The sequence below is a fragment of the Arthrobacter sp. UYEF3 genome, assembly GCF_040546245.1.
Classification (GTDB): domain Bacteria; phylum Actinomycetota; class Actinomycetes; order Actinomycetales; family Micrococcaceae; genus Arthrobacter.
Map to the genome: position 1 here is coordinate 1 of NZ_JBEPNK010000017.1, position 57,671 is coordinate 57,671.

50 protein-coding genes (1 of these 50 running past the window's edge) are annotated in these 57,671 nt (G+C 67.4%); 30 read left to right on the forward strand and 20 right to left on the reverse strand.

The genetic code is table 11. The annotated features are described in order from the left end of the window. The first annotated feature begins 460 nt into the window (after positions 1 to 460). Positions 461 to 2,131, forward strand: coding sequence for an HNH endonuclease signature motif containing protein (locus ABIB14_RS12510; protein ID WP_354236210.1), 1,671 nt, complete (start codon positions 461 to 463; stop codon positions 2,129 to 2,131). 88 nt (positions 2,132 to 2,219) lie between these two features. Here ABIB14_RS12510 and ABIB14_RS12515 read toward each other — a convergent pair whose 3' ends face one another. Genes ABIB14_RS12515 through ABIB14_RS12530 form a run of 4 tightly spaced genes read right to left on the reverse strand, consistent with a single transcriptional unit; the run spans position 2,220 to position 6,101 of the window. After that, positions 2,220 to 3,305 carry a glycosyltransferase family 4 protein gene (locus ABIB14_RS12515; RefSeq protein WP_354236211.1) on the reverse strand — a complete coding sequence of 362 codons (1,086 nt, stop codon included), beginning with the start codon at positions 3,303 to 3,305 and terminating at the stop codon, positions 2,220 to 2,222. Further along, on the reverse strand, positions 3,302 to 4,231 hold the full coding sequence (locus ABIB14_RS12520) for an alpha/beta fold hydrolase (protein ID WP_354236212.1): 930 nt from the start codon (positions 4,229 to 4,231) through the stop codon (positions 3,302 to 3,304). Before ABIB14_RS12520 ends, ABIB14_RS12515 begins: the two co-directional genes overlap by 4 nt. 11 nt (positions 4,232 to 4,242) lie before the next feature. Beyond that, the gene (locus ABIB14_RS12525) at positions 4,243 to 5,112 is read right to left on the reverse strand and encodes an aldo/keto reductase (protein ID WP_354236213.1); all 870 of its coding nucleotides are present in this window, start codon (positions 5,110 to 5,112) and stop codon (positions 4,243 to 4,245) included. Positions 5,113 to 5,138: 26 nt separating this feature from the next. Next, a complete protein-coding gene (locus ABIB14_RS12530) occupies positions 5,139 to 6,101 on the reverse strand; it encodes a sugar-binding transcriptional regulator (RefSeq protein ID WP_354236290.1) in 963 nt (320 codons plus the stop codon). Positions 6,102 to 6,225: 124 nt separating this feature from the next. Between ABIB14_RS12530 and ABIB14_RS12535 the strand changes: the two genes are divergently transcribed. The 8 genes from ABIB14_RS12535 to holA all read left to right on the forward strand — a co-directional run bounded on the left by ABIB14_RS12535 (position 6,226) and on the right by holA (position 18,503). Continuing rightward, positions 6,226 to 8,022 (forward strand): glycerol-3-phosphate dehydrogenase/oxidase, encoded by a 1,797-nt coding sequence (locus ABIB14_RS12535; RefSeq protein ID WP_354236214.1) that lies wholly within the window; start codon positions 6,226 to 6,228, stop codon positions 8,020 to 8,022. 154 nt (positions 8,023 to 8,176) lie between these two features. Beyond that, the gene (locus ABIB14_RS12540) at positions 8,177 to 8,929 is read left to right on the forward strand and encodes an MIP/aquaporin family protein (RefSeq protein WP_354236215.1); all 753 of its coding nucleotides are present in this window, start codon (positions 8,177 to 8,179) and stop codon (positions 8,927 to 8,929) included. A gap of 110 nt (positions 8,930 to 9,039) precedes the next feature. Beyond that, positions 9,040 to 10,554 carry a glycerol kinase GlpK gene (glpK, locus tag ABIB14_RS12545; protein WP_354236216.1) on the forward strand — a complete coding sequence of 505 codons (1,515 nt, stop codon included), beginning with the start codon at positions 9,040 to 9,042 and terminating at the stop codon, positions 10,552 to 10,554. Between the two features lie 348 nt (positions 10,555 to 10,902). After that, entirely contained in the window at positions 10,903 to 13,431 is a 2,529-nt protein-coding gene (leuS, locus tag ABIB14_RS12550; protein WP_354236217.1) for a leucine--tRNA ligase, read from the forward strand. A 70-nt stretch (positions 13,432 to 13,501) separates the two neighbouring features. After that, positions 13,502 to 14,524 carry a DegV family protein gene (locus tag ABIB14_RS12555; RefSeq protein ID WP_354236218.1) on the forward strand — a complete coding sequence of 341 codons (1,023 nt, stop codon included), beginning with the start codon at positions 13,502 to 13,504 and terminating at the stop codon, positions 14,522 to 14,524. Between the two features lie 49 nt (positions 14,525 to 14,573). After that, entirely contained in the window at positions 14,574 to 15,494 is a 921-nt protein-coding gene (locus ABIB14_RS12560) for a helix-hairpin-helix domain-containing protein (protein WP_354236219.1), read from the forward strand. Position 15,495: 1 nt separating this feature from the next. Beyond that, positions 15,496 to 17,556 (forward strand): ComEC/Rec2 family competence protein, encoded by a 2,061-nt coding sequence (locus ABIB14_RS12565; RefSeq protein WP_354236220.1) that lies wholly within the window; start codon positions 15,496 to 15,498, stop codon positions 17,554 to 17,556. Continuing rightward, on the forward strand, positions 17,490 to 18,503 hold the full coding sequence (gene holA / locus ABIB14_RS12570; protein WP_354236222.1) for a DNA polymerase III subunit delta: 1,014 nt from the start codon (positions 17,490 to 17,492) through the stop codon (positions 18,501 to 18,503). Before ABIB14_RS12565 ends, holA begins: the two co-directional genes overlap by 67 nt. Before the next feature lie 122 nt (positions 18,504 to 18,625). On the opposite strand, the gene rpsT is transcribed toward holA, so the two are convergent. Together rpsT and ABIB14_RS12580 are read right to left on the reverse strand one after the other, a co-directional pair. Next, complete coding sequence (gene rpsT, locus ABIB14_RS12575; RefSeq protein ID WP_354236223.1) at positions 18,626 to 18,886, reverse strand: 30S ribosomal protein S20; 261 nt, start codon at positions 18,884 to 18,886, stop codon at positions 18,626 to 18,628. A 204-nt stretch (positions 18,887 to 19,090) separates the two neighbouring features. Continuing rightward, the gene (locus ABIB14_RS12580; RefSeq protein WP_354236224.1) at positions 19,091 to 19,675 is read right to left on the reverse strand and encodes a type II toxin-antitoxin system PemK/MazF family toxin; all 585 of its coding nucleotides are present in this window, start codon (positions 19,673 to 19,675) and stop codon (positions 19,091 to 19,093) included. Positions 19,676 to 19,864: 189 nt separating this feature from the next. Here ABIB14_RS12580 and lepA point away from each other — a divergent pair, with 189 nt between their 5' ends. Beyond that, the gene (gene lepA / locus ABIB14_RS12585) at positions 19,865 to 21,718 is read left to right on the forward strand and encodes a translation elongation factor 4 (RefSeq protein ID WP_354236225.1); all 1,854 of its coding nucleotides are present in this window, start codon (positions 19,865 to 19,867) and stop codon (positions 21,716 to 21,718) included. Positions 21,719 to 21,720: 2 nt separating this feature from the next. Next, the gene (hemW, locus tag ABIB14_RS12590) at positions 21,721 to 22,959 is read left to right on the forward strand and encodes a radical SAM family heme chaperone HemW (protein ID WP_354236226.1); all 1,239 of its coding nucleotides are present in this window, start codon (positions 21,721 to 21,723) and stop codon (positions 22,957 to 22,959) included. Positions 22,960 to 22,985: 26 nt separating this feature from the next. Here the strand turns inward: hemW and ABIB14_RS12595 are convergent, their stop codons facing one another. Next, complete coding sequence (locus ABIB14_RS12595) at positions 22,986 to 23,405, reverse strand: DUF4870 domain-containing protein (RefSeq protein WP_354236227.1); 420 nt, start codon at positions 23,403 to 23,405, stop codon at positions 22,986 to 22,988. A gap of 122 nt (positions 23,406 to 23,527) precedes the next feature. After that, positions 23,528 to 24,382: a DUF3097 domain-containing protein gene (locus ABIB14_RS12600; protein ID WP_354236228.1), complete on the reverse strand. Its 855-nt coding sequence runs from the start codon at positions 24,380 to 24,382 to the stop codon at positions 23,528 to 23,530. 279 nt (positions 24,383 to 24,661) lie between these two features. On the opposite strand from ABIB14_RS12600, the gene hrcA reads away from it, so the two are divergent. From hrcA to ABIB14_RS12615, 3 genes are all read left to right on the forward strand, one after another. Beyond that, positions 24,662 to 25,675 (forward strand): heat-inducible transcriptional repressor HrcA, encoded by a 1,014-nt coding sequence (gene hrcA, locus ABIB14_RS12605; protein WP_354236229.1) that lies wholly within the window; start codon positions 24,662 to 24,664, stop codon positions 25,673 to 25,675. Between the two features lie 95 nt (positions 25,676 to 25,770). Beyond that, positions 25,771 to 26,898, forward strand: coding sequence for a molecular chaperone DnaJ (dnaJ, locus tag ABIB14_RS12610; protein ID WP_354236230.1), 1,128 nt, complete (start codon positions 25,771 to 25,773; stop codon positions 26,896 to 26,898). Positions 26,899 to 26,900: 2 nt separating this feature from the next. Then, positions 26,901 to 27,668, forward strand: coding sequence for a 16S rRNA (uracil(1498)-N(3))-methyltransferase (locus ABIB14_RS12615; RefSeq protein WP_354236231.1), 768 nt, complete (start codon positions 26,901 to 26,903; stop codon positions 27,666 to 27,668). A 32-nt stretch (positions 27,669 to 27,700) separates the two neighbouring features. Here ABIB14_RS12615 and ABIB14_RS12620 read toward each other — a convergent pair whose 3' ends face one another. After that, on the reverse strand, positions 27,701 to 28,630 hold the full coding sequence (locus tag ABIB14_RS12620) for a GerMN domain-containing protein (protein ID WP_354236233.1): 930 nt from the start codon (positions 28,628 to 28,630) through the stop codon (positions 27,701 to 27,703). Between the two features lie 304 nt (positions 28,631 to 28,934). On the opposite strand from ABIB14_RS12620, the gene ABIB14_RS12625 reads away from it, so the two are divergent. The 5 genes from ABIB14_RS12625 to ABIB14_RS12645 all read left to right on the forward strand — a co-directional run bounded on the left by ABIB14_RS12625 (position 28,935) and on the right by ABIB14_RS12645 (position 34,485). Beyond that, entirely contained in the window at positions 28,935 to 30,023 is a 1,089-nt protein-coding gene (locus ABIB14_RS12625) for a PhoH family protein (protein WP_354236234.1), read from the forward strand. Next, positions 30,020 to 30,493: an rRNA maturation RNase YbeY gene (ybeY, locus tag ABIB14_RS12630; RefSeq protein WP_354236235.1), complete on the forward strand. Its 474-nt coding sequence runs from the start codon at positions 30,020 to 30,022 to the stop codon at positions 30,491 to 30,493. Before ABIB14_RS12625 ends, ybeY begins: the two co-directional genes overlap by 4 nt. Beyond that, a complete protein-coding gene (locus tag ABIB14_RS12635; RefSeq protein ID WP_354236236.1) occupies positions 30,490 to 31,821 on the forward strand; it encodes a hemolysin family protein in 1,332 nt (443 codons plus the stop codon). The genes ybeY and ABIB14_RS12635 overlap by 4 nt, the downstream gene beginning before the upstream one ends. Then, entirely contained in the window at positions 31,805 to 32,764 is a 960-nt protein-coding gene (era, locus tag ABIB14_RS12640; protein WP_354236237.1) for a GTPase Era, read from the forward strand. The genes ABIB14_RS12635 and era overlap by 17 nt, the downstream gene beginning before the upstream one ends. Before the next feature lie 134 nt (positions 32,765 to 32,898). After that, positions 32,899 to 34,485: an LCP family protein gene (locus ABIB14_RS12645; protein WP_354236238.1), complete on the forward strand. Its 1,587-nt coding sequence runs from the start codon at positions 32,899 to 32,901 to the stop codon at positions 34,483 to 34,485. 1 nt (position 34,486) lies between these two features. On the opposite strand, the gene ABIB14_RS12650 is transcribed toward ABIB14_RS12645, so the two are convergent. Next, positions 34,487 to 36,439, reverse strand: a complete 1,953-nt coding sequence (locus tag ABIB14_RS12650) for a M13 family metallopeptidase (RefSeq protein ID WP_354236291.1) — start codon at positions 36,437 to 36,439, stop codon at positions 34,487 to 34,489. A gap of 249 nt (positions 36,440 to 36,688) precedes the next feature. Here ABIB14_RS12650 and leuA point away from each other — a divergent pair, with 249 nt between their 5' ends. From leuA to ABIB14_RS12665, 3 genes are all read left to right on the forward strand, one after another. Beyond that, positions 36,689 to 38,428: a 2-isopropylmalate synthase gene (leuA, locus tag ABIB14_RS12655; RefSeq protein ID WP_354236239.1), complete on the forward strand. Its 1,740-nt coding sequence runs from the start codon at positions 36,689 to 36,691 to the stop codon at positions 38,426 to 38,428. A 113-nt stretch (positions 38,429 to 38,541) separates the two neighbouring features. Next, positions 38,542 to 39,297 carry a DNA repair protein RecO gene (gene recO / locus ABIB14_RS12660; protein ID WP_354236240.1) on the forward strand — a complete coding sequence of 252 codons (756 nt, stop codon included), beginning with the start codon at positions 38,542 to 38,544 and terminating at the stop codon, positions 39,295 to 39,297. Between the two features lie 2 nt (positions 39,298 to 39,299). Continuing rightward, a complete protein-coding gene (locus tag ABIB14_RS12665) occupies positions 39,300 to 40,130 on the forward strand; it encodes an isoprenyl transferase (RefSeq protein ID WP_354236241.1) in 831 nt (276 codons plus the stop codon). Between the two features lie 31 nt (positions 40,131 to 40,161). Here the strand turns inward: ABIB14_RS12665 and ABIB14_RS12670 are convergent, their stop codons facing one another. Both ABIB14_RS12670 and ABIB14_RS12675 read right to left on the reverse strand, forming a co-directional pair. Next, positions 40,162 to 41,148, reverse strand: coding sequence for an alpha/beta hydrolase (locus tag ABIB14_RS12670; protein ID WP_354236243.1), 987 nt, complete (start codon positions 41,146 to 41,148; stop codon positions 40,162 to 40,164). Positions 41,149 to 41,170: 22 nt separating this feature from the next. Continuing rightward, the gene (locus tag ABIB14_RS12675; RefSeq protein ID WP_354236244.1) at positions 41,171 to 42,883 is read right to left on the reverse strand and encodes an FAD-binding dehydrogenase; all 1,713 of its coding nucleotides are present in this window, start codon (positions 42,881 to 42,883) and stop codon (positions 41,171 to 41,173) included. A 90-nt stretch (positions 42,884 to 42,973) separates the two neighbouring features. On the opposite strand from ABIB14_RS12675, the gene ABIB14_RS12680 reads away from it, so the two are divergent. Continuing rightward, entirely contained in the window at positions 42,974 to 44,047 is a 1,074-nt protein-coding gene (locus tag ABIB14_RS12680) for a quinone-dependent dihydroorotate dehydrogenase (RefSeq protein WP_354236245.1), read from the forward strand. 80 nt (positions 44,048 to 44,127) lie between these two features. Here ABIB14_RS12680 and ABIB14_RS12685 read toward each other — a convergent pair whose 3' ends face one another. Continuing rightward, on the reverse strand, positions 44,128 to 44,727 hold the full coding sequence (locus ABIB14_RS12685; protein WP_354236292.1) for a DUF3043 domain-containing protein: 600 nt from the start codon (positions 44,725 to 44,727) through the stop codon (positions 44,128 to 44,130). A 73-nt stretch (positions 44,728 to 44,800) separates the two neighbouring features. Here ABIB14_RS12685 and ABIB14_RS12690 point away from each other — a divergent pair, with 73 nt between their 5' ends. The 5 genes from ABIB14_RS12690 (at position 44,801) to ABIB14_RS12710 (ending at position 50,014) form a co-directional block, all read left to right on the forward strand. Next, complete coding sequence (locus tag ABIB14_RS12690; RefSeq protein WP_354236246.1) at positions 44,801 to 46,225, forward strand: dipeptidase; 1,425 nt, start codon at positions 44,801 to 44,803, stop codon at positions 46,223 to 46,225. A gap of 191 nt (positions 46,226 to 46,416) precedes the next feature. Continuing rightward, positions 46,417 to 46,806, forward strand: a complete 390-nt coding sequence (locus tag ABIB14_RS12695) for a HesB/IscA family protein (protein WP_354236247.1) — start codon at positions 46,417 to 46,419, stop codon at positions 46,804 to 46,806. A gap of 200 nt (positions 46,807 to 47,006) precedes the next feature. Beyond that, positions 47,007 to 47,879, forward strand: a complete 873-nt coding sequence (gene ctaC / locus ABIB14_RS12700) for an aa3-type cytochrome oxidase subunit II (protein ID WP_354236248.1) — start codon at positions 47,007 to 47,009, stop codon at positions 47,877 to 47,879. A 12-nt stretch (positions 47,880 to 47,891) separates the two neighbouring features. Further along, positions 47,892 to 49,616 (forward strand): aa3-type cytochrome oxidase subunit I, encoded by a 1,725-nt coding sequence (ctaD, locus tag ABIB14_RS12705; protein ID WP_354236249.1) that lies wholly within the window; start codon positions 47,892 to 47,894, stop codon positions 49,614 to 49,616. Next, a complete protein-coding gene (locus ABIB14_RS12710; protein ID WP_354236250.1) occupies positions 49,613 to 50,014 on the forward strand; it encodes a cytochrome c oxidase subunit 4 in 402 nt (133 codons plus the stop codon). The genes ctaD and ABIB14_RS12710 overlap by 4 nt, the downstream gene beginning before the upstream one ends. Before the next feature lie 115 nt (positions 50,015 to 50,129). Here the strand turns inward: ABIB14_RS12710 and ABIB14_RS12715 are convergent, their stop codons facing one another. Next, positions 50,130 to 50,414, reverse strand: a complete 285-nt coding sequence (locus ABIB14_RS12715; protein WP_354236251.1) for an HPr family phosphocarrier protein — start codon at positions 50,412 to 50,414, stop codon at positions 50,130 to 50,132. Positions 50,415 to 50,618: 204 nt separating this feature from the next. Here ABIB14_RS12715 and ABIB14_RS12720 point away from each other — a divergent pair, with 204 nt between their 5' ends. Beyond that, positions 50,619 to 51,407, forward strand: coding sequence for a GntR family transcriptional regulator (locus ABIB14_RS12720; RefSeq protein ID WP_354236252.1), 789 nt, complete (start codon positions 50,619 to 50,621; stop codon positions 51,405 to 51,407). 63 nt (positions 51,408 to 51,470) lie between these two features. Here the strand turns inward: ABIB14_RS12720 and qcrB are convergent, their stop codons facing one another. The 4 genes from qcrB to ctaE form a co-directional block, all read right to left on the reverse strand. Then, positions 51,471 to 53,150, reverse strand: coding sequence for a cytochrome bc1 complex cytochrome b subunit (gene qcrB / locus ABIB14_RS12725; RefSeq protein ID WP_354236253.1), 1,680 nt, complete (start codon positions 53,148 to 53,150; stop codon positions 51,471 to 51,473). Then, the gene (qcrA, locus tag ABIB14_RS12730) at positions 53,128 to 54,198 is read right to left on the reverse strand and encodes a cytochrome bc1 complex Rieske iron-sulfur subunit (RefSeq protein WP_354236254.1); all 1,071 of its coding nucleotides are present in this window, start codon (positions 54,196 to 54,198) and stop codon (positions 53,128 to 53,130) included. The genes qcrB and qcrA overlap by 23 nt, the downstream gene beginning before the upstream one ends. A 100-nt stretch (positions 54,199 to 54,298) precedes the next feature. Then, positions 54,299 to 55,087, reverse strand: a complete 789-nt coding sequence (qcrC, locus tag ABIB14_RS12735) for a cytochrome bc1 complex diheme cytochrome c subunit (RefSeq protein WP_354236255.1) — start codon at positions 55,085 to 55,087, stop codon at positions 54,299 to 54,301. Between the two features lie 88 nt (positions 55,088 to 55,175). Continuing rightward, entirely contained in the window at positions 55,176 to 55,814 is a 639-nt protein-coding gene (gene ctaE, locus ABIB14_RS12740; protein WP_502909659.1) for an aa3-type cytochrome oxidase subunit III, read from the reverse strand. Positions 55,815 to 55,962: 148 nt separating this feature from the next. On the opposite strand from ctaE, the gene trpD reads away from it, so the two are divergent. Next, positions 55,963 to 57,021 (forward strand): anthranilate phosphoribosyltransferase, encoded by a 1,059-nt coding sequence (gene trpD / locus ABIB14_RS12745; protein WP_354236258.1) that lies wholly within the window; start codon positions 55,963 to 55,965, stop codon positions 57,019 to 57,021. 109 nt (positions 57,022 to 57,130) lie between these two features. Here the strand turns inward: trpD and ABIB14_RS12750 are convergent, their stop codons facing one another. After that, positions 57,131 to 57,409 carry an Lrp/AsnC family transcriptional regulator gene (locus ABIB14_RS12750; RefSeq protein WP_354236260.1) on the reverse strand — a complete coding sequence of 93 codons (279 nt, stop codon included), beginning with the start codon at positions 57,407 to 57,409 and terminating at the stop codon, positions 57,131 to 57,133. A gap of 87 nt (positions 57,410 to 57,496) precedes the next feature. Continuing rightward, positions 57,497 to 57,671, reverse strand: partial view of a DUF3054 domain-containing protein gene (locus tag ABIB14_RS12755; RefSeq protein WP_354236262.1) — the final stretch only. The gene runs 242 nt beyond the window's last position; only the last 175 of its 417 coding nucleotides appear in the window; its start codon lies off the right edge, out of view; its stop codon occupies positions 57,497 to 57,499.

Consider the following 57,671-nt stretch of genomic DNA (forward strand, 5'->3'; position numbering starts at 1 on the left):
TTGATCGGTACTCACTGACCATCGCACGATGGCTCACTACGTCGCCGGAGCAACGCGCAACTGCGGAGATCTACACCACTCCACGGGACGTAACCGGAGGCCCTGGCGGCCCTCGCCGCGTCCGCCGCCGCTGGTGCGCTTGCTTCGTTCGCCGGGACCGGTCGTGGCCAAGCTGACCCCCGTCGGGTGTGTCCGGGATGCCGCGTAAGCGGCTGGGCTGGCTGGTCTAAATTGTCGGTGCCCGGTCATAGGCTGGGAGCATGAAAAGCGGTGCGGCTTTTAGTGCGGAAACCCGGGAGGCCCTGGCGGCCCTCGCCGCGTCTGCCGCCGCTGGTGCGCTTGCTTCGTTCGCCGGGACCGGTCGTGGCCAAGCTGACCCCCGTCGGGTGTGTCCGGCATGCCGCGTGAGCGGCTGGGCTGGCTGGTCTAAATTGTCGGTGCCCGGCCATAGGCTGGGAGCATGAAAAGCGGAGCGGCTTTGAGCGCGGAAACCCGGGAGGCCCTGGCGGCCCTCGCCGAGTCCGCCGCCGCACTGGCTGCCCTCGCCGACACCGAAGCGGGCGCGGACTGTGACCTCGATGAGCCCTCCGACACGGATCCGCTGCGGGACTTTGATCCGTTGCGTGCCAGGGCGGACGTGTGTCTGGACGTCCTGGCCGGGCTGGAGCGGTGGGCGGCCGGGGCGGCCGCGTTGAAGGTCCGGGTGACCGCGGATTACGTGCAGGCGGCCGAGGCACTGGCGGCCCCGGCAGTCTCCGCGCAGGAACGCACCGGCCAGGAGATGGCCGTGGTCGCCGAGGTCGCCTGCGTCCTGACCGTCAGCGAACGGACCGCCAGCGCCCTGATCTGCGAATCCCTGGCGTTGACGACGGCGCTGCCGCTGACCCTGGCCGCCCTGCAGGCCGGGGAAATTTCCTGGCAGCACGCCCGGATCATGGTCGATGAAACCTCCGGCCTGGACCCGGCCGGGGCGGCCGGGCTGGAGGCGCACTTCCTGGACCCCGGTGCGGCGACCCCGGCCCGCGGCTGCCCGGCCGGGGAGCTGGTGCCGGGCCGGTTCCGGGCCAAGGCCCGCACCTGGCGCGAACGCCACCACCCCGTCAGCATCGAAACCCGCCACACCAGGAGCGCCGGTGACCGGCGGGTCGAGTACGCCCCGGACCGGGACGGCATGGCCTGGCTCTCGGCCTACCTCCCGGCCGCCACGGCGGCGGGGATCTGGGAGCGGACCACCACCGCCGCCCGGACCCTACAGGGCCCGGCCGAGGCCCGGACCCTGACCCAGCTCCGCGCCGACATCACCGCCACCTGGCTCCTCACCACCGGTACGGTCCGCACCGGCACCGGCGCCGGGTCCCTTGGGGAGGGCGTGCCGGTTCCGCGGGCGCAGGTGTTGGTCACCGTCCCGGTCCTATCCCTGCTCGGTGCCACCGACGAACCTGCCGTCCTCGACGGGTACGGTCCGATTCCGCCGTCGATGGCCCGGGCCTTGGTCGCCGACGGGGCTGACTCCTTTTACCGGGTCCTGACCGACCCCCGCGACGGGGCGCCGCTGGAAATCGGCCGGACCAGCTACCGGCTCACCAAAGCCCTGCGGCACTGGCTCCGCCTCCGCGACGGCAAATGCCCGTTCCCGGGCTGCCACAACCCCTCCCTGGACAACGACGCCGACCACCTCCTGGCCTGGGCCGACGGCGGCACCACCGGCATCGCCAACCTCGGTCAGCCCTGCCGCAAACACCACCGCCTCAAACACACCACCGCCTGGACCCCCACCGCGGCCAGCAAGAACCACCCGCCCGGCTGGACCTCCCCGTCAGGACGTTGTTACCCCAGCGAACACCAGGACTGGGAACCACCCCACTGGCCGCAACGTTTTCCGGCTGCCGCCACAGGAACGGTCCCTGGCCGGCCAGTGGACCCCGGCCGCGACCCAGAACCGGAACCGCCCCCGGACCTAGGCCCGCCAGCCGGCCCAGGACCGGACCCCGAACTGCCCGAGGACCCCTTCCCCGATTGGTACCTGTTCACGGCCGCGCACCCACTGACGGCATCGGACGTGGACGATCCAAACTGGGTAGCGACCCCCGAGGAAACCTTTCCGGAGGACTGCTGGTTGCAACGTGCCTGAGCGCCTCGCCGGCCGTCTGATTCCGGGATTTTCCATTGGGGCGGTGCAGCGGAGTTGAGCCTGGTGGCAACCACGGCGCCGAATGGCTCTAGCGAGTTTTGCGGGCGCGCAGAGCCACGGCCTCCTGCCCGACTTGCAGCAAGCGTTGCGCGGAGGCGTCCCAGCTGAACTCGGCGGCGCGCTGCACGGCCCGGCCGGACCGTTGCTTCCACAGCGCCGGGTCCTCGAGACCGCGCACGGCATCGGCAAACGCCGACGGCGAGTCCGGGTCCACATAGCTGACCGCGTCGCCGCCAACCTCGCGGAAGATCGGAATGTCGCTGGCGATGACCGGAGTGCCGTGCGACATCGCCTCCACGAGCGGCAGGCCATAGCCCTCCGCTTTTGAGAGGCTCACCAGGGCCGTAGTGCGGGCCAGCAGCTCCTCGTACTCGGCATCCGTCACACCGTTATGGAACACGATGTTGGCGCCTGCCGGGGCCAGCGCCGCCAGCTCCGCCCGGCGCCCGGGCGTGATCCGGCTCAGCAGGTGCAGGGTCATCTCCGGCAACTCCGCCATGCCCTTGACCATGGTCTCCACATTCTTATACGGCATGAAGGAGCCCATGTAGAGCACCGTCTTGTCCGCGCCGGCCCCGGGATCCCGAGGTGTGAGCCCCGGCTGCGGGGCATTGCCGACGATCCGCACCGGACGCTTCGTGAGCCGGTACTTTGCGATCAGCGACTCGGTGGTGGAGCTGATTGTTGCGACGACGTCGGCGCGGTTCAGCAGCACCCGCTGCGGCCAGAACGCCTTGTGGTAAAGCCTCCAGAGCACGCGGACCGGGGCCGGAAGGAACCAGGGCGGGGCCGGGTGCTCGTAGTAGATCAAGTCGTGCAGGGTCAGGACCAGGGCGTAATTGCGGCCCCAGCTGCCCATGGTCTGCATCGGGCAGACCACGACGTCGGCGCCGAGCCGGTTGACTTTGGCCGCTACAAATAACTCCGCCGGTGAGAGTGGGCTGTTGATCAGGGTATAGGGCACGTCGGGCAGCAGGGCCAGCTGGCGTGTATCGCTGATCAGCATCGAGACGTCCGCGATTTTGGCGGCGGCGGCGATCAGGCTCGAACCGTAGCGGCTGATGCCGTCGTGATGGTCGAGCCTGGTGAAACGGGCGTCAATCAGTATTTTCACGCGGCGTGGCCCTCCAGGAAGCGTCGGATGAAGCCCGCGGCGGGTGCCGGGGTTTCGTAGTGGATCAGGTGCCCGACGCCGGGAATGACTTCGAGGGTTCCGTCCGGCAACAGCGGCAGGAGCTTGTGCTGGTCCGGCAGCGTGGCGATTTCGTCTTTCTCGCCGGCTACGAGCAGTACGGGCAGCGCGAGCCTCGCCGCCACCTCGGTGACGTTGCTGCTGACCGAGGCCTTGAAAGCTTCGAGGAGGCTGTCCCGGTCCGCGAACGCGGAGAAGTAGGCGCTGTGCTGGGCGTGGACGAACCGCCGCAGTGCCTTGTCCCTGGTTTTGGCCATGGCCTCGCTCATGACCCGGACAATCAGTTGGTTGCGCAGGAGGGCGTTGCCGATGCCGCGCGGCAGCCGGGCCGCCGCCTCGTAATAGAGCACCGCGGCCTTGGTCATGAGTCCCTTGGGGCCCTCTAGGGCGGGCGCCGCGATGGGGTTGATCAGGATCAGTTCGGTGACCGCGCAGGGATGGTCCGCCACGAAGTGGCTGGCGATGATCGAACCGAAGGAGTGGCCCAGCAGCACGGTGTCCGGTCCCAGCCCGAGGGCGGCCATGAAGTCACCGACGAACCGGCTGTAGCCGTTGACGCTGTGACCGCCGGGCGGGAAGGCGCCGGAGACGCCGAACCCGGGCAGATCCGGCATGATCAGGCGCATTTCGGGCAGCTGGTCGACTACACGCAACAGACCGTGGTGGTCGCCGCGGAAGCCGTGGATCACCAGGATGGTCCGGGTCGCCGGGGTCTCCCGGACGGGCTCGTAGCTCCAGTAGGCGACGCGGGTGCCGCCCAAGTCCACCGTGGCGGAGCTGCTGCGGGTTTCCATCTCCGGGCTGAGCAGGGGCGGCAAGGGTGAGGACTCGGTGGCCACGTGTTCCATTCGCTCGGATCCTAGTTGACGTTGTCGGGGTTGGAGCCGGTGCGGAATCCCCGCTCCAGGCCCGCGAGTGCGTCCAGGCCCGCGGTGCCGAGGCTGAAACCGAAGATGTCGTGGTTCTCACGGATCCGGCCGGACGAGCTGGCCTTGGGTATGACGACGTTGCCCACTTCCAGGTGCCAGCGCAGGATGATCTGCGCCGCGCTCCGGCGGTGCGCCGCGGAGAGCTCCAGTACGACCGGATCTTGCAGCACCTGCCCGCGTCCCAGCGGGCTCCAGGCCTCCGTGGTGATGCCCAGGGAGGCGTGCAGCGCCCTTAGTTCCGCCTGCTGCAGCCAGGGGTGCAACTCGATCTGGTTGACGGCGGGCACCACTTCGGCGCTCTGGAGCAGGCGCTCCAGGTGTGCGGGCTGGAAGTTGGAAACGCCGATGGCGCGGACCCGGCCTTCGCGGTACAACGTCTCAAGGGCGCGGTAGCTTTCGGTGAACAGGCCGCGCTTCGCGCAGGGCCAGTGGATCAGGTACAGGTCCACGTAGGCGAGGCCTAGCCTGGAAATGGAAGCGTCGAAGGCGCGCAGCGTGGCGTCGTAGCCCTGGTCGTCGTTCCAGAGCTTTGTGGTCACGAAGAGGTCCTCCCTGGCGAGGGCCCGGTGCAGTTCGCCGGAGCCGCCCGCGGAGCCGTCAAAGGCGGACAAGGCTCCGACAGCTTTCCCCACCCCCGTTTCATTCCCGTACATGGCTGCCGTGTCGAAGTGGCGGTAGCCGGCCTCCAGCGCCGCGGTGACGAGCCCGGCGGCGTCGGCCGGGGGCACCTTGTAGAGCCCGAACCCGAGCCGATCCACCATCACACCGTTGTTCAGGGTCAGCCGGGGGGAGATTCTCATAGCCACGACTCTACCCAGTCCGGCGGTCAGGACAGGCCGCCGGTGCTGACCAGGCGTCGGGCGCTGGCCTCATCGAGTATCAGGTCGGTGGCCAGGCCCGCGGCCAGCGCGCCGCGCAGCCCGTTGATCTTGGACGCGCCGGACACCACGCAGATCCGGCGACGGACCTGCCGGAGCTGGGCCAGGTCCGGCCCGGTGGAGCGCTCGTTGAGGGTGATCCCGTCGGATGAGCCGTCGGCGCGGAAGAAGACGGTGGCTACATCGCCCACGACCTCGGAACCGGCCAGCACGCCCAGGTCGTCCTCGTCCAGGTAGCCGCCTGCGTAGACGTGGCTGGGGTAGTCGGCGTCGACCGATCCCACCCCGAAGATGGCGATGCTCATCCGTGACTGCAGCCGCAGGATGCGCTGAACGCTGCGCTCATTCCACATCGCCGTCTTGGTCGCCGCGTGGTCGAAGAACGCCGGCACCGGGAACTGCTCCACCCGTGCGCCATAGGCGCTGCCGAAGCGCCGCATAATGTCCGAGGCATAGGTGATGCCCGTAGTTTGCATATTTCCGGCGCCGTTGAGCTGGACGATGATGCTGTCGTGCGTGAGCTTTCGGGTCAGGTGCCTGCTCACCGCACTCAGCGTGGAACCCCACGCCACCCCAATGATCGCGTTCGAGTCAACGAGCGGACCGATGGTGCGGGCTGCCTGCATCGCCACCCGGTCCAGCGTCTCGGCCTCGTTGAGCGTGTCCACGACCGGGACGACATGCACATCGACCTTGTATTGGGCGCGGATCATGCTCGCGAGCTCCGGGCCGGTGTCCAGCGGGCTGCGGATCTGGATCTGCACCAGGCCGGATTCCCGGGCCGCCGAGAGCAGCCGGGAGACGGTAGAACGGGAGGTCCGGAGCTCCCGGGCGATGGCGTCCATGGTCAGGTCTTGAAGGTAATACAGCTGCGCGGCCCGGAGGGCGTCTGACTGGCGGGTGGCCGACATTCGAATTCCGATCTGCACGTTTGTGCATAGTCCTTGACTCCATTTTCCATTAGTCCAAAGAATAGTCTTCAACGGCGACGTGCCCTGCGGCGCGCCGCGCAGCACCAAGCCCCAAGGAGCAGTTTTGGGAAACAAGGATTCATCCGGCCATCCGGCGTCGAGTACACCGCGCACCTCCGTGCAGCGGCTGCGGAACCGTCCGCATGCCCAGGTGCTAATCATCGGCGGCGGCATCAACGGAGTCGGCACGTTCCGCGATCTGGCCCTGCAGGGCGTGGACGTCGCCCTCGTTGAACGGGGCGACTACTGCCAGGGCGCCAGCGGCGCATCCTCGCACATGATCCACGGCGGCATCAGGTACCTCGAAAACGGCGAATTCCGCCTCGTCCGGGAGTCAGTGGTTGAACGCAACCGGCTCCTCCGGATCGCCCCGCACTACGTGAAACCGTTGCAGACCACCATTCCGATCTTCAGCACCTTCTCCGGCATCCTCGCCGCGCCGCTGCGGTTCCTCACCCACAAGCAGGGTGCGCCCACCGAGCGCGGCGCCTTCCTGATCAAGCTGGGCCTGAGCATGTATGACTTCTTCTCCCGTGACGGCGGCACCGTGCCGCGCCACCAGTTCCGAGCCCGTAAGCGGGCCCTGGCCGAACTGCCCCGGCTGCACGCCGGCATCAAGTACGCCGCGACCTATTTCGACGCCTCTGTCCACAACCCGGAACGGCTCACCCTGGACGTGCTCCAGGACGGCGAGAAAGCCGGCGAAGCGGGCGGAAACGGCGCCCGCGCCAGCAACTACCTCTCCCTGGTCTCGACAACGGCCTCCGCCGGAGGCAATGCCGGGGCTGTCCGGCTCCGCGACGAACTGACCGGCGAGGTCTTCGATTTCACCGCCGACGTCGTGGTCAACACCACCGGCGCCTGGGTCGATCTGACCAACCAGGCGATGGGCGCCGCCTCGGCTTTCATGGGCGGCACCAAGGGCTCCCACATCGTGCTGGACCACCCGGAGCTGCTCGAGGCATGCGGGGGCCGGGAGATCTTCTTCGAGCATACGGACGGCAGGATTGTGCTCATCTATCCGATGGGGGACCGGGTGCTGGTCGGCACCACCGACGTCGACGCCGATATGACCGAAGATGCCGTCTGCACGGACGCCGAAATCGACTACTTTTTCGACCTCATCGGGCATGTCTTCCCGGGCGTGGCGGTGCACCGGGACCAGATCGTCTACACATTCTCCGGGGTCCGTCCGCTGCCCCGGCACGACGCAACGCAGCCCGGGTTCGTGAGCCGTGACTACCGGATCGAGCGCCGAGGCCCCGCCAGAGCCGACGGCGGTGAGGGACGGCGCGCCGCCGGCAGTGGCGTAGTGCTCAGCCTGGTGGGAGGCAAATGGACCACGTTCCGGGCTCTCGCCGAGCACCTCAGCAACGACGTCCTGACCGAACTCGGCCTGCGGCGGAAAGTTTCCACGGCGAAACTCGCCATCGGCGGCGGCGCCGGCTTCCCGGACACCGAAGACGGCGTCCAGCGCTGGATCAAGGAGCGCATGTGCGCCGGCCGTGACGCGGCCCGGACCGCCGGCTTGCTCACCCGCTACGGCACGCGCGCCGTCGACGTCATGTCCTACCTCGACGCCGGACCCGACCAGTTGCTGCACTCCACCCACGAACTCAGCGTGCGGGAACTCGAATTCATGGCACAAAACGAACAGCTCGGGCATCTGATCGACGTGCTGGTCCGCCGCACCTCGCTCGCTTTCCGCGGGCTCGTGACGGGGGAACTGCTGAACGAAGTCGCCGAAATCCTGTCCGGCCCGCTGGGCTGGGACACGGCGGTACGGACCGCCGAGATCGACTACGCCCAGGAGGTGCTCCAACGGTTCCACGGCGTCCAGATCGACAGCCTGGTCGCCTGATAGCTTGCGTGCCCGGGCGGGTTAGTCCGGGCACGAAGACCGCCGGGCCCTCCGGGGGCCCGGCGGTGGCTGGCACGGCAGCGCAAAAACACTGCCGGGCCAACGGCCCTTCAAACTCGCGAAGGGCTGACAACAGAAAATAGAGGAGTCAAAGATGTCTCTTGGAATAGTTTTCTTGTCCGAAGTATTCGGCACCGGCATGCTGACCCTGCTGGGTTGTGGCGTGGTGGCCAACGTCGCGCTCAAAGGCACCAAGGGCAACAACGGCGGGTTCCTGATGGTCACCTGGGGATGGGGCATTGCCGTCTTCTGCGGCGTCTACGTTGCCGCCAAGTCGGGCGCGCACCTGAACCCGGCCGTCACCCTCGGCCTGCTGCTCAACGGCAAAAAGGAATACGCCCCGGGGGTCGCGGTCGACTTCGGCTCCACGCTGACCTACTTCGGCGGCGAACTGCTCGGTGCTTTCCTGGGCGCCGTCGTAATGTGGCTGGCACACCGGCAGCACTTCGATATCGAGCCCGAGCCCGCCAGCAAGCTGGGCGTTTTCTCAACCGGTCCGGCCATCCGCTCGACCCCGTGGAACCTGATCACGGAAATCATCGGCACCTTTGTCCTCGTCTTCGTCATCCTGACCTTCGGCGGGACCCCTTCCGGACTCGGCCCGCTGGCCGTGGCCCTGCTAGTTGTCGGCATCGGCGTCTCCCTCGGTGGCCCCACCGGATACGCCATCAACCCGGCCCGTGACCTCGGCCCCCGCATTGCCCACGCCCTGTTGCCGATCAAGGGAAAGGGTTCCTCCGACTGGAGCTACTCGTGGATCCCGGTCGTCGGACCGCTGGTCGGCGGCGGACTCGCCGGCATCGTCGCAGCAGTGGTGCCGATCATCGCCACCGCCGCCGCCTCATAACCCGGCAAGTACTCCCGGCCGGTGGGCCGGGAAAGCCGGCGAAACCCGCAAGATAAGCGCTCGATATCGCATCAATTCAACCGCTAGGCCGATCAGACAAGGACGTCAGCATGAACCAGTATGTAATCGCCATCGACCAGGGAACCACGAGCACCCGCGCAATCGTATTCGATCACGACGGCAACATCGTCTCCAGCGGGCAGAAGGAGCATGAGCAGATCTTCCCCAAGGCAGGCTGGGTGGAACACGATCCGGCCGAGATCTGGGACAACACCCGCGAGGTGATCGGATCCGCGCTGTCCAAGGCGAACCTCACGCGTCACGATATTGCCGCTGTCGGTATCACCAACCAGCGGGAGACGGCGGTGGTCTGGGACAAGACCACCGGCAAGGCCGTCTACAACGCCATCGTCTGGCAGGACACCCGCACCCAGTCAATCGTCGACGAACTCGCGGCCGACGGCGGAGTGGAGCGGTTCAAACAGAAGGTTGGCCTGCCGCTGGCAACCTACTTCTCGGGCACCAAGATCAAGTGGATCCTGGACAACGTGGACGGTGCCCGCGCCAAGGCGGAGGCCGGGGACCTCCTCTTCGGCAACACGGACAGCTGGGTCACCTGGAACCTGACCGGCGGGACCGACGGGGGAGTGCACATCACCGACGTCACCAACGCCTCGCGGACCATGTTCATGGACCTCGAAACGCTCAGCTGGGATGAGGAGATCCTGGCCGCGTTCGGTGTGCCGAAATCCATGCTGCCCGCGATCAAGTCCTCGTCCGAGGTCTACGGAACGGTGCATACCTCGCAGTTGCTGCGTGAAGTTCCTGTCGCGGGGATCCTGGGCGACCAGCAGGCCGCGACCTTCGGCCAGGCTGCCTTCGCGAAGGGCGGGGCCAAGAACACCTACGGCACCGGCAACTTCATGATCGTCAACACCGGTGAGGAGATCGTGCACTCCAAGAACGGTCTGCTGACCACCGTCTGCTACAAGGTGGGCGACGCGAAACCGGTCTACGCCCTGGAAGGCTCCATCGCCGTCACCGGCTCCCTGATCCAATGGCTCCGGGACAACCTCAACCTGATCTCGTCCGCACCCGAGGTTGAAACGCTGGCGAAGACGGTCGAGGACAACGGCGGCGTCTACATTGTCCCGGCCTTCTCCGGTTTGTTCGCCCCCTACTGGCAGAGCGATGCCCGCGGAGTCATCGTGGGACTGACGCGCTTCGTCAACAAGGGGCACATTGCCCGGGCCGCCCTGGAAGCCACGGCGTTCCAGACCCGCGAGGTCCTGGACGCCGCCAACGCCGATTCCGGGGTGGACATGGAAGACCTGAGGGTCGACGGCGGGATGGTCGCCAACGACGCGCTGATGCAGTTCCAGGCGGACATCCTCGGCATCCCGGTCATCCGTCCGAAGATCGTGGAGACCACCGCACTGGGTGCTGCCTACGCGGCGGGCCTGGCCGTGGGTTTCTGGAAGGACACCGAGGAGGTTGGCAAGTATTGGGCCGAGGACAAGCGTTGGGAGCCCAAGATGGAAGCCGGTGAGCGCGATCGGCAGATGCGCCTCTGGAAAAAGGCCGTCACCAAGTCCATGGGCTGGGTCGACGAGGACGTGAAGTAGGCCCGGAGAGTCTATGCCTTCGCTGTTAAGGGGGCCCCGCCCGCTTCGCGGACGCCCGAAGCCGCTCCCGGGCCCCCTTAACAGCTCGGCATGTCCGAACCGATCGCTTCAGCCGCTCGCGGCGATTTTCGCAAAGTGGCAGGTGCGCTAAAGTTGTCCTATGCGTGCGATCACCCTGCTTAGCTAGCCGCGCGGCATCCCGACTAAACCCGGATTGCCGAGCGGCAGCCCCTCCGTGTCGAGGGGCTTTTGTGTGTCCGGGAGATTTGCCGGCCTGCAGCAGGGGACCAGAGGGATCAGGCAGGACAGTCCTGATCGACAAGATCGAAAGAACAGAAGAGGCCAGCAGTGAGCGTTCAGCCGGAGACAGAGACCGGAACAGCAGCAGCCGTTGCGAGCGAAGGCCCCGAGGAGGGTACCTACAGCTTCGCGGCCATGGAGGCCAGATGGCCGCAGGTCTGGGAAGACCTCAAGGTCTTCACGCCCCTGGATGACGGCTCGAAGGAACGCCGCTACGTGCTGGACATGTTCCCGTACCCGTCCGGAGACCTCCACATGGGCCACGCCGAAGCGTTCGCGATGGGCGACGTCGTCGCGCGTTACCTGCGCCAGCAGGGCTACGACGTGCTGCACCCGATCGGCTGGGACTCCTTCGGCCTGCCGGCGGAAAACGCCGCCATCAAGCGCAATGCGCACCCCAGTGAGTGGACCTACGCCAACATCGACACCCAGGCGGCCTCCTTCAAGCGCTACGCGATCTCCGTCGATTGGTCGCGCCGGCTGCAAACCTCGGATCCCGAGTACTACCGCTGGACCCAGTGGCTGTTCAAGCGCTTCTACGAGCGCGGCCTGGCCTACCGCAAGAATTCGCCGGTCAACTGGTGCCCCAAGGACCAGACCGTGCTGGCCAACGAACAGGTGGTCAACGGCGCCTGTGAGCGGTGCGGCACCGCGGTGACCAAGAAGTCCCTGAACCAGTGGTACTTCAAGATCACCGACTACGCCGACCGGCTGCTGGAAGACATGGAGCAACTGCGCGGGCACTGGCCCGAGCGGGTCCTCGCCATGCAGAAGAACTGGATCGGCCGCTCCGAGGGCGCCCACGTCAACTTCGTGATCGAGGCCGACGGCGGGAAGCCCGCCAAGGACGTCACCGTGTTCACCACCCGTCCGGACACCCTGTACGGTGCGACGTTCTTCGTGGTCGCCGCTGACGCTCCGCTCGCCGTCGACCTGGTCACCGGGGAACACGCGCCGGCCCTGGACGCCTACCGCGAACAGGTCAAAGCGCTGTCCGAAATCGAGCGCCAGGCCACCGAGCGGGAAAAGACCGGCGTCTTCACCGGCCGTTACGCGATCAACCCGCTGAACGGCGAAAAGCTGCCGGTCTGGGCCGCAGACTACGTACTGGCCGACTACGGCACCGGTGCCATCATGGCAGTCCCGGCCCACGACCAGCGCGACCTGGACTTCGCCAAGACCTTCGGCCTGCCCGTGCGGGCGGTCCTGGACACCGGCGACGAGGACCCGGCCGCCACCGGCACGGCGACCACCGGCGAGGGAACCCTGATCAACTCCGGCGCGCTAAACGGCCTGCCCAAGGCCGAGGCCATCACAGCGGCCATCGCAATCCTGGAGCAGCAGGGCACCGGCGAGAAATTTGTGAACTTCCGCCTGCGTGACTGGCTTCTGAGCCGCCAGCGCTTCTGGGGCACCCCCATCCCGATCATCCACTGCCCGGCCTGCGGCGAAGTCCCGGTCCCGGACGACCAGTTGCCGGTCACCTTGCCGGAGGACCTGCGCGGCGAGGACCTGTCCCCGAAGGGCACCTCCCCGCTGGCCGCCGCCGAGGCGTGGGTCAACGTGGAATGCCCGGCCTGCCAGGGCCCGGCCAAGCGCGACACGGACACCATGGACACGTTCGTGGACTCGTCCTGGTACTTCCTGCGCTTCGTCTCACCGCAATACACCGAGGGTCCGTTCGACCCGGCCAAGGTCAACGACTGGATGCCGGTGGGGCAGTACGTCGGCGGCGTCGAACACGCCATCCTGCACCTGCTGTACGCCCGCTTCTTCACCAAGGTCATCCACGACCTGGGCCTCATCGAAACCGACGAACCGTTCCGCGCGCTGCTGAACCAGGGCCAGGTGCTCAACGGCGGCAAGGCCATGAGCAAGTCCCTCGGAAACGGTGTGGACCTGGGCCAGCAGCTGGACAGGTTCGGCGTCGACGCCGTGCGGCTGACCATGATTTTCGCCTCCCCGCCGGAGGACGACGTCGACTGGGCCGACGTGTCGCCGTCCGGCTCCGCGAAGTTCCTGGCCCGCGCCTGGCGGCTCGGCCAGGACGTCACGAGTGAACCCGGCGTCGACTTCGCCTCCGGTGACCGTGCGCTCCGCACGGTCACCCACCGCACCATCGCCGACGCCGCGGCGTTGCTGGACCACAACAAGTTCAATGTGGTGGTGGCGAAACTTATGGAACTGGTCAACGCGACCCGCAAGACAATAGACGCAGGCGGAGGCGGCGCGGACCCGGCCGTCCGCGAGGCCGTGGAGGCTGTTGCGGTCATCCTGAGCCTGTTCGCTCCCTATACCGCGGAGGACCTGTGGAACGTGCTGGGGCACCCGGCGTCGGTGGCCAACGCCGGCTGGCCCGCCCACGACGAGGCGTTGTTGGTGCAGGACACCGTCACCGCCGTCGTCCAGGTCCAGGGCAAGGTGCGCGACCGGCTTGAGGTCTCCCCGGGCATTTCCGAGGATGAGTTGCGCGAACTGGCACTGGCTTCGGAAAACGTCCAGCGCGCGCTGGACGGGCGGGGGCTCCGCACCGTGATTGTGCGGGCGCCTAAACTGGTCAACATCGTCCCGGCCTAGCCGGACAGGCCACTCGTTACCGGCCGCCGGCGTCTGCCAGCGGCCGGAACTCTTTCCAGGAGGTGCCTTCGTGCCCGACCGTGAGCCCCCGGGCTGGCCGTGGCTGCGCGAGCGGCTCACCCGGCTCCGCCAGACCACCCGGCCCGGCGCCGCCGCCGAAGCCGTGCCTGCGGCCGTGCGGACGGCGGTGGTCACCGACTCAGCTGCCGCGCTGCCGGCGGACTGGGTGCGCGACTTCACTGCCGACGGGCGCCTGACGGTGGTCCCGATGCCTGTCATGGTGGGCTCCGAGATCTACGGCGAGGGCGAGGACGACATTGTCGACACCATCGCCGTGGCCCTGGCCAGCGGCGTCCCGGTCCGAACATCCCGGCCCTCACCTGGCCAGTTCGAACAGGCGTACCTCGCCGCGGCGGCCCGTGGCTTCGAATCCGTGGTGTCCATTCACATCTCCGCCGAACTCTCAGGTACCCCGGACTCCGCGCGGCTCGCCGCGGCCAAGGTGGGGATCCCGGTGGAAGTCCTGGATTCGCGCACCGTCGGGATGGCTCAGGGGATGGGCGTGCAGAGCGCCGTCGTCGCAGCTGCCGACGGACGGGGCGCGGAAGAGGTCAGTGCGTACGCCCGGGAGCGGCTGGACCGCACCCGGGTTTACTTCTACGTTCCCAGCCTGGAACAGCTGCGCCGCGGCGGGAGGATCGGTGCTGCCGCCTCGCTCTGGGGCACCATGTTCTCGATCAAACCCATCCTGGCCGTCGAGGGCGGCAAAGTGGTGCCGCTGGAAAAAGTCCGCTCGGCGGTGCGGGCCATCGCCAGACTCGAGGAGGTCGCCGCCGCCGATGCCCTGTCCCGCCCGCAGGGCGAGGCCAGGATCGCGGTGCATCACTTCGGCAACCGGACCGAGGCCGAGCAGCTGGCTTCGCGGCTGGAGCGGCAGCTTCCCGGTTGCCCTGCCGCGCAGATCAGTTCCTTGCCGGCCGTGCTGGCCGCCCACGCCGGACTCGGAGTGTTGGTGGTGATCGTGGGGGAGAGCAGCACCCCGGTGCCCGGTAGCGCCGGGACTTCCAGGGGCACCGGGCCACTGTCCACATAGCCGTTCCGGTTCCTGTCGCCGGGCCTGCGGCGATCCTAGGCTGGGACGCATGTCGCGCCACTATCCGGGAGCCGAAGCCCGCAGCGCATCGGGCAGCGCAACAGGCCTGGCCCGGCACCGCTGGGTCGCAAGCCTTGGCCCTGCACCGGACGACGCCCTGCTCGATGACGTCCTGCCCGATGGCGTTGCGGCGGATGCTGCAGCCGCGGAACCCGCGGCATCTGGAGGCCCTGCAGGTGCGGCCTTCAGATGGCGTACGGGGCGGCGTGCCGCGGCGCTGCTCACGGTCCTCTGCGTGCTGTTGGGCGGTTGGTTCTGGTGGCAGGCGGCCGATGGTGCTCCCCGGGTCCAGCCCCTCGGTGAACCGCCGGGGTCCGAGCCGGCGGGCCGTTCTCGTCCGGTCGGAACCGGCAGCCAGGCGGCGATCGACGGCGGGACGGCAGGCCCGGCGGACCCGGCCGCCGTGGAGGTGCCCGGCGCACCGGCGGGCAGCATGATCGTCGTGCACGTCGCCGGCGCCGTGGCCAGCCCCGGTGTGATTAAGATGCCGGGCGGAAGCCGGCTCCACGAAGCCATCATGGCTGCCGGCGGGGGCACGGCTGCCGCGGACCTGGACCGGCTCAACCTCGCCGCCGTCCTCGAGGACGGCCAGAAAATCCTTGTCCCGGAGCGTGGAAGCCCGGCCGGCGCAGGTGCGGGCGACGGCGCCGTCCCGTCCGCTGGAACAGGTGGAACTGGACCCGGTGGAACTGGACCCGGTAGCACCGGGGCCCCGGCGGCGAAAATCAACCTGAACACCGCCGGCGTCGAAGAGCTGGCCACGCTGCCCCGCGTCGGTCCGGTCCTGGCCCAGCGCATCGTGGACTGGCGGAAACAGCACGGCAGCTTCCGCAGCGTCGAGGAGCTGGACGCTGTGGAAGGTGTCGGCCCGAAGCTGCTCGCGGCCCTCCTCCCACTGGTGCGGATCTGACATGTCCACCGACCCGCAGCCGCGCCGCTGGCAGTCCCTGCGGGACGCCGCGGCCGCATCCATGGCCCCGAACACGGCCGCGCCCGAGCCGGCATCCAGGCGGGTGACGCCGTCGCAGGCCGCAGCAACCGCAAGAGCCATCCTGGCCGGTACGGCTCACCAAATCCGTGAGGTGCTGCGGGCCGGTCAGGCCGGTGCACGTCAGCGGCCGTCCGGCCGTTCGGCGGGGAGCCGGCGCCGGACCGACCTGCGGCTGGTGCCGGCCGCGGTGCTCGTCTGGGGGACTGCCCTGGCGGGAGGCGGCCTGGCGCCGCCGGCGCTTGCCGCCCTGTGCGCCGGGCTGGCTGCCGCGGCGGGCCTGTTGCTGCTGCCGCGACGCCGGCACCGGCAGGCTGCTGCCCGAAGCCTTCGGGGCACGGCCGCGGCGGGCCTGTTGCTGCTGCCGCGACGCCGGCACCGGCAGGCTGCTGCCCGAAGCCTTCGGGGCACGGCCGCGGCGGCGCTGCTGCTCTCGTGCGCCGCCGGCGCCCACGCCGCGGTGGCCTCGGTGCCGCGGCACGAGGGTGCGGTAGCGGAGGCCGTCGCCGCCGGTGCATCGGTCGTGGCAGAGATCGAGGTGAGCGGCATGCCGAGGCGGCTCGCCACCCCCGGCCGCTCCGGGCTGTCGGACCGCTGGGCGGTGCCCGCCACGTTGCGGGTCCTGATCTTCGACGGCCGCCGCGTGGAAGCACATGCGGGACTGCTGGTGCTGGGCGGGGCGGAGTGGGGAGATGCAGCGTCCGGTCAGCGGCTCCGGACCACGGGCAAGCTGAAGCCCGCCGGTCCGGGTGAGGCCGACGCCGGGATGCTTTCCGCCTCCTCCGTTCCCGTCCGCCTGGCCGCAACCGCCGGCTGGGATCGCGCCCCGGCAGGTCTGCGGAGCAGCTTCAGCGCCGCCAGTGCCGGGTTGCCTGGCGACGCCAAGGGACTGCTGCCCGGAATGGTGACCGGCGACACCGAAGCGCTCGATCCGCAGCTCGCCGCCGCCATGAAGACCGTCGGAATGACCCACCTGACTGCCGTGAGCGGAGCCAACTGCAGCCTGGTTCTCGGCGTTCTGCTGCTGGCGGCCCGCAGCCTGCGGTTTACGCGCCCGGCGGCGGCCGGACTCGCCCTCGGCGGGTTGGGCATGTTCGTCCTGATGGTAGGCCCGGACGCCAGCGTGCTTCGGGCTGCCTGCATGGGCGCGATCGGCCTCTCGGCGCTCGTCTTCGGCCGGGCAGGGCGCGGCCTCAGCCTGCTGTGCGTTGCTTCCACCGCGCTGCTGCTGGCAGAGCCGGCGCTGGCCGCCGACTTCGGCTTCCTGCTGTCTGTCCTGGCCACCCTGGGCATTGTCGTGGCCGGCAGGCCGATCATGGGGTGGGTGCCTTCCGTCGTGCCGCGCGCGGTGGCCGCCGGCTTCGCGGTCCCGCTGTCCGCCCAGTTGTTCTGCGGCCCCGTTATTGTGCTGCTGCAGCCGCAGTTCTCCAGCTACGCCCTGCCGGCGAACCTGGCAGCCGCAGCGCTGGTAGCACCGGTGACCGTCGCGGGCACGGCTGCCGTGCCGCTGGTGCCCCTGGTCCCCGCCCTCGCGGCAGTGCCCATCGCCGTGGCTGGAACCTTCGCGGCCGGTGTGGCCGGAATCGCACGCTACTTCGCGGCGCTCCCCGGTGCGGCGCTGCCATGGCCGGAGGGCGCCTACGGTTCGGCCACCATGGCGGCGCTCTCGGGGCTGTCACTGGCGGGTGTCTGGCTGGTTAGCCACCCGGCCGCCGCCGTGCGCCTGCTCCTCAAACTGCAGGAGCGCACCGCACTGTTCCTTGGCAGGGTTCTCGACCGGAAGGCCGACCCGCCCGTCAGTGCCCACAGCTGGGCCGGCCGCTGGACCCGCCGCCGGCCCGGGCAGCGCGGCTTGGTGCACCGCCCCCGCCGTGGCAGGCTTAGAGTCTGCAAACCAACTTCCCGGAGGAATCACGAGTGGCTGCTGCCCAGACCCAACGCACCAGGACCACGGCTACGAAGACCGCCACCTGGCGCGATGTGACCCCGGCGCCGGTGGTGCTGGTAGCCGGCCCCGAAGACTACCTCGGCTCCCGGGCCATGGACCGGGTCCGTTCCCAGGTCCGCGCCGCCGAACCCGACGTCGAAATCACCCGGCTGAACGCCGGCAGCTACGAACCCGGAACGCTGGCCATGAACGTCAGCCCGTCCCTGTTCGGCGAGCAGAAGCTGATTGAGGTCGAAGGCCTCGAGACGATGAATGACGCCTTCCTCGCCGACGCCCTGAAGTACGTGGCCCGCCCCGATCCGGACGCCGTGCTCGTGCTGCGCCACGGCGGCGGAGTACGGGGAAAGAAACTGCTCGACGCCATCAAGGCGGGTGGCTGGCCGGTGGTTGACTGCCAGCCGCTGAAGAAGGACGCGGACAAGGGGGCCTTCGTCGCCACCGAGTTCAAAGCCGCCTCCCGACGGATCGAGCCCGACGCAGTGCACGCCCTCGTCAACGCGGTCGGTGCCCATCTGGCGGAACTCGCGGCCGCCTGCAGCCAACTGATCGCTGATGCCGCCACTGCGGTGGATTCGGACATGGTGGACCGCTACTACGGCGGCAGGGTCGAAGCCACCGGTTTCAAGGTGGCCGATGCCGCCATGGCCGGCAACGCGCCGCTGGCCCTCTCCACCCTTCGCCACGCCCTCGACACCGGAGCCGATCCGGTGCCGATCGTCGCGGCCCTTGCCGCGAAGCTGCGGTCCCTCGCCAAAGTTGCGGGAGCGCAGGGCTCCTCCACACAGATCGCCAAGCAGCTGGGCATGCAGCCGTGGCTGGTGGAGATGGCCCAGCGTGACGTCAGGCGCTGGACCCCGGAAGGCCTGGCGCGATCCATCCAGGTCACGGCGGAGGCCGATGCGCAGGTCAAGGGCCTCTCCCGGGACCCGGTCTACGCCGTCGAGCACGCCGTGACGGTGATTGCGGGCGCGGTCCGCCGCTGACGCACCGGTGCCGCGGTCTCGTCAGGGAACGGGGCAGCTGTCGGCAACCGCCACCTTAACTGGCTGTGGCCGGCACCCTGGGGTACCGGCCACAATCATCAGTTCAGTTGAACTGGAAAACCTTAGAGTGCGTTGACCTTCTTGGAGATCGCCGACTTGCGGTTTGCAGCGTTGTTCTGGTGAAGAACGCCCTTGCTGACAGCCTTGTCTAGCTTCCGGCTGGCAGTCACCAGTGCAGCAGTAGCAGCATCCTTGTCGGTGGCCTCAACGGCGGTGTTGACGGCGCGGATGGCCGTCTTCAGCTCGGACTTGACTGCGTTATTGCGCAGGCGAGCCTTTTCGTTGGTCAGGATGCGCTTCTTCTGGGACTTGATATTAGCCACGTGTGAACTCTCTTTTTCAATGCGGAAAATGGTCTAGAGGGCTTTCAGATTGGCCATTGACTGAGCGGCGTGGGGATACCTATGGCGACCAACCATCTGTGGCCGTCGACCTGCACGGACACACAGCTGCCAATGATAGCAGAGACGGGAACGCCCTGGCGATTTGATTCCGCCGCGGGGGTCGGGCGGGGCCGGCGGCTCCGTTCAGGACCAGCCGTGGCGGCTGCGGAGGGCCGAGGAGATGTCCCGGAACCGCCCGGCGTCGAGGATCGCGCCTTCACGGCGCACGTCCCGGGGGTTGATCTGCAGGATTCGGTCCAGCCGCGCCTCACTGGGGCGCCACTGCCGGTCCCAAGGCCCCGTGCCGATGTCGACGTAGTCGTCCGCTCGGCGCTCGTCGCCGTCGTGGTCCTTGCTGGTGAGCATCAGTCCGAGCAGGTACCGGCCGTGGCTCCCCACCAGGAGTACCGGACGGTCCTTACCCCGTTGGTTGTCCTCTTCGTACGGCACCCAGGTCCAGACGATCTCGCCCGGTTCGGGCAGGCCGTTCGCTGCCGGGCAGTACTTCACCGTCGCTTTGCCCAAGAAGTCGCCCGGGTAGGTGCCGGTGAGGCCTCCGGGGCGGCCGGCCGGCCGGTGGATGGTGCCCTTGCCGGGAGCAGTGCCGCGCGTCGCGCCCGGGGTCTTGCCTGCGGGCGGGCGGGCCGGGGGCGCGCCGCCGCCGAGACGGTCGAGGAAACGCAGGGTGCCGCGGACGGCGTTGCTGAGGGGGCGAAGATTCAGGGCCATCCGGCAAACCCTACCGGGATGCAGAGCCACGCGCCCGGACGTGGGAGACTAGAGGAACGAGAAATGCGGCCTGCCGCAGCGGGGTGGAATACGCGAAGGTGGAACACCGGCTGCGCGCGTCCGTGGAACAGCTCACCAAAACAGCCCATCAGTACAGCCCACAATTTTTGCCAACAGTAAGGACCCTGCGTGTCTCCCATGGCCCGCACCGCACCGGTGCCTGCCGCAACAGATCCGGCCCTCATCCGGAACTTCTGCATCATTGCGCATATTGACCACGGCAAGTCCACACTGGCCGACCGGATGCTTCAGTACACCGGCGTCGTCCAGTCCCGCGACATGAAGGCCCAGTACCTGGACCGGATGGACATTGAGCGTGAACGCGGCATCACCATCAAGTCCCAGGCGGTACGGATGCCGTGGGAGGTCGACGGCACCAGCTTCGCGTTGAACATGATCGATACGCCCGGCCACGTCGACTTCACCTATGAGGTCTCACGCTCGCTGGCGGCCTGCGAGGGTGCCGTGCTGCTGGTGGATGCCGCCCAGGGCATCGAGGCCCAGACCCTCGCCAACCTCTACCTGGCGATGGAAAACAACCTCACGATCATCCCGGTCCTGAACAAGATCGACCTGCCGGCCGCCCAGCCGGAGAAGTACGCCGAGGAACTGGCGAACCTGATCGGCGGCGACCCGGACGAGGTGCTGCGCGTCTCCGGCAAGACCGGCGCCGGCGTCGAGGTCCTGCTGGATAAGATCATCCGCGATCTCCCCGCCCCGGTGGGCGACCCTAACGCCCCCGCCCGGGCCATGATCTTCGACTCCGTCTATGACACCTACCGCGGCGTCGTCACCTACGTCCGCGTGGTCGACGGCATGCTGCACCCGCGGGAACGCATTCAGATGATGTCCACCCGCGCCACCCACGAACTGCTCGAAATCGGCGTGAGTTCCCCGGAACCCACCCCGTCCAAGGGCCTGGGTGTCGGCGAGGTGGGGTACCTGATCACCGGTGTTAAGGACGTGCGCCAGTCCAAGGTCGGCGACACGGTCACCAACCTGGCCAAGCCGGCCAGCAACTCGCTGCCGGGCTACGCGGATGCGAAACCGATGGTGTTCTCCGGCCTTTACCCGCTGGACGGCACGGACTACCCGGTGCTCCGCGACGCGTTGGAGAAGCTGATGCTCAACGACGCCGCACTGGTCTACGAGCCGGAAACGTCGGCCGCGTTGGGCTTCGGCTTCCGCGTCGGCTTCCTGGGCCTGCTGCACCTGGAAATCACCCGTGAGCGGCTCGAGCGCGAGTACAAGCTGGACCTGATCTCCACCGCCCCGAACGTTGAGTATGAGGTGACCCTGGAGGACAAGAAGATCGTCCACGTCACCAACCCCAGCGAATACCCTACCGGGAAGGTCGCCGAGGTCCGCGAACCGATGGTGTCCGCCACCATTCTGGCGCCCAACGAGTTTGTCGGCGCCATCATGGAGCTGTGCCAGACCCGCCGCGGTGTCATGGGCGGCATGGACTACCTCTCCGAGGACCGGGTGGAAATCCGCTACCGCCTGCCGCTGGCCGAAATCGTTTTCGACTTCTTCGACATCCTCAAGTCCAAGACGCGCGGCTACGGCTCGCTGGACTGGAAGGCCGACGGCGACCAGGTCGCCGATCTCGTCAAGGTGGACATCATGCTCCAGGGCGAACAGGTGGATGCCTTCAGCGCCATCACCCACCGCGACAAGGCCTACGCCTACGGCGTGATGATGACCGGCAAACTGCGTGAACTCATCCCGCGCCAGCAGTTCGAGGTACCGATCCAGGCCGCCATCGGCTCCCGGATCATCGCCCGCGAAAGCATCCGCGCCATCCGCAAGGACGTCCTCGCCAAGTGCTACGGCGGCGACATCACCCGTAAGCGCAAGCTGCTGGAAAAGCAGAAGGAAGGCAAGAAGCGCATGAAGATGGTCGGCCGCGTCGAGGTGCCGCAGGAGGCCTTCATCGCCGCCCTCACTACGGATGAGTCCAAGGACAAGGCCAAGAAGTAGCCATGCCAAGCGCTCTTCCCCTCGGTGATCCGGCGCCGTCGGACGGGCTCCTGCCCGGCCAGGCACTGCAGGGCGCCTCGGACCGGGCCTTCGGGCTCTACGTCCACATCCCGTTCTGCGCCGTGCGCTGCGGCTACTGCGACTTCAACACCTACACCGCGACGGAACTGGGCGGCGGTGCCTCACAGGACGCCTACGCCGGCACCGCCGTCGCCGAAGTAGACTTTGCCGGCCGGGTCCTGAAGGCGTCAGGCCTGCCCGAACGCCGGCTCGGCACGGTGTTCTTTGGCGGCGGGACGCCAACGCTCCTGCCGGCCGGGGACCTGGTCCGCATCCTGGCGGCCGCGATCGACGCCTGGGGCCTGGAACCGGGGGCCGAAGTCACCACCGAAGCCAACCCGGACTCCGTCACCCCCGAGTCCCTGCAGGTGCTGGCCGACGCCGGCTTCACCCGCGTGTCCTTCGGCATGCAGTCGGCCGTGCCGCACGTCCTCAGGGTCCTGGACCGTACCCACACGCCCAGCCGGGTGCCGCAGGTTGTCCAATGGGCGCGTGAGGCGGGCCTGGCCGTGAGCCTGGACCTGATCTACGGCACCCCCGGAGAGTCGCTGGAGGACTGGCGGTACTCGCTGGAGACGGCACTGTCCTACGCCCCGGACCACATCAGCGCGTACGCGCTGATCATCGAGGACGGCACCAAACTGGCGGCCCAGATCCGCCGCGGCGAAGTCCCGGGGATCGACGACGACGACCACGCCGCCAAGTACGAACTGGCCGACGAACTGATCTCCGCGGCGGGCTTGAGCTGGTACGAGGTCAGCAACTGGGCCCGCACACCGGAGCAGGCCTGCCGCCACAACCTGGCTTACTGGCGCGGGGACGACTGGTGGGGCATCGGCCCGGGCGCGCACTCGCACGTGGGCGGGGTGCGCTGGTGGAACGTCAAGCATCCGAGCGCCTACGCGGCCCGGCTGGGGTCAGGAGCCTCGCCCGCTGCCGGCCGTGAAACGCTCGACGCCGAAACCCGCAACGTCGAACGCGTCATGCTTGAGGCCCGGCTGGTCACCGGCCTGGCCATCCCGAGCCTGGGCGGTCTGGGGGACACCGGACGCCACGCCGTGGCCGGCCTGATCGCCGACGGGCTCGTGGAGCCGGCGGAGGCGTTCAAGAGCCGCCTGGTGCTCACGCTCAAAGGCCGGTTGCTGGCGGACGCTGTGGTCCGCCGGATCCTGCCGGACTAGCGCCCTGTCCGGTTGGCCGGACGAGGCTACTTGATCCAGCGGAGGTTGTAGTCGTAGCGGTACGGCTGGCCCCGGTTGACGTGGATGCCGGCGGCTACGGAGTAGCAGGCCAGTGCAATCCAGATGAGCGTGGCCAGCACCGCGAACAGGTTGCCTACCACCGGAACGAAGACCAACACGTTGGCGAGAACCGCGGCGATCGTGGGCGGCAGCGTGAAGTTCAGGGCTTCCTTCGACTCCTGTGCCGTGAACGGGCCGCGGTCTTTGAAGATCAGGTAGATCAACAGCGCGGGGATGCAGCCCAGGATGCCGCCAAAGTGCGCCAAGGTAGCCCATTGCCGGTCCTCCCGGGCCGTCAGCGGCAGGGCATTTGCGGGAACGCCGTGGTACGGCGACTGGCCGTGGCCAGCCTGATGGTCCGTGTATTCGCGTGCGTCTTCTGCCACGTGTCGTCCTTTGGATTGCGATGGAGCGTTGGTGCCGGTACGAGCCGCGGCCATAACAAAAGGCAGCGGCCGTCGTTTCAAGAATACTGGCACGGACGGTGAAACGAAGTACGGAGAGGGCTTTAGGGCACCGTGAGGAAGTCGATGACCTCTTCCACCCGGCCTAGGAGGGACGGCTCCAGGTCCGCGTAGCTGCGGACGGCGCCGAGGAGCTTCTGCCAGCCCAGGCCGATGTCCTCCTTCGTGCTGTGTGGCCAGCCAAACGCCGTCAGGATGCCGGTCTTCCAGTCAATGCCGCGCGGAATCACCGGCCACCGTTCGATCCCCAGGACGGCCGGTCGAATGGCTTGCCAGACATCAACATAGGGGTGCCCGACGATCAGCACGTTGCCGGCGGCACCGGGGGCGGCCATGACCGCGTCGGCGATCCGGGATTCCTTCGAGTCTGGCACGAGGTGGTCCACCAGCACGCCGAGGCGGCGGCCCGGGCCGGGCCCGAACTCCTTCACGGCGGCAGCGAGGTCGTCGATGCCATGCAGCGGCTCGACGACGATGCCCTCGACCCGGAGGTCGTCGCCCCAGACTCTTTCGACGAGTTCGGCGTCGTGCTTGCCTTCCACCCAGATCCGGCTGGCTTTGGCGACCTGGGCGCGCTGGCCGGCCACCCGGACCGATCCGGAGGCGGTGCGCGCTCCGCCGCCGGTGGCAGCGGCGGGTAGCCGCGGCGCGGGCGGCATCAACCGGACCGGCTGGCCGTCGAGCAGGAAGCCGAAGCCCAGCCGGAAGGAGCGGGACTTGCCCCGCCGGTCCTCAAGGGCCACCACGTGCATGCCGCCCGACTTCTCCACCCGGGTCACTGCGCCGACCCAGCCGGATTGAACATCTTCCAGCACCATGCCGCGTTCCACCGGAATTTCCGGCAACTGTGCCCTGCCGGGGGCGGAGAGCTCTTGCGGGCCCCAATTCTGGTATGACATCGGCTACACACTGCTTTGCACTCGGGAATTGCGGATATTTATACTGGAAAATTCTGGGGCCGGGAACGGCCGCGCGGCCCGCCGTGTGTCCGGAAACACCGGTCCGGCGGCCGGGCCCGCAGCGAATCCAATGCTAACAACGCGTGACTCATATTAGACTGGTTAGCACTTAGACATGTCGAGTGCTAACCGCGGTGTTTTCGGGCGCGGTGTTGTCGGGCCGGTTCGTCCCGCTCGCCCGGCACCCGGGACAGGATATCGGTCGATTGGAGGTGGAGCGTGAGCGAGCCACGGAAACTCGAAGTACTGCGCGCCATCGTCGAGGACTACGTTCATTCCCGTGAACCCGTAGGATCCAAGGCGCTGGTGGAGCGGCACCATCTGGGCGTCTCCAGCGCCACGATCCGCAATGACATGGCTGCACTGGAAGACGAGGGCCTGATTACGGCGCCGCACACCAGCGCGGGCCGGATCCCCACCGACAAGGGCTACCGCCTGTTCGTGGACCAGATTTCGGCCGTCAAACCGCTGTCTCCGGCGGAGCGCCGCGCCATCCAGGCCCTGCTGGAGGGTTCCGACGACCTTGACGATGTGCTGGACCGCACCGTGCGGCTGCTGGCGCAGCTGACCAACCAGGTCGCCGTCGTGCAGTATCCGCTCCGGAGCCGGGCCCGCGTCCGGCACATTGAGTTCGTGCTCCTGGCCCCCCGCAAGGTGCTGACGGTGCTGATTGTGGACAGCGGCAAAGTGGAGCAGCGGGTGATCGACGTCGGCCAGGACGTCGGTGACGATGCCCTCGCGGAACTACGGACCTTGTTCCTGGGCAGGCTTTCCGGCACCCCGCTGAGCCTGCTGGCGCAGTCGTTGCAGGCCGTGGCGGACAGCTGTCCGCCGGTTCGCCGCGGCGCCGCCCACGCCCTTGCCCGGGGACTCGAGTCGCTGGCCGCGAGCAGCAGGGAGGAACGGATGGTTATGGCGGGGACGGCCAACCTGGCCCGCTCCAACGTGGACTTCCCGCTGAGCATCGGGCCCGTCCTCGAGGCACTCGAGGAACAGGTGGTGATGCTGCGGCTGCTCAGTGACATGGCGCAGGATCCGCGCGGCGTCACTGTAAGCATCGGCCGGGAGAACCCGTATGACGGGCTTTCCGAAGCTTCAGTGGTGGCCACCGGCTACGGCCCGGACGCCACGGCCAAGGTCGGGGTGCTGGGACCCACCCGGATGGACTATCCCACCACCATGGCGGCCGTCCGCGCGGTGGCCCGGTACCTGTCAAGGATCCTCGGGCCCTAAAGGATCCGGCCCGGGCATCAAATCCCGGACACCAACCCCCAGACACCAGACTTCTTGCCGATTACCGGCAGCACAACCAGGAAGAGATACACATTTTGAGCAGCCACTACGACGTTCTTGGAGTCTCCCGCGAAGCGACGGGGGAAGAAATCAAGAAGGCCTACCGCAAGCTGGCGCGGACCCTGCACCCGGATGTGAACCCCGGCGACGACGCCTCCGACCGCTTCAAAGCGGTCACGCACGCCTATGAGGTGCTCTCCGACCCGCAGAAGCGCCGGGTCTACGACACCACGGGCAACGAGAACGGTAACGACAACGGCTTCGGCGGCGGGTACGCCGGCCAGGGCTTCGCCTTCCAGGACATCTTTGAGACGTTCTTCGGCGGCGCAGGGGGCCAGGGCGGTCCCGCGTCCCGCGTCCGGCGCGGCCAGGACGCCTTGATCAGCGTCCGGATCGAGCTCCGTGACGCCGTCTTCGGCGTCAACAAGAAGCTTGAAGTGGACACCGCTGTCACCTGCCCTACGTGTGAAGGCTCGTGCTGCCGCCCGGGAACCCACCCCGAACGATGCGACATCTGCGGCGGCAGCGGCCAGGTCCAGCGCGCCGTGCGCTCCATCCTCGGCCAGGTCATGACAACGGCACCCTGCGGCAGCTGCGAGGGCTTCGGCACCGTGATCAAGGACCCGTGCAACGAGTGCGCCGGCCAGGGCCGCATCCGCAGCCGACGCTCGCTCACCGTGAAGGTCCCAGCCGGCGTCGCCACCGGCACACGCATCCAGCTCTCCGGCCAGGGCGAGGCGGGACCTGCCGGCGGTCCGTCCGGCGACCTGTACGTGGAGATCCGGGTCAACAACGACGCCACCTACGTGCGGGAGGGTGACGACCTGCACGCCAGTCTCAACATCCCGATGACCGCGGCAGCGCTGGGAACTGAGCTGACCCTCGATACGTTCGACGGCCAACAGGAAATCGACGTCAAGGCGGGTACCCAGTCGGGCGAGATGATCACGCTCCGCGGCCTGGGCGTCACGCACCTGCGCGGCCACGGCCGCGGCGACCTCAAGGTCCACCTGCAGGTGGATACCCCGGCCAAGCTCGACGCCGCCCAGGAAGACCTGCTGCGGCAGCTGGCCAAACTCCGCGGCGAGCAGTACACCGAGGGGAAGCTGGCCGCCAGCGGCGGCGTCTTCGCGAAGCTGCGGGACCGGCTCGGTAACCTGTAGCGGTGAGTAACCCCGTCTTCTTCAGCCCGGCAGGAAGCCTGGCCCAGCAGGTCCCGGGCTCCACGTTCGTCCTCGAAGGCGCCGAAGCGCGCCACGCGGTGACCGTCAAGCGGCTGGCCGTCGGGGAGGCGGTCGACATCGCCGACGGCGCGGGCACGCGCATCACCGGCACCGTCACGGCCGTCGCGCCCCAGGAGCTGACGGTTCGGTGCAGCGGGGTCAGCACGGAGGCCCGGCCTGACGTCAGGCTGGTCCTCGTGCAGGCGCTGGCCAAGGGGGACCGCGACGAGCTCGGCGCCGAAACCGCCACGGAACTGGGGATCGACGCCGTCGTCCCCTGGCAGGCGGAGCGGTCAATCGTGCGGTGGAAGCCAGAACGTGCGGCGAAGGCGCACGCCAAATGGCAGTCGGTGGTGACGGCTGCCGCGAAGCAGGCGCGCCGCGCCTGGATCCCGGAGGTCCGCGCCGCCGTCGACGGAGCCGGCCTGCAGGCTGCCGTCGCTTCCGCGGAGCTGGCCGTGATCCTGCACGAAGACGCGGTGCGGCCGTTGCGCCAGGTGCTGGAAGCCTGGCACCAGGACCTCGACGCCGGGAGCCCCCGCGAGGTGCTGCTGATTGTGGGACCCGAGGGCGGCATCAGCCCCCGCGAGGTCACGAGGCTGTGCGACGCCGGAGCCGTGACCGCGCTGCTGGGCCGCCACGTGCTGCGCTCCTCCACCGCCGGACCCGCGGCCACCGTGCTGGCAAGCGACATACTGGGACGCTGGTAGGCGCCGACCGGGCAGCGCCGGGGCCGTCCGGCTTAGCGCACGGTGAAACCGCGGGTATCCACGTTCAGGTCCTCGACGTTGCTGCCGGCATCAAGCTGGGAAACCCGCGCCTCGTAACTCCCGGGTCCCAGTTTCAGAGCAATGTTGAAGAGGCCGCTCTGCGCGGCGTCGGCTGTGGTGGTGCCGTTCAGGTAGGGGCTCTTGGCATTGCCATCCACCCGCAGGATCTCCCAGCGCAGCTTGCCGCCCGGGTTTGTGGAGCGGCCGGAAATTTTCACTGTGCCGCCCGGAAGCTGAGCGCCCTCCTGCGGATCGATGATCCAGACGGGCGCCACCATCCCGGTGCTGCGCGACGTCGGGGAGCCGAGCCGGACCCGGTTGAAGGCGACATAGTCGGTATGTCCGTCGACGAGGATCACCACCTGGATCTGCTGGCCGGTATCGGTCAGGCCGGCGCTGGCAGCGGCCGCGGTGGCGGTGTAAACAAGCTGCTGGATCGCGCGTTCGGCCATGTCGGCGTCGAGGTTGCTGTTGAACGCGTCGGCGGAAACGTCCACCGTGATGACATTCTTGCCGGAAATCGACGTGGCCAGCTTCTTCGGGTTCTGCCACGGGGTAAAGAAATCAGGATCCAGCGGCTTCTGGGACATCATCACCCGCAAGGCCCGGGTCACCGGGTTGTCCTGGTCGGACGCGTCCCGGAATTCGCGGTACAGGAAGACATTGTTGTTGCTGCGCCCGATCCAGTACACCGGAGCCTTGTTGGAAGCCTGCGCGGACTCCAGCGGCGCACTGGTGACGGCACTGCCGGCGGCCGGGCCCGGCACCGTCCGGGAGGGCGTATCCGAATTGGTGATGCCAGGCTGGGGGGTGGCAACGCAACCGGACAGCGCCAAGGCAGCGGGCAACACCAGCAGCAGGGCCCCGCGAAACGCTCGCCGGCCCACTTCCGCCCTGTCCACTACACGCTGGCTGATTGCCGATATCCCTTCGCTGTGCCGGTGACCTCCACGCGCACGCTTCCCCCGTACCAGGGATAGCCGCGGCCCGCGGATGGTCCAATCCAGCATTACACAAGGCACAGGGGCTCCGGACGGCATTCCGCGGCAGCCCGGCGAACTGCAACGTGAACGATATGAGGACGATATGAAGTTGATACCTAACACCCCGGCGGCGGCCGCACGGCCCCGGCGCAAGGCTGCGCTGGCGTAAGATGGGAAGACCATTTCCCAACTGGAGGGGACCAGAAGCCCGCGGGCTACCACCATGACTGAAGCAGCCAACGGCAAGGCCCGGATCAGCCCGGGCGGGCGCACCGCAGCGGATTTTCCGCACTCCCTCCCAGGTCAGCGGACGGAGGTGGTCCTGTTCGACAACTCCGACCAGATGGTGCAGACCCTGGGCAGCCACGACGAGGCCCTGCGCTTCATCGAAAGCCAGTTTCCCGCCGTCGACTTCCACGTCCGCGGCAACGAGCTCTCCATCAGCGGCCCGGCCGCCGAAGTGCCGAGAATCATGCGGCTGCTTAACGAGGTCCGCGGCCTGGTGGCCAGGGGCACCGTCATCACCCCCTCCGTGCTGCAACAGCTCGTCTCGCTCTTGCGCACCCAGACGCTGCAGAACCCGGTGGACGTGCTGACCACTAACATCCTTTCCAGCCGCGGGAAGACCATCAGGCCCAAGACCCTGAACCAGAAGAATTATGTGGACGCAATCGACACGAACACGGTGATTTTCGGGATCGGCCCGGCCGGCACCGGCAAGACCTACCTGGCCATGGCCAAGGCCGTCCAGGCGCTGCAGCAAAAGGAAGTCAGCCGGATCATCCTGACCCGGCCCGCGGTCGAGGCGGGGGAGCGGCTCGGCTTCCTGCCCGGCACGCTCAGTGACAAGATCGACCCCTACCTGCGTCCGCTCTACGACGCGCTGCACGACATGATGGACCCGGAATCGATTCCGCGCCTGATGGCCGCCGGCACGATCGAAGTGGCGCCGCTGGCGTACATGCGCGGACGTACACTCAACGACGCGTTCATCATCCTTGACGAGGCCCAGAACACCACACCCGAGCAGATGAAAATGTTCCTCACCCGGCTCGGCTTCGGCTCCAAGATGGTGGTTACCGGCGACGTTACCCAGGTGGACCTGCCCTTCGGCACGCGTTCCGGGCTGCGGATCGTCGAAGACATCCTGCAGGGGATCGAGGACGTCAATTTCACGGTCCTGGACGCTTCCGACGTCGTCCGGCACCGGCTGGTGGGCGACATCGTGAACGCGTACAGCATCTGGGACGAGAAACAGAGGAACCGGGTGAAGCATTCCGTCGCCCGGGATAACCGGGGGGAACACGCATGAGCATCGAGGTCAACAACGAGTCCGGCGTCGCGGTCGACGAAGCTGAGTTGGTGGCGCTGGCCCGGTTCGTCTTCGAACGGCTGTTCATCCATCCGCAGGCGGAGCTGTCCATCCTGCTGGTCGACGAACCGGCAATGGAGAAGCTGCACATCGAACTGATGGACGAGCCGGGGTCCACGGACGTGCTGTCCGTGCCGATGGACGAACTCACCCCCGGCACCCCGGACAAGCCGACCCCGCAGGGCATGCTGGGCGACATTGCGATTTGCCCCCAGGTGGCCGAGATGCAGGCGAAGAACGCCGGCCATTCCACCCAGGACGAGATGCTGTTGCTCACCACTCACGGCATCCTGCACCTGCTCGGCTTTGACCACGCGGAACCGGAGGAAAAGGAAGAGATGTTCGGGCTGCAGCGCGAACTGCTGGCCGGCTTCACCGGCAGGGACGCCCCGGCAGAGACGATGCAGTGACCCCACTGATCCTGGCCGGCATGGCGCTGGTCTTCCTCGGCTTCGCCGCCGTGCTGACCGCGGCCGAGGCCGCCTTTAACTTCCTTCCCCGCCACGACGCCGAACACGCGATCCTGCTTAGCCGCGGCACCGCCCTGCAACGGATCATGGCCCAGCCGGTAGCCCATATGCGCGCCCTGCGGTTTTGGCGGATCTGGTTCGAAATGGCCTCCGCGGTGGCCGTGACCGCGCTGCTGCACAGCCTGCTCGACAACGTCTGGCTCGCCGGCCTGGCCGCCACCGGCATCATGGCACTGGTCGGCTTCGTGCTCGTGGGCGTGTCCCCGCGCCAGCTGGGCCGGGTTCACTCCGCCGGGGTGGTCCGCTTTTCCGCGCCGCTGATCCGGTGGCTCTGCTGGGTACTCGGACCGATTCCCGGCTGGCTGGTCACCCTCGGCAGCGCCGTCGCACCGGGGGCGCCCGCGGACAACGAAGCCTTCTTCAGCGAAGAGGAGTTCCGGGAGCTCGTCGAACGCGCAAGCGAGTCCGACGTCATCGAAGACAACGAGGCCGAGCTGATCCAGTCGGTCTTCGACTTCGGCGACACCCTCGTCCGCTCCGTCATGGTGCCCCGGACCGACATCCTGTGCATCGATTCCGGTTCCAGCCTGCACCGGGCCATGTCGCTGTTCCTGCGCTCCGGCTACTCGCGGATCCCGGTCATCGGCGAAGACACCGACCAGATCCTCGGCATCGTGTACCTCAAGGACGCCGCCGCCGTGATCCACAACCTGGCCCCGGGCGAGGAACCGCCGGTGGTCGACAAACTGGCCCGCGAGGTCCGCTACGTGCCGGACTCGAAACCGGTGAGCGAGCTGCTCCGCGAGCTGCAAAAGGAATCCACGCACGTCGCGATCGTGATCGACGAGTACGGCGGCACCGCCGGACTCGTGACGCTCGAGGACCTGATCGAGGAAATCGTCGGGGAGATCGTGGACGAATACGACACCGAAGCCGCGGAAGCCGTGGACCTCGGCGACGGCAGCTACCGGGTCAGCGCCAAGATGAGCATCGACGACCTCGGCGAGCTCTTCGACCTGGAACTCGACGACGACGAGGTGGACACCGTCGGAGGCCTGCTCGCAAAGGCCCTCGGCCGGGTGCCGATCGTCGGCAGCACGGTCGCCGTCGACGGCGTGCGGCTGCGGGCCGACCGGCTCGAAGGCCGGCGGAACCGCGTCAGCCACATCATTGCGGCCGCGGTGCCAAAGGAAGAAACTGACCTTGAAGACCTTTTCGACGAGGCCGAATCAACGCAACAGGGAGTCCCACGTGAGCAAGCAGAATAAGTCCGACGGCGAAGCACCTTTCGGCGGGTACCGGGCCGGGTTCGCGGTGCTGGTGGGGCGGCCCAATGCGGGCAAATCCACTCTCACCAACGCCCTGGTCGGGCAGAAGGTGGCCATCACCTCGGCCAAGCCGCAGACCACCCGGCACACCATCCGGGGCATTGTGCACCGCGACGATGCGCAGTTGATCCTGGTCGACACCCCGGGACTGCACCGTCCCCGGACGCTGTTGGGCAAGCGGCTCAACGAGCTCGTCGCGGACACCCTGGCCGAGGTCGACGCGATCGGCTTCTGTTTGCCGGCCAATGAGAAGATCGGCCCCGGGGACAAGTTCATCGCCGCACAGCTGGCCGCCGTCGGGAACAAGCCGGTGATCGCGGTCGTCACGAAGACGGACACCGTGGACCGCCAGGCCCTGACCGAGCAGCTGCTGGCCGTCGCCGCACTGGGCCGCGAGGTGCTGGGCGAGGAGGGCTGGAAGGACATTGTCCCGGTCTCCGCCACCGACGGCTTCCAGGTCACTACCGTCGCCGACGTGCTGATCAGCCACATGCCGCCGTCGCCGCCGCTCTACCCGGACGGTCACCTGACGGACGAGCCCGAAGCGGTGATGATCGCCGAACTCATCCGCGAAGCTGCCCTCGAGGGCGTCCGCGACGAACTTCCGCACTCCCTGGCCGTCGTGGTCGATGAGATTGTCCCGCGGGAAGGCCGCCCCGAGGACCGGCCCTTCCTGGATGTCCGGGTCAACCTCTACGTGGAACGACCGTCGCAGAAGGCCATCATCATCGGCAAAGGCGGCGCACGGCTCCGCGAGGTCGGCACCACTGCGCGCAAGGGGATCGAGGCGCTGCTCGGCGCCCGCATCTACCTGGACCTGCATGTGAAGGTCGCGAAGGATTGGCAGCGCGATCCCAAGCAGCTGGTCAAGCTGGGTTTCTAGGCCCGGGCCGGCGACGGCCAGGCAGACCGGGACCGGATCGGATCCGCGGCCCGGTTCCGGCATTCCCATCGGGTTTCTCCCAGTTTGGGACACTAAAATGGCTTGACTCCCGTTCGCTAAGGAAGGCACCACCAGTGGCTCGACCCCGCGACAAGCGCGCCGACGGAACCGGCCCGCCGGTTCGGTCCAACGCCGCTGCCCGGCACACTTCAGGCCATTCCGTAGGCCCCGCACGCCACCTTGGCGCCGTCCGGCGGACGCCGGTGTGGCTCAAGGCCACCACCATCGTCATCTCGGTGCTCCTTGTCGGAGTGGTCGCCTTCGGCGCCTACTGGTTCATCCGGCTGCAGGGGAACATCAGCACGCAGGCCCTCGGTGCCGGCAACGCCCGGACCGAGGCAGCCCCGGATGATGCGACCGGCCGGATGCAGATCCTGATCCTCGGCTCGGATACCCGCGACGGCAAGAACGCGCAGTACGGCGGCGCCGCGGACTCCACCGGCTACGGCCACTCCGACGTCATGATGCTGATGGACATCTCGGCGGACAACAAGCGGGTCAACGTGATCAGCTTCCCGCGGGACCTCCTGGTGGACATCCCGAAGTGCAAGGATCCGAAAACCAACCAGGAGTATCCGGCCCAGACCGGGGTCATGATCAACGCGGCGATGTCCGAAGCCGGCATCGGCTGCGCGGTGGACACCGTCAACAGGCTCACCGGCCTGGAGATCGACCACTTCATGATGGCCGACTTCAATGCCGTCAAGGAACTCTCTAACGCGGTCGGCGGCGTCGATGTATGCGTCAGTGACGCCATCTACGACCCCGACTCCGGGCTTCGGCTGGCCAAGGGCACGTCCACGGTCCAGGGCGAGCAGGCCCTCTCGTTTGTCCGTACCAGGCACGCCTTCGGCGACGGCGGTGACCTCGGCCGGATCAAGGCCCAGCAAAGTTTCCTGAGCTCCCTTACCCGCAAAATCAAGAACGACGGCACCTTCTCCAACCCGGCACGGATGCTCGGCATCGCCGATGCGATCACCAAGAACCTGACGATCGACGACGGCCTGGCTTCCGTCCCGACCCTGCTGACCGTCGGCGGCCGGCTTAAGAACATCGACGTCGGCAAGGTGGCCTTCGTGGCCACTCCGACAGAACCCGCGGTCTCCGACAGCAACCGGCTGCAGCTGGCCGAGCCCGCCGCTTCGCAGCTGTTCGCGGCGATGCGCAAGGACGTGGACCTGACCGACCCTAATGCCACCCCGACAGCCTCCGCCGGCGCCACTGCCGGTGCGCCGGCCAGCGCCGAGCCGACGGCCAGTCAGGCTGCTGCAGCTTCTGCCTACAACAAGGCGCTGCAGCCCGTCACCGTGGCCAACGGCTCCGGCGACCCGGCACGGGCCAATGAACTGCTGGCCGCCCTTAACGCGGGCGGCTTCACGCAGACGGGTCAGCTGAACGCCAGGGCTATGGCGACCACCGCCGTGTACTACGGCGCGAACTTCGCTGACGTGGCCGCGGATGTGGCCGCACTGCTGGGCATCCCGGCCTCGCAGGTGCTCCCGGCGGCCGGGGTCGCGGGAGTCCAGGTCTACGTGGGCAGCGACTACACCGGCGGCGCCCAGCAGTCGGACGCTCCGGTGGCTTTGCCCAAGGACATCGTCAACCAGACGGCCGGCGACGCCGTCTGCCAGCAGGCAAACCCGGCACTGATCACGCGCTGAGCTACCAGATGCTGACGCGCTCCCGGGGCGCCAGCCACATCGCGTCCTCCTCGCCGGTCCCGAACGCCGAGTGGAAGGCGTCGAGGTTCCGGGCGATGTCATTGGTGCGGAACTCGTTGGGGGAGTGCGGATCGGTGGCGAGCCGCCGGACCGACTCCTCGCTGCGGATCACCTGCCGCCAGATCGCTGCCCAGGAGGCGAAGAAGCGCTGCGGCCCGGTCAGCCCGTCCAGCACCGGCGGCTCCGCCCCGTCGAGGCTGATCAGATACGCCTTGTACGCGATGGTCAGGCCGCCAAGGTCGCCGATATTTTCGCCCAGGGTCAGTTTGCCGTTGACGTGCTGGCCCGCCGCCTCCGCCGGGGAGAGAGCATCAAACTGGGCCACCAGCCGAGACGTCAGCGACTCGAAAGCGGTCCGGTCGGCCTCGGTCCACCAGTTCCGGAGCAGGCCGCTGCCGTCGTACTGTGAGCCCTGGTCATCGAAGCCGTGGCCGATCTCGTGGCCGATCACCGCCCCGATACCGCCGTAGTTCACGGCGTCGTCGGCGTCGGCAGTGAAGAACGGCGGCTGCAGGATGGCGGCCGGGAACACTATTTCGTTCAGCAGCGGGTGGTAATAGGCGTTCACGGTCTGCGGCGTCATCAGCCACTTCTCCCGGTCCACGGGCTTGCCGACCTCGTCCAGGTGCCGGTCCACGTCGGCGCTGTGGGCGCGCTCCACGTTGCCCAGCAGATCCGCCTCGTCGATCACGACCGCGGAGTAGTCGATCCACTTGTCCGGATAGCCGATCTTGGCGCGGAAGGAATCGAGCTTCTTCAGCGCCTCCAGCTTGGTCTCTTCGCCCATCCAGGCCAGGTCCGTGATGGATCCGCGGTACGCCTCGATCAGGTTCCCCACGAGGGCGCGCATGGACTCCTTGTGGCCTTCCGGGAAGTGCCGGGCCACATAGATCTGGCCGACCGCCTCGCCCAGGGCCGCCTCGACGACGGCGACGCCCCGCTTCCAGCGGTCCCGGTTGCGCGGGGTGCCGCTGAGCGTGGTGCCGTAGAAGGCAAAGTTCGCATCCACGAACGCGGCGGACAGGTAGGGCGCCGCCGCGCTGGCCACCCGCAAGGCAAGCCATTCCTGCCAGACGTTCAGCGGCACCGTTTCCAGCAGACCGGCCGCGCCCGCGAAGAAGTCCGGGGTACTGACCACCAATTCGGCCCGCTTCTCCGGGGCGATCGCGGCCGCGTCGAACCAGGCGGAGAGCAGCGGAAAAAGCTGGGCGGCCTCCTCGGCCGACTTCAGGTTGTAGGTCTTCTGCGGATCACGCAGCGTGACCTTGTCCCAGTGGTGCGAGGCCAGGGAGGTCTCGAGTTCCACCACCCTGGCGGCCGCTGCCTCGGCGTCGCCCACGCCGGCCAGCCGGAACATGGTGCCGACGTGGTCGCGGTAGGCCTCGACTATCGGGGCGAATTTCTCGTCGCGGTAGTAGGACTCATCCGGCAGTCCCAGGCCGCCCTGGCCGGTGTAGAGCAGGATCCGGTCCGGGTTGCCCGCATCCGGCGCCGGATAGATGTAGAAAAGACCGGAGACATCGGCACGGAACAGCCGCCCGGCCAGCTGGACCAGTGCGGCCACCGAGCCGGTGGCGAATACCTCGGCCAGCCGTGCACGGATCGGCTCCGCGCCCTTGGCCTCCACTCCGGCCTCGTCCATGAAGCTGCTGTACAGCTCACCGATTTTGCGTTCGATGCCGGACGCTGCCTCGCCGCGGCCGGCCGCCGCCAGGATGATCTCCTGGACCGCCAGTTCCGAGTCGTCACGCAGGGCCGTGAAAGTGCCCTCCAGCGGCCGGTCGTCCGGTATGGCGGTGCGCTTCAGCCAGCCGCCGTTGAAGTGCCGGTAGAGGTCGTCCTGGGGACGGACGCCGGCGTCGATAGAGGACTGGTCAATCCCGGAAAGCGGCACTGCTGCTCCTTCGAAGGGGAAGCTGTACCCGGCCTGGGACCGGAACAGCGTCTGCATGGTGGACGTGTATGAGGTATGGCTCCTTCATCTTACGCACCCGTGTTACTGTGAAAATGTGCGCGCAGAACTGCTTCTTAGCTGCCGCAGCGAGGCCCCGGACGCAATCTAGCGCAAGGCCAACCCTCGCTGCGGAGTTAGTGTTGCCCCGGCCTCCCTTCACCAGGAATCAGAGAAAAGGCCCCGATAGTCATGCGAAACGCACAGCAGCCCTCAGGAATGCCGGTCCACCGTTACGTCCCCTTCCAGGACCTGATCACGGTCGAACTGCCGGACCGCACCTGGCCTGACAAAGTCATCACCAAGGCCCCGCGCTGGTGCGCCGTGGACCTGCGTGACGGCAACCAGGCCTTGATCGATCCGATGAGCCCGGCTCGCAAGATGAAAATGTTCGACCTGCTGGTCCGGATGGGCTACAAGGAGATCGAAGTAGGATTCCCCTCCGCCTCGCAGACGGACTTTGACTTCGTCCGCCAGCTGATCGAGGGCCGCCACATCCCGGACGACGTCACCATCCAGGTGCTGACCCAGGCCCGCGAACACCTGATCGAGCGGACCTACGAGTCCCTGGTGGGCGCCAAGCAGGCCATCGTGCACCTCTACAACTCGACGTCGGTGCTGCAGCGCCGGGTCGTCTTCAACCAGGACGAGGACGGTATCCTGGACATCGCGCTTCAGGGTGCCCGGCTGTGCAAGAAGTACGAGGAAACCCTCCAAGACACCCACATCACCTACGAGTACTCGCCGGAGTCCTTCACCGGCACAGAACTCGCCTACGCCGTGCGTGTCTGCAACGCGATCGCCGACGTCTTCGAGGCATCCGCCGACCGGCAGGTGATCATCAACCTGCCGGCCACTGTCGAAATGGCCACCCCCAACGTCTACGCCGATTCCATTGAGTGGATGAGCCGCCACCTGCACCCGCGTGAAGGCATCATCCTCTCCCTGCACCCGCACAACGACCGCGGCACCGGCGTCGCGGCGGCCGAGCTGGGCTACCTGGCCGGTGCCGACCGGATCGAAGGGTGCCTCTTCGGCAACGGGGAGCGCACCGGCAACGTGGACCTTGTCACCCTGGGGCTGAACATGTTCGTCCAGGGCGTGGACCCGATGATCGACTTCTCCGACATCGACGACGTGCGCCGCACGGTGGAGTACTGCAACCAGCTGCCCGTGGCGGAACGCTCGCCTTACGGCGGGGACCTGGTCTTCACCGCCTTCTCCGGCTCGCACCAGGACGCCATCAAAAAGGGCCTGGAGGCCCTGGCGAAGGACGCGGCGGCCGCCGGCAAGGATGTGGCGGACTACGCCTGGCAGGTCCCGTACCTGCCGGTCGACCCCAAGGACCTCGGCCGCAGCTATGAGGCCGTAATCCGGGTCAACTCGCAGTCCGGCAAGGGCGGCGTCGCTTACCTGCTCAAGAACGAGCACAACCTGGACCTGCCGCGGCGCGCGCAGATCGAGTTCTCCGGGGTCATCCAGCGCCGCACCGACACGGTGGGCGGCGAGGTCAGCGGCGCCCAGCTGTGGCAGACGTTCCAGGATGAGTACCTGCCCTCCGCCGCCGCCGAAGCCCAGTGGGGCCGCTACGCGCTCGGCGCGGTCAGCACCGAGTCCGACGAGGACGGCATCATGACGCTGACCGCCGCGCTCAAGGTGGACGGCAAGCCGCTGCGCCGCACCGGGACCGGCAACGGTCCGATCGCGGCCCTGCTCAGCATCCTGGGTGAGGACGGCGTTGACGTCCGCGTGCTGGACTACAGCGAGCATGCCCTGTCCGAGGGCGGGAGTGCGCAGGCAGCGGCCTACGTCGAATGCGCCGTGGGCGAGCGGGTGCTGTGGGGTGTCGGGATCGACGCGAACACGTCCATGGCGTCGCTGAAGGCAGTCATTTCCGCCGTCAACCGTGCCATCCGGGACGCCCGCGCCTAAACGGTACGGCGCCTAAACGATACCGCCAAGCGTCGCGCCGCCGGATGTCCCGGCGGCGCAACGCGGCGTGCCCCGATGGCGGCGGTTCCCCGGAGACAGTGCGAAGATTAACTGTGGCCCAACCTTCCTCCTATGCCGCGCGCGCCTACCGCGACGACGCCGTGGTCCTGCGCACCCATAAGCTTGGCGAAGCGGACCGCATCATCACCCTGCTTACCAAGCACCACGGTCAGGTCCGGGCCGTCGCCAAGGGTGTGCGCCGCACCAGCAGCCGTTTCGGCGCCCGGCTCGAGCCGTTCATGGTCGCGGACCTCCAGCTCATCTCCGGACGCACCCTGGACGTCGTCACGCAGGCTGTCGCGAAGGGGGCCTACGGCTCCAGCATCGCCGCCGACTACGGCCGGTACACCGTAGCAGCCGCGATGACCGAGACGGCCGAGAAGCTCACCGACGTCGACGGCGAAGCAGGAACCGCCCAGTACAATCTGCTGGTCGGGGCACTGGCGTCGCTGAGCCGCGGCGACCACGCCGCGGAGCTGATCCTCGATTCGTATTTGCTCCGCGCGCTGTCCACCGGCGGCTGGGCACCCAGCTTCACCAAGTGCGCCCGCTGCGGCGCGCCCGGACCGCACACGGCGTTTTCCGCCCCGCTGGGCGGCATGGTCTGCGCGGACTGCCGGCCGCCGGGTTCACCCGCGCCCGCCGCGGACACGGTGCTGCTGCTGGGAGCGTTGCTGACCGGCAACTGGCCGGCGGCAGACGCGTCCCAGCCGGTCCACCGCCGCGAGGCCGCCGGGCTGGTGGCAAGCTACCTGCAGTGGCACCTGGAACGTGTCCTGAAATCCCTCAAACATGTGGAGCGAACTTAACTGTGGCTTTGGGTAAGAAGAAGAATCCGGTCCGCCGGCGCAGCACCCCGGTGGTGGCGCCCTACCCGCACGCCTCCGGTGCCGTTCCGCCCGCCATCCCGGCCGAGTTCATACCCCGGCACGTCGCGATCGTGATGGACGGCAACGGCCGCTGGGCCAACCAGCGCGGCCTGCCCCGGATCGAAGGCCACAAGGCGGGAGAGCCGGCCCTGTTGGACGTCATGGCCGGGGCCATCGAACTCGGCATTGAGCACGTCAGCGTCTACGCTTTCTCCACCGAGAACTGGCGCCGTTCGCCCGAGGAAGTGCGTTTCCTAATGGGATTTAACAAGGACGTGCTGCGCCGGCAAAGGAACCAGCTCGACGACTGGGGCGTCCGGATCCGCTGGTCCGGACGCAGGCCCAGGCTCTGGGGTTCGGTGATCCGGGAACTCGAAGAGGCCGAGGACTATACCCGGGCCAACAGCACCTGCACCCTGAACATGTGTGTTAATTACGGCGGCCGGGCTGAAATCGCCGACGCCGTCTCCGCCATCGCAGAGGAGGTGGCCGCGGGCAGGCTCAAACCCGCGGCCATCACCGAACGGACCATCCAGAAGTACCTGGACGAGCCCGATCTGCCCGACGTGGATCTGTTCCTGCGGAGCTCCGGCGAACAGCGGCTCTCCAACTTCATGCTCTGGCAGTCCGCCTACGCTGAATTCGTCTTTCTTGACACGCTGTGGCCCGACGTGGACCGGCGCACGCTGTGGGATGCCGTAGAAATCTACGCCCGGCGGGACCGCCGCTACGGCGGCGCGGTGGACGCGGCGGCCCCGGCCGGCCCGGCCTGACCCGGGTCCCCGGCCGGCACTGCGGAACCCGTCATCCGGGGGCGCCGTCGGCGTCGCCGTAGGCGCGGATCCAACGGGCCAGCCGGGCGTAGGCGTCGGCCCGGACCGCCGGCGCCGAGAGGAACACGTCGTGCAGGGCGCCGTCGATTCGTTCCAGGGTCACGGTGCGCCCCAGGCTCAGGGCACGCAGGGCGATCGTGTTCACATCCAGGACCGCGTCCGAGTGCCGCATGGACTCCTGCCAGAACATGCCGTTGGCGCTGGCGCCGGAGATCAGCACCAGGATGGGCACGTCGATGTTCAGCCCCCGGGCCACCCGGGATTGGCCCGCCAGTACGGCGCTGAGCCAGCCGGCCCGCACCGGAAAGGCCCGCGGCGGCCGGTAGTTGTCATCCAGGACCCATTCGCCTTCGGCTGCGTTGCTGATGCTGCGCCAGTAGAAGGCGCGCTCGGGGAGCCGGATCACGGCTTCGGGCCGGAAGCGGGCCCAGGGCCCCACCATGGTCCTCGCGGCCCGCCGGACGGCCGGGCTGCCATGCATTTCGAGCCACGGGCTGTCGAGGACCAGTTGGGCGGCCCGTCCCGGGTGCCGGTTTGCCCACAGCGCCGCGACGAGTCCGCCGGTGGAATGCCCCATCAGCGTCACCGGAGGGTGCGGCGGGCCCTGGCGGCGCAGGGAGTCGATGATGCGGATCGCGGCGGTGATCTCGGCGTCGTAGTCGGCCAGGTCCGCGACGTAGCCGCCGTGCGTTCCGGGCCGCAGGCTCCTGCCGTGGTTGTGCATGTCGAGGGCGAAGAACGCGAAGCCCTGGCCGGTCCAGAACTTCGCAAGCTCCGCGTTGAAGAAGTAGTCGCTCCAGCCGTGCAGGAAGAGCACAGCCCGCCCCGGTAACGGGCCGGCGCCAGCGGAGGGGAGATGCCGGACCAGCGTGGCCGTGCGGACGACGCCGTCCGGGCCCGCCGCTTCGAAAGCACGGGCCGTGAAGCCGTCACCCAGGATGTCGGCTTTCCATTCCATCGGTGTCCTCCCGGAACGCCGGTCAGAGGGCGGTGGCCGCGGCGCGGCCCGCCGCGCGGCCGGAGAACAGGCACCCGCCCAGGAAGGTGCCTTCCAGGGCCCGGTAGCCGTGGACTCCGCCGCCGCCAAAGCCCGCGGCCTCGCCGGCAGCATACAGCCCGGCCAGCGGCCGGCCGGCGCCGTCCAGGACCCGCGACTGAAGATCGGTCTGGATCCCGCCGAGGCTCTTGCGGGTGAGCACGGAAAGGCGGACCGCCAGGAGGGGCCCGTGCCGGGGGTCAAGCATAGGGTGCGGCGGGGCGACCCGCATGATCCTGTCCGTGGTGAAGCGGCGGGCTGCCCGGATGGCTGCGAGTTGCGGATCCTTCCCGAGTCCGCTCCCGAACTGCCGGTCCCGCGCCCGGATCAGCCGGTCCAGTTCCCCGGCATCGATGAGCGGCGTCCCGGCGAGGGCATTCATCTTCACGGCGAGGTCCGTGGGGCTGCCTGCCCGCAGGAAGTCCACGCCCCGGTCCAGGAAACGTTCCAGCGGGCTGTCCCCGGATGGTTTAAGCCGGCCGGCGAGCAGACGGATGTCCTTGCCGGTCAGGTCCGGGTTCTGCTCGGAGCCGGAGAGCGCGAACTCTTTGAGCGCGATGGTCTTATTGAGCACGAACCACGAGTGGGCGTGTCCGGTGCCGAGGATGTGCCGGAGGGCGCCGAGCGAGTCGAAGCCCGGGAACAGCGGCGCCGGGAGCAGCCCGCCCGTTGCGTCGAGCCAGAGCGCCGAGGGCCCGGGCAGGATCCGGATGCCGTGCCGGGGCCACACCGGGGAGTGGTTGTGGATGCCCTCCGGGTAGTGCCACATCCGGTCGCCGTTGATGAGCCGGCCGCCGGCGCGGTCGACGGCGGCCAGGAAGTCGCCGTCCACCGAGGCCGGCACGCCGCTGAGCAAGGACGCCGGGGCGTCCCCGTCCGGCCATTGCCGCCGGACTGCCTCGTGGTTCCCGCCGATGCCGCCGCTGGTCACGATCACGGCGGCGGCAGCGGCGTCGAAGGTGCCGGTGGCGATGCGGGAGGACTGCTCGCCACGGGCAGCGGCGCTGGGCGCGAGGATCTCGCCGTGCACGCCGCTGAGCCGGCCCGCCGCCGTCGTCAGTTCGGTGGCGCGGTGCCGGAAGTGGAACGACACCCGCCCGGCGGCCTGGCCCTCGCGTAGTTTGGCGAGGAAGGGCGCGACGAGCGCGGGGCCGGTGCCCCACGCGACGTGGAAGCGCGGCACGGTGTTGCCGTGGCCGTGCGGGCCGTAGCCGCCGCGCTCCGCCCACTGCACGAGCGGAAACAGTCTGACGCCAAGGGATGCGAGCCAGGCGCGTTTCTCGCCCGCGGCAAAGTGCACATAGGCCTCGGCCCACTGCCGGGCGAGCCCGTCCTCGGGACGATCGAAAGCGGCGGAGGCGAGCCAATCGGAGAGGGCCAGTTCGGCACTGTCGCGGACGCCGAGCCGCCGCTGTTCCGGGGTGTTGACCAGGAAGAGGCCGCCAAAGGACCAGTGTGCCTGGCCGCCAACAGAGGCTTCGGGCTCCTGGTCCAGCACGGCCACCCTCCTGCCGGCCGCATACGCCTCCGCCGCGGCCACCAGGCCGGCGAGTCCGGCGCCGACCACGACGACGTCCGCCTCGATCCGGGACACCGCTCCGATTCCGGCGGAAGCGGCCGCGGGACCGGTGCTGCGGGCTGCATCTGCGCTGGTCATGGCTTCATGCTAATGCCCGCCGGGGTGCTGTTTTGTTTGGTTTGGTCCCGGGATTTTGGTTTGCACAGCCGGAACCGGAAAACTAGAGGCATGCGCGTATATCCCACCTTCTTCCGGCTCGCTTTCTCCTGGATGGACGCCGAGCGCGCCCACCGGATCGGATTCCGGGCCATCCGGCTGGCCAACAGCTGCGGCGCCGGCCGGGTGCTGCAACGCCTCACCGCCCCGGCGCCTTCGCTGCGGACCGAGGCCTTCGGCATGACCTTCCCCTCGCCGTTCGGGCTGGCCGCGGGCTTCGACAAGGAGGGCCATGGGATCGAGGCGCTGACGGACCTCGGCTTCGGCCACGTCGAGGTGGGCACCATCACCGGGCAGCCGCAGCCCGGCAACCCGGCCCCGCGGCTCTTCCGCCTGATCGAGGACCGGGCTGTCATCAACCGGATGGGCTTCAACAACGACGGCGCCGCGGCCGTGGCGCCGCGGCTCCGCTCCGCCCGTGCCGCCCTGCAGCGCCGCTATCCCGGGATCCGCCCGGTGATCGGCGTCAACATCGGCAAGACCAAGGTGGTGGAACTCGAGGACGCGGCGGCAGACTACCTGATCAGCGCCCGCAGCCTGGCACCGGCGGCGGACTACCTGGTGGTCAACGTGAGTTCCCCGAACACCCCCGGGCTGCGCCTGCTGCAGGACGTGGAAACCCTGCGCCCGCTGCTGGCCGCGGTGGGGGAGGCGGCAGACGCTGCGGCCGGCCGCCACGTGCCGCTGCTGGTGAAGATCGCGCCGGACCTCAGCGATGAGGACATCGACGACGTCGCCCGGCTGGCGCTGGAACTGAAACTGGACGGCATTATCGCCACCAACACCACCGTTGACCGTTCCGGGCTGGTCTCCGGCCCGGAACGCGTCGAGGCGTGCGGTGCCGGCGGCCTCTCCGGCGCCCCGCTCCGGAAGCGTTCGCTCGAAGTGCTGGCCAGGCTCAGGGCCGCGACCGGCGGGGCGATCACCCTCGTCTCAGTCGGCGGCGTGGAGTCCGGCCAGGACGTCCGGGACCGGCTTGAGGCCGGCGCCACCCTGGTGCAGGGCTACACGGCGTTCCTCTACGAGGGCCCCTTCTGGGCGGCGCGGATTAACCGTGAGCTGGCCAAACGGCCGGTGCGCCGGTGACGGGGCGGGTTCGAACCGGGCCCTGACACTGAAAAGCCCCCGGCAGTTGAAAACTGCCGGGGGCTTCATTCTGATCTGATTCAGGCGGGAAACTCGCCGCGCTTGACCTGGGGTTTCGGAAGGCGCAGGCGGCGGAACTGAAGGGAGCGCATCGAGCCGTACCAGACGGTGCCGCGCTCAACCTCGCCGAACTTCTGGCTGAGCCGCGTCTTGAGCTTCCGGGACAGGATGAAGACGTCCACGAACACGGCCAGGAACATGACCCAGAAGCCACCGAGCACGTAGATCATCTGCTCGCTGCTTGCCGGAACCAGCAGGGAAATGACCACAAAAACGAGCGCACCGAACATTAAGTATTCGCCCAGGCTGAAGCGGGCGTCCACGTAGTCGCGGGCGAAACGCTTCTGCGGCCCCTTGTCCCGCACCGGCAGGAACTTCTCGTCCCCGGTGTCCATGGCCCGGCGCATCTTGAGGCGCTGGTCTGCAGCCGCGGTGCGCTCGGCCGCCTTGGAGGCCTTGCGGTCCTCCGGAACCAGCGGCCGCTTCCGGGCGGCCACCTGGGTGCTGCGCTTGGGCGTGGGCGCGCCCTTGCCGATGGCGGCGTTCCGGGCTTCTGCCTCGGCCACTTGCTGGTCAACTACGTCCTGCGCCGAGGGCGCTTCTTTTTTACGTCCAAACACCCCTTCAGAATACCCTGCGGTGGCGGGCCCGGGACGCAGCCACAGCCAGCCCGGCACGGGTAGTGTTTTGGCCATGACTTCATCTTCCGCGGGGATCCCGCAGCCCTCAGGCGTCGGCCCCATCGATGCCGACGCCCTCCGCCAGGCCGTCACTGAATCCTTCGACGCCACGGTCGCGCAACTAAAGCAGCTCGTGGCTATCCCGGGCATCGCCTGGCCCAGCTTCGACCCTGCTCCGCTCAATGCCAGCGCCGACGCCGTCGCCGGACTGGTCCGTGCCAGCGGCTTCGAAGACGTCCGGATCCTGCGCTGCGACAAGGAGGACGGCACACCCGGCGGGCCGGCCGTCGTCGCGCGCCGTCCCGCCGCGGCCGGCAAGCCCACCATCCTGCTCTACGCCCATCACGACGTTCAGCCGACCGGTGACCTGGCGCTCTGGGAGACCGAGCCGTTCGCTGCCGTCGAGCGCAACGGCCGCCTCTATGGCCGGGGCGCGGCGGACGACAAAGCCGGCATCCTGGCCCACATCGCTGCCTACTCCGCCGTAACCCGCGTCCTGGGGGAGGGCCTGGGCCTCGGGGTGACCTTCTTCTTCGAAGGCGAGGAGGAAGCGGGTTCGCCCACCTTCCGGGCCTTCCTCGAAGCCCATCAGGAGCTGCTGCGCTCGGATGTGATCGTCGTCGCCGATTCGTCCAACTGGAAGGTGGGCCTCCCGGCCCTCACAACCAGCCTGCGGGGCCTGGTGGACGGCACCATCGAGGTGAAGGTGCTGGACCACGCCGTCCATTCCGGCATGTTCGGCGGCCCCGTCCTGGACGCCCCGACGCTGCTGGCCCGGCTGATCGCCACCCTGCACGACGAGGAGGGCAGCGTCGCGATCGAGGGCCTCATCGGCCGCGACGACGTCGCCGTCGACCTCACCGAGGAGGAGTACCGTGCGGACGCCTCCGTGCTCGACGGCGTGATGCTCGCCGGGACCGGAACCATCGCCTCGCGCCTCTGGACCAAGCCCGCGCTGTCCATCATCGGCTTTGACGCGCCCGCCGTGGACGTCGCCTCCAACACCCTGCTCCCGCGCGCACGAGCCAAGTTCAGCCTTCGCCTCGCCCCCGGCCAGGATCCGGCCGAGGCGATGGAAGCAGTGCGCCGGCACGTCGAATCCCACGCGCCGTTCGGCGCTGAAGTGGTGTTCACCCCGGGTGAGAAGGGCAGCGCCTTCCTCACCGACACGACGTCCGCCGCCGCCAGCATGGCGATGTGGGCCCTCGGCGAGGCCTGGGGCGTGCCGGCCGTCGAGACCGGAATCGGAGGTTCCATTCCGTTCATCGCCGACCTGACCGAGCTGTACCCGGACGTGCAAATCCTGGTTACCGGAGTGGAAGACCCCGACTCGCGGGCGCACAGCGCCAACGAATCGCTCCACCTCGGCGACTTCCGGAACGCGATCATCGCCGAAGCGCTCCTGCTGGCCCGGCTGAATGCGGAGGGTCTGGCCTGACCCTGCTGCACGGGCGGCTGGCCCTGCCCGCTGCGGCGTTCCCGGGGAACACCCAGCCGGTGCTGACGGTTACGTCAGGAGTTAGAGCTACCCCGCTGATCGACGTAGCATGTAGCTATAGCCCATACCGTTAAGTAGGGGCGGGCGCCGCGCAGGCGGAGTCGCCCACGACCGTCGTAAGAAGGTAGGCCATGAGCACTACAACCAATGAACACAGCGCCGACACCACCGTCCAGGCGGACCAGGAGCTGGCCAGCCACGAGGTCCAGCTGACCGACGTCGCGGCCGGCAAGGTCCGCAGCCTGCTGGAGCAGGAGGGCCGCACTGATCTTCGCCTCCGCGTGGCCGTGCAGCCGGGCGGCTGCTCCGGGCTGATCTACCAGCTCTACTTCGACGAGCGGCTTCTCGAGGGCGATGCCGTCCGCGACTACGACGGCGTCGAGGTGGTCGTTGACAAGATGAGCGTGCCTTACCTGAGCGGTGCCAGCATCGACTTCGAGGACACCATCTCGAAGCAGGGCTTCACCATTGACAACCCCAACGCAGGCGGATCCTGCGCTTGCGGGGATTCCTTCCACTAAGGACTAAGGCCGGGCCGTCAGCCCGGCCTTAGTGCCGTCCAGGGCGGCCGCCGGAACGTGCAAAACGCCGACGACGCACGGCGCGGACATGTGGGCGAAAACCTGTGGGGAGCGGTAAGCTCTACATCGAGTAGTAAAACTTTTAGTGTGCCCGGAACGCGAGGCGGCCGGGCGACAGCAACAAGTAGGAAGGGCCGTCTGTGAGTTCGCAGAACCGAACCGGCAGCCGACGCAAACAGATCACTACGATCACTGGCTTGGCACTAGCCGGCGCGTTGGCTTTGACTGGATGTTCACCAGAGGTACAGAAAGGGTGGCTGCCCACTGAGCGTGGCACCACCAACCACACTGACCGCATCATGGACCTCTGGGTCAACTCATGGATTGCCGCCCTTGTCGTGGGTGTCATTACCTGGGGCTTGATGATCTGGTGCATCGTCGCTTACCGGCGGCGGAAGGGAACCGTCGGGTTCCCCCGGCAGAACAGCTTCAACCTGCCGCTTGAGGTCTTCTACCTGACGATCCCCGTGTTCATGGTGCTCGTGTTCTTCTACTTCACGGACCGGGACCAGCAGGCGATTGACAACCGCGACCAGCCGGCCGACGTCGTCGTCGACGTCCGTGGCAAGCAGTGGTCCTGGGACTTCAACTACAAAAAGGGCGACGCCATCACCAGCGACGTTCACGAAGCAGGCGTCCAGGCGCACCTCACCGGCAACAACATCGACAAGGAAAAGCTGCCCACGCTCTACCTGCCGGTTAACAAGTCGGTGGACCTGGAACTGAACGCCCGCGACGTCATCCACTCTTTCTGGGTTCCCGCATTCCTGCAGAAGCGCGACATGATCCCGGGCAAGACCAACTACATCAGGTTGACCCCCACTAAAGAGGGAACCTACGACGGCAAGTGCGCCGAGCTCTGCGGCGAATACCACTCCGAAATGCTGTTCCGCGTGAAGGTCGTCTCCGAATCGGAGTTCAAGGCGCACATGGACCAGCTGCGCCAAAGCGGCAACACCGGATTGCTCGGGAATGAATACGACCGCAACCCGGCCCCCACCGAGACTAAGTAAGGGGAGCGCGACGTGGCAACAACCTACTCTCAGCCCTCCGGGATCCTTGAGGCTCCCGTAGTACCCAAATCCAAGGGGCGCATCGTCGTCAACTGGATCACCTCGACCGACCACAAGACCATCGGGTTTATGTACCTGATCGCGTCGTTCGTGTTTTTCTGCTTCGGCGGCGTCATGGCCCTGTTGATCCGGGCCGAGCTCTTCGAACCCGGTATGCAGATCCTGCAGACCAAAGAGCAGTACAACCAGCTCTTCACGATGCACGGCACCGTCATGCTGCTGATGTTCGCGACACCGCTGTTCGCCGGCTTCACCAACGTGATGATGCCGCTGCAGATCGGTGCCCCCGACGTCGCCTTCCCGCGGCTGAATGCGCTGGCATTCTGGTTCTTCCTCTTCGGCTCCACCATCGCCGTCTCCGGCTTCATCACCCCGCAGGGTGCGGCGTCGTTCGGCTGGTTCGCCTACGCGCCGCTGTCGAACACCACCTTCAGCCCCGGAATCGGCGGTGACCTCTGGGTCTTCGGCCTGGCGCTCTCGGGGTTCGGCACGATCCTCGGCGCGGTCAACTTCATCACCACGATCATTTGCATGCGTGCGCCGGGTATGACCATGTGGCGGATGCCGATCTTCACCTGGAACGCCCTGGTCACTTCCATCCTGGTGTTGATGGCGTTCCCGCCACTGGCTGCCGCGCTCTTCGCCCTCGGCGCGGACCGCCGCTTCGGCGCACACATCTTCGACCCTCAAAATGGCGGAGCCGTGCTCTGGCAGCACCTCTTCTGGTTCTTCGGCCACCCCGAGGTGTACATCATCGCGCTGCCGTTCTTCGGCATCGTCTCGGAGATTTTCCCGGTCTTCAGCCGCAAGCCGATCTTCGGTTACAAGGGCATCGTCTACGCTACGATTTCCATCGCCGCCCTGTCCGTGACCGTGTGGGCACACCACATGTACGTCACCGGGTCGGTCCTGCTGCCGTTCTTCTCCTTCATGACGATGCTGATCGCGGTTCCCACCGGCGTGAAGTTCTTCAACTGGATCGGAACCATGTGGCGCGGTTCCATCACCTTCGAGACTCCCATGCTGTGGAGCATCGGCTTTCTGGTGACGTTCCTTTTCGGTGGCCTCACCGGGATCATCCTGGCGTCGCCGCCGCTTGACTTCCACGTCTCTGACTCGTACTTCGTGGTGGCGCACTTCCATTACGTGGTCTTCGGCACGGTGGTCTTCGCGATGTTCGCCGGCTTCTACTTCTGGTGGCCGAAGTGGACCGGCAAGATGCTCAATGAGCGGCTCGGCAAGATCCACTTCTGGATGCTCTTCCTGGGCTTCCACGGCACGTTCCTGATCCAGCACTGGCTCGGCGTCGAGGGCATGCCGCGCCGCTACGCGGACTACCTGCCGCAGGATAACTTCACCTGGATGAACCAGTTCTCGACCTACTCATCCTTCCTCCTGGGCGCCTCGATGATCCCGTTCTTCTGGAACGTCTATATCACCTGGCGCAGCAACCAGAAGGTCATGGTCGATGACCCTTGGGGCTTCGGCGCCTCGCTTGAATGGGCGACATCCTGCCCGCCGCCGCGGCACAACTTCACCTCGCTGCCGCGGATCCGCTCGGAGCGTCCAGCACTGGACCTGCACCACCCCGAGTTGTCCCAGAACTACACCGCCGCCTCTCCTGCCCCGGCAGCAGCGGCGCTCGGTAACGCCGACCAGAAAGATCAAGCCCAGTGAAAATCGAATCACGGATTTTTGGATTCGGAGCGTTCTTCTTCGTCCCGGTCTCGGTCATCTACGGATTCCTGACGCACTGGTCTGAATGGGTCGGAACCCTCGGTATCCTGCTGCTGGGCGGTCTTGCGGGCATGATTGGCGCGTACCTGGGCTTCACCGGTCGGCGCGTCGGCATGCGTCCCGAGGACCGCAGCGATGCTGAGATCCACGAGGGCGCCGGTGAACAGGGCCACTTCAGCCCGTGGAGCTGGTGGCCGCTGGTTCTCGGCCTTGCCTGCGCCGGCGGGTTCCTGGGATTGGCTGTGGGCTTTTGGATCACGTTCATCGCCGGCGGCCTGGCCATCGTGGCACTCGTAGGCTGGGTCTACGAGTACAGCCGCGGAGACCACGCGCACTAAGTCCTGTCGGTACTTGCACTGACGCAAACGACGTCGGGCCCCGCCAAATGGTGGGGCCCGACGTCGTTTGCGTCTGCCCCCGTTCCGCTCTGAGCCTGCCGCGGCGGCGGTCAGCCTATTGCGACTCCAGCAGGAGGCACAGCTCCGCGAGGACGCGCTCCGCCGCCGCGGGGCTTAATCCTGCCGGGACGGCGTCGGTACGGACTGCCAGTTCCACCTCGCACCCGCAGCGGAAGTCTTCGGTCATAACCTCCAGCAGGGAGCGGGCGTCCACGCCGGGCCGGCCGTCCCTGCTGATCGTGACGGGCAATCCGCTCTGTGTCACGGCGCGGACAAAGCCCGCCGCCGGACGGGCGTGTAGTCCGATCGAGGCCCGGACGACCGCCTTGCGTGCTGGCAACGGAGCTCCTTCATTGGGCGGGGCCGGGAATGCCGGCAGTGTGTGCGGGGGTGCTCGCTGCGGCCCGGCGATGCGGCCGCCGTTTAGGGCCTTCCAAGCCTAGCCGGGGGAGGAGCGTCGGGCGAACCCGGACACGCCGGTGGTCTAGACCGGAGAGCAATGTGACCTAGGCTTGAGGTATGGACCACTTCTGCAGGCCTCCCCGTGGGATCTAACGCGGCCCGCGTGGCCGGTGAGATTTACCGGCACAGCGGCGTCCCCATCTACGTGCAACTCCGGGAAATCCTCCGAACGCACATCGCCAGCGCCTGCCCGCCTGGCTCGGCACTTCCCTCCGAACGGGACCTGTCCGAACGGTTCGGCCTGGCCAGGATGACCGTACGCCAGGCGATCGACGCGCTGGTCGGCGAAGAAGTGATTGAGCGCGTCGTCGGCCTTGGCACGTTTGTGCGCAAGCCGAAGCTGGATCTGCAGGTCAAACTCACCTCCTACACCGAGGAAATGCAGCGCCGCGGCATGGTCCCGGCGGCGAAGGTGCTTAGTTTCGAACAGATCAATGCCAGCGCTTTCCTGGCCCGCGAGCTTCAGCTCGAGGAGGGAACACCGCTGGTGCGGTTCCGGCGCCTGCTGCTGGCCGACAACGAGCCCATGAGTGTCGACGAGAATTTCATCCCCGCTCACCGGGTGCCGGGACTGCTGGACGGCGAGCCGCCCACGTCGCTCTACAACGTGCTGAGTCAGCGGTACGGCCTGGTGATGGAATGGGGCGAGGACATGATCGAGGCGACGGCGGCCTCGCCGTCCACAGCCCGGCTGCTGAACGTGGAGGTCGGATCGCCGCTCCTGAAGATCCAGCGGCACGCGTTCGTGGCCCGGGCCATGGTTGACTACTCCGTCTCCTACTACCGCGCGGACCGCTATAAGCTCTGGGTGCCGCTGCAGCGGCCGGGCGTCCGGCCGACGCGCAACTATGCAACGGGCTACCGCCCCTAGGCGGCAACGGGAAAAGGCCCGGTCCTGACGGACGGGGCCTTTTCGCTGGCGTTGCTGCCGGGTTCAGCGGCTGAGGCTCTTCTGCTCCGCAGCCGCGTCGATCGCCTCGTGATCGCCGTGGTGGCTGTGCGCCGCCGCGAGCTCGGACGGTGTTGCCGGGGCCACCCGATCCTCGAAGAACCACTTGGAGAGCATCGCGCGGCTCTTCTCCTTGCGGTCTACGACACCGTTGCTGTTCGGCTGGGCGGGGAGCGCCGAGGGAGATTCGAAACCGACCAGTTTATAGCGCTTGTACTCGTCCAGCGGGGCGTGCACCTCGATGAACTCGCCGTGCGGCAACCGCACGATCCGGCCGGTTTCGCGGCCGTGCAACGCGATTTCCCGGTCCTTGCGTTGCAGAGCCAGCGCGACCCGCTTCGCGACGATGAAGCCAATGATCGGGCCGATGAAGAACAGCGCACGCAGCCAGTACGTGACGTCGTTCAGGGACACGTGGAAGTGCGTGGCGATGAGGTCAGAGCTTGCCGCGGCCCACATCACGCAGTACCAGACGAAGCCGGCCACGCCGATGCCCGTCCGGGTCGGGGCGTTACGGGGACGGTCCAGGACGTGGTGCTCGCGGTTGTCCTTGGTGATCCAGCGTTCGATCCACGGGTACATGAACATCACGGCGAACAGCAGGCCGGCGGGGGCCAGGGCCGGCAGCAGCACGTTGAAGCTGAAGACGTGGCCGAACCAGACCTGCTCGACGTGCCAGTTCCCGAAGGTGCCTGGCATCAGGCGCAGCGCGCCGTCAACGAAGCCGATGTACCAGTCAGGCTGGGTGCCTGCCGAAACGGGGGAGGGGTCGTAGGGCCCGTAGTTCCAGATCGGGTTGATGGTGAAGAACCCGGCCATCAGGGCGATGACACCGAACACGATGAAGAAGAAGCCGCCGGCCTTCGCTGCGTAGACCGGGCCGAGGGGGTAGCCGACGACGTTGCCGTCGTTACGTCCCGGGCCCGGGTACTGGGTGTGCTTGTGCACGACAACCATGAACAGGTGGACGACGATCATCAGCAGGATAAGCGCGGGGACCAGCAGGATGTGGAGCATGTACAGTCGGCCGATGATGGCGGTGCCGGGGAATTCTCCGCCGAAGAGGAAGAACGAGATGTACGTGCCGATCACCGGGATGGACTTGATAACGCCGTCGATGATGCGCAGTCCGTTGCCGGAGAGCAGGTCATCGGGGAGCGAGTAGCCGGTGAAGCCCGCCGCCATGGCCAGGATCAGCAGGACGCTGCCCACCACCCAGTTCATTTCGCGGGGCTTGCGGAAGGCGCCGGTGAAGAAGACGCGCAGCATGTGGACGCCCACCGAGGCCACGAACAACAGGGCGGACCAGTGGTGGACCTGGCGCATGAACAGGCCGCCTCGGACATCGAACGAGATGTTCAGCGAGGAGCTGTACGCCACGGACATTTCAACGTTGTTCAGCGGCAGGTAGGAACCCTGGTAGTGGGTTTCCGCCATCGAGGGATCGAAGAAGAACGTCAGGAAGGTGCCGGAGAGCAGCAGGATGACGAAGGAGTACAGTGCCACCTCGCCGAACATGAAGGACCAGTGGTCGGGGAAGACCTTCCGGCCGAATTCCCGGAGTATTCCCGATCCGCCGACGCGCTGATCAACGAAATCAGTAATGCGGCCGCCCTTGGTCTTGGCGACGAAAGTGGGGGTGTCAGCTGTTGATGTTGCGCTCATGCTCATCACGCTCCCAGTAGCTAGGTCCGACAGGTTGTTTGAAGTCGCTCGTGGCGTAAAGGTAGCCCTCGTCATCGACGGCGATGGGCAACTGCGGGAGCGGCCGGCTGGCCGGGCCAAAGATAACCTTGCATTCCTGGGTCAGGTCGAAGGTTGACTGGTGGCACGGGCACAGCAGGTGGTGGGTCTGCTGCTCGTATAGCGCAACAGGGCAACCAACGTGGGTGCAGATCTTGGAGTAGGCGACAATGCCGTTGTAGCTCCAGTCCTCCCGGCCCGGTGACGGGTTGAGGGAGTCGGGGTTCAGCCGCATGAGCAGGACGACGGCCTTGGCCTTTTCGTTCAGCTTGCCTTCGTGCAGTTCATTGAGGCCTTCCGGGATCACGTGGAAAGCCGAGCCGATGGTGACGTCCGCTGCCTTGATGGGCGTGCCATCGGGGTCGCGGGTGAGCCGCTTGGTCTTGCCGTCAACCGGGGCCCACATGGTGTGCGCCAGCGTCTTGTCCGGTCGCGGACCCAGGTCGCCGAAGACGGCCAGGGCCGGCAGCGGGGCCAGTGCGACGGCGCCCAGCAGGGTGTTGCGGATCAGCGGGCGGCGCTTGATGCCGGTTTCCTCGACAATGTCGTTAACGATCCGGACAGCGGCCAGGCGATCCTCTTCGGTGCGGAGGGCGTGGCGCTCTTCGGACACTTCGTGGTCAGGCATGAGGGCCTTGGCCCAGTGCACAATGCCGGTGCCGATGCCCAGCATGGCAAAGGCGGTGCCGATGCCCAGCAGGGTGTTCTGCAGCCGGATGGTGGCGATCGAGGAGTCAGGTCCAAGATCGATGGCGAAGTACGCCACCAGGAATATCAGGGTGCCAACGACCGAGGCACCGAACAGCATGGCCACCTGCCGTTCCGCTCGCTTAGCGGCTCTCGGGTCCGTGTCGGCCAGGCGCAAACGATGCGGGGGAATTCCAGGATCCTGGAACTTCTCCACCTCATTCTGACCAGCCGTAGCTACGGTGCCCGAGTGGTTCGGACTGCCGTCACTATGGTTGCCCATAATTCGCCTCATCCTTCTCTCGTCTCGACCAGCGTCGAGTTAGTTTTCAATTCGAACTGCTGACGGATCAGCAGTCAATTCTTACAGGTGCAGCGGGTGTCTAGGACGTCCGCGAAGTCAGCCAGATGGTGAAGGCGATGATCACGCCCAGTCCGGCGATCCAAACAAACAGGCCCTCGGAAACCGGGCCCAGCGCGCCCAGGTCATTGCCGCCGGGGGAACCGTTGGCTTCGATCTGCTTCAGGAAGGTGATGATGTCACGCTTGCTCTCGGGGGAGACGTTGGCGTTGGAGAAGACCGGCATGTTCTGCGGGCCAGTGACCATGGCTTCGTAGATGTGCTTGCCGGAGACGCCGGCCAGGGCCGGAGCGAATTTGCCCCGGGTCAGCGCGCCACCGGCTGCGGCAGCGTTGTGGCACATGGCGCAGTTCACGCGGAACAGCTCGCCGCCCTTGGCAGCGTCGCCCTTCTCGTCGAGGATACCTGCCTCCGGGATGGCCGGGCCGGGGCCGAGGGTTGCGACGTAGGCCGCAAGCTGGTGGGTCTGCTCGTCGTTGAACTGGGCGGGCTTCTGGTAGGCTTGCGGGCCGTTCATCTGCATGGGCATACGGCCGGTGCCAACCTGGAAGTCAACGGCTGCGGCGCCGACGCCGACAAGCGACGGTCCGGAGGCGGAGCCGCTGGCACCCATGCCATGGCAGGTGGCGCAGTTAGCGGCAAACAGCTTGCCGCCTTCAGCTGCGTCGCTTGCACTGAAGCTGGTGGTGTCGGCCTTGGCCTGGTTGACGGTGGTGGCGACGGCGTACAGCCCACCAGTGATGAGGAGACCCATCAGCAACAGCGCAATTGCTGCCAGTGGGTGACGTCGCTTCTGCGAAAGTGCCTTCACGTGGTGGTTCCTTTTTTCGATCCTGCGTGGGCTCGGGGAGCCGCTTCTTGAAATTCTACCTCTTGTAGAAAAAGAGTTATAGGCCTAGCTACTTGAGGACGTAGATGACCAGGAAGAGGCCGATCCACACGACGTCGACAAAGTGCCAGTAGTACGAGGTGACGATCGCGGAGGTTGCCTCAAAGTGTCCGAACTTCTTCGCTGCGAAGGACCGTCCGATGATGAGCAGGAAGGCAATGAGGCCGCCGATAACGTGCAGGCCGTGGAACCCGGTGGTCATGTAGAACGCGGAACCGTAAGCGTTGGAAGAGAGCGAGACGTGCTCGGAGACGAGCATGGCGTACTCGGTCGCCTGACCGGCCACGAAGAACGCACCCATGATGAATGTGAGTGTGAACCACTCGTTCATTCCCCAGCGGGTGAAGCTCAGGGGACTGCCAAGCCGGCGCGGCTGGAGCCGTTCGGCGGCGAAGACGCCCATCTGGCAAGCGAAGGAACTTGCCACGAGGACGATGGTGTTTACGAGCGCAAAGGGGAAGTTGAGCTTGGCTGTCTCTTCGGCCCACATCTGTCCGGAAGTCGAACGGAGTGTGAAGTACATGGCAAAGAGACCGGCGAAGAACATCAACTCACTGGACAGCCAGACGACGGTTCCAACGGAAACCATGTTCGGGCGATTCAGCGTGGGGTGCGCCGGGGTACTGGGGGCATGGGTCGCAGATGTCACATAGACATTATGTCTGTAAAAGTCCGTGCTGCCCAACGCAAAACGCGTTTCGGAAGGACTTTTTCTACAAAGACGCGAAATTGCGCGGAAAAGTTCCCGGGCCCCTTCGCATTGGGCATTGCGGCCCGCGGCTCGATAGCATCAGAACGTGACTTCTCAGGCATCTGCTCAGGCGGTAGTAAAGACTTGGCCGCGTCTCATTGGCGTCCTCATTAACGGCACGGACCTCACTGCCGACGAGACCGAGTGGGCCATGGGTTCCATAATGTCCGGCGAGGCCAGCCCCGCACAGGTGGCCGGGTTCCTGGTTGCGCTCCGCTCCAAGGGCGAGACCGTGGACGAACTGGCGGGACTGGTGGAGGCGATGATCGCCAATGCGAACCCGATCGACATCGCGGGCGAGAAACTGGACATCGTCGGAACCGGCGGTGACCAGCAGAACACGGTCAATATCTCCACGATGGCGGCCTTGATCTGTGCCGGCGCCGGCGCCAGGGTGGTCAAACACGGCAACCGTGCGGCGTCCTCCGCTTCTGGATCCGCCGACGTCCTGGAGGCGCTGGGCGTGCGGCTGGACCTGCCGATTCCGCGGGTGGCCCGGAACGCGGAGGAAGCCGGGATTACCTTCTGCTTCGCCCAGGTATTCCATCCCTCCATGCGGCATGCCGCCGTCGCGCGCCGGGAACTCGGCGTTCCCACCGCCTTTAATTTCCTGGGCCCCATGAGCAATCCCGCCAACGTTCAGGCGTCCGCCGTCGGGGTTGCCAATGAACGGATGGCGCCCCTGGTAGCCGGCGTATTGGCCAGGCGCGGAAGCCGGGGACTCGTGTTCCGCGGCAACGACGGCCTCGATGAACTGACCACTACCGGCCCGTCCCACGTCTGGGAAATCCGCAACGGCGAGGTCGACGTGCAGATATTCGATCCCCGCGAGCTGGGGATCCGCCAGGCAACGCTGGCGGAACTGCGCGGCGGCAACGCCGTGGCCAACGCCGCCGTCATCCGTGCGGTCCTGTCGGGCGAGCCGGGTCCCGCACGCGACGCCGCGTTGCTCAACGCCGCCGCCGGTCTGGTGGCGTTCGACCTTACCGCCGTCGGTCCGCTCACCGAGCGGATGACCGCTGCCATGAAGCGGGCCGAAGAGTCGATTGCCTCCGGCGCAGCCTCCGCGGTGTTGGACCGTTGGGTTGCGCTGACGCGGGACTGACACCCGGCCAGGCTGCGTGGATGCGGCCCGCGCATCATCCGGAGACGCAAAAGCGGGGCCAGGCTAGTCTGCCCGGCCCCGCGTCTGTCGCTGCGGTCTGTATCGCCTGCTACTCGAAGCCGAGGGCGAATGCTGTGTCGAGGTCGTGCTGGGAGTACGCGCGGAAGGCGATCTGGGTGGTGGTGTGCACCACGGCCGGGACCTTGGACAGCTTGTCCGCGATGACGTCCGCCAGGTCCTCATGCTTGGCGACCCGGGCGATGGCAATCAGGTCCCATTCGCCGGTCACGGAATAAACCTCGCTGATGCCCTGGATGGCGGAAATCTCTTCCGCGGTTTCGGGGATGCGGGAAGCCTCTGTTTTGATCAGGACGATAGCGGTGACCACGGGTAAACCTTTCGGGATCTCTTGCGCCGTTGCTGGCTTCTCAATTGCCCCGGGGCGGTCGGAGCATGTGATTGCAAGCCTAGTCCATCAGCTCCGCCGACGGCGTGCCCGAAAGCGCCGGACGGCCAAGACCAACAGCCGGTAGCCAAGCAGGAAAACGGCCAGGCTGAGCAGCGCCACGACTACGAACGGCAGGACCACTGTCTGCCCGGTGGTGGCGCGGAGCAACATGCCGACGGCCACGGTGCCAATCCAGACGGCG

Bases quoted from the DNA above. Each gene is read 5' to 3' on its own strand.
- ABIB14_RS12510 (WP_354236210.1), top strand. From the start codon at position 461: ATGAAAAGCGGAGCGGCTTTGAGCGCGGAAACCCGGGAGGCCCTGGCG.
- ABIB14_RS12520 (WP_354236212.1), bottom strand. From the start codon at position 4,231: ATGGAACACGTGGCCACCGAGTCCTCACCCTTGCCGCCCCTGCTCAGC.
- ABIB14_RS12525 (WP_354236213.1), bottom strand. From the start codon at position 5,112: ATGAGAATCTCCCCCCGGCTGACCCTGAACAACGGTGTGATGGTGGAT.
- ABIB14_RS12530 (WP_354236290.1), bottom strand. From the start codon at position 6,101: ATGTCGGCCACCCGCCAGTCAGACGCCCTCCGGGCCGCGCAGCTGTAT.
- ABIB14_RS12540 (WP_354236215.1), top strand. From the start codon at position 8,177: ATGTCTCTTGGAATAGTTTTCTTGTCCGAAGTATTCGGCACCGGCATG.
- glpK (WP_354236216.1), top strand. From the start codon at position 9,040: ATGAACCAGTATGTAATCGCCATCGACCAGGGAACCACGAGCACCCGC.
- ABIB14_RS12560 (WP_354236219.1), top strand. From the start codon at position 14,574: ATGTCGCGCCACTATCCGGGAGCCGAAGCCCGCAGCGCATCGGGCAGC.
- ABIB14_RS12565 (WP_354236220.1), top strand. From the start codon at position 15,496: ATGTCCACCGACCCGCAGCCGCGCCGCTGGCAGTCCCTGCGGGACGCC.
- ABIB14_RS12580 (WP_354236224.1), bottom strand. From the start codon at position 19,675: ATGGCCCTGAATCTTCGCCCCCTCAGCAACGCCGTCCGCGGCACCCTG.
- hemW (WP_354236226.1), top strand. From the start codon at position 21,721: ATGCCAAGCGCTCTTCCCCTCGGTGATCCGGCGCCGTCGGACGGGCTC.
- ABIB14_RS12600 (WP_354236228.1), bottom strand. From the start codon at position 24,382: ATGTCATACCAGAATTGGGGCCCGCAAGAGCTCTCCGCCCCCGGCAGG.
- ABIB14_RS12625 (WP_354236234.1), top strand. From the start codon at position 28,935: ATGACTGAAGCAGCCAACGGCAAGGCCCGGATCAGCCCGGGCGGGCGC.
- ybeY (WP_354236235.1), top strand. From the start codon at position 30,020: ATGAGCATCGAGGTCAACAACGAGTCCGGCGTCGCGGTCGACGAAGCT.
- leuA (WP_354236239.1), top strand. From the start codon at position 36,689: ATGCGAAACGCACAGCAGCCCTCAGGAATGCCGGTCCACCGTTACGTC.
- ABIB14_RS12670 (WP_354236243.1), bottom strand. From the start codon at position 41,148: ATGGAATGGAAAGCCGACATCCTGGGTGACGGCTTCACGGCCCGTGCT.
- ABIB14_RS12675 (WP_354236244.1), bottom strand. From the start codon at position 42,883: ATGACCAGCGCAGATGCAGCCCGCAGCACCGGTCCCGCGGCCGCTTCC.
- ABIB14_RS12680 (WP_354236245.1), top strand. From the start codon at position 42,974: ATGCGCGTATATCCCACCTTCTTCCGGCTCGCTTTCTCCTGGATGGAC.
- ABIB14_RS12690 (WP_354236246.1), top strand. From the start codon at position 44,801: ATGACTTCATCTTCCGCGGGGATCCCGCAGCCCTCAGGCGTCGGCCCC.
- ABIB14_RS12695 (WP_354236247.1), top strand. From the start codon at position 46,417: ATGAGCACTACAACCAATGAACACAGCGCCGACACCACCGTCCAGGCG.
- qcrB (WP_354236253.1), bottom strand. From the start codon at position 53,150: ATGAGCGCAACATCAACAGCTGACACCCCCACTTTCGTCGCCAAGACC.
- qcrA (WP_354236254.1), bottom strand. From the start codon at position 54,198: ATGGGCAACCATAGTGACGGCAGTCCGAACCACTCGGGCACCGTAGCT.